This window comes from Flavobacterium sp. FlaQc-52, from assembly GCF_044007495.1.
In the GTDB taxonomy this organism is placed as follows: Bacteria; Bacteroidota; Bacteroidia; order Flavobacteriales; family Flavobacteriaceae; genus Flavobacterium; species Flavobacterium cupriresistens.
Genome location: NZ_JBIPCV010000005.1, coordinates 1 through 57,671, shown reverse-complemented (window position 1 = coordinate 57,671; position 57,671 = coordinate 1). Strand labels below are relative to the sequence as shown.

The window sequence follows — 57,671 nt, the reverse complement described above, 5'->3', positions numbered from 1 at the left end:
GAACTGCCATTGGTAATTCTAATCCTAAATATACCGGAGGTCTAAACAATACTTTTAGCTACAAAGGAATTGATTTTAGTGTTTTCCTTGATTTCTGTGTCGGAAATGATATCTATAATGCCAATGTATTAAATAACTCAAGACTTAATTTAGAGAATTTAAACACTTTAGATATCTATTCCAACAGATGGATGTCTATAAATTCAGACGGAAATGTTGTCACAAATCCTAACGAGCTTGCTGCTTTAAACCAAGGAAAAACCAATCCTGTTTATAATGGTAATACAACAGGACGTTTGTATAGTGATATTATCGAAGACGGTTCCTTTTTGAGAATCAACAATGTAAGTTTAGGATATACATTGCCAAAAAAATGGTTAAATGCATCTAAAATTTCCAACTTCCGAATCTATTTTACGGCATACAATTTATATGTATTTACTAAATATACAGGCTATGATCCTGAAGTAAGTGTGAGTAATAATGCGATAACCAGAGGAGTAGATTTTAGTGCTTATCCTAGAAGCAAATCCTTTATCACAGGACTAAGTATTTCACTTTAATTTAAAAATTCAGAAAATGAAAAATAAGTTATTTTCCTATAAAAAAATAAGCATCGCGGCTGGAATAGCCTGCTTATTATTCCTCTTAAATTCTTGTGATAACGAATTAGAAGTAACTCCGTATTCTTATTTTACAAGTGCCAATTTTTTCTCTAATACAGATCAGGCTAATATGGCTACATTGGGTGTTTACGAATCAATGTCTTCAAGAGATACTTATGGCTGGTATATTCCTTTTGTCTTTGATGCGGATACAGATATTTTACAAATAAGCGGTTTAGGTTCAGACGACTGGAGAACCATCGCTCATTATCAGGGAATTTCACAAACAAATGCATTATATACGGTTTGGTCTAAATTCTATCAGGGAATTGACCGCGCAAATGTAGTTGTAGAAAAGATTCCTCAAATGGATTTATATACTAATGGTACACAAAACCAAAAAAATCAATTGAACCGCTATATTGGCGAGGCTAAGTTTTTGCGTGGTTTTTATTATTCTGAATTAGTGCGTTTATGGGGTGATGTGCCATTTAAAATTAAAAGTTCACAAACAGGTGATGATCTGAGAGGAGCTCTTGTAGATCGAAAAGAAATATATGCTCAAATTATTCAGGACATGCAGGAAGCTGCTGCTCTATTACCTGAAGAAACACCGAAAGATGAACGCGTAAATAAATGGGCCGCAAAAGCCCTATTGGCAAGAGTCGCTCTTTTTGCCGGAGGTTATTCATTAAGTGCAAATGGAACGATGTCCAGACCGGGTAATTACAAAGATTTCTATTTAATAGCTCAGAAAGAAATTAATGATATTATGGCTCAAAATCCATATAAGTTAAATCCATCCTACTCAAAAGTATTTAAAAATCAATGTCAGCATGTTTTAGAGCCAACTGAAAACATTTTTCAAATTGCTTTTTTTAATCCCTCAGGAACTATTGGTAATGCCTCATGGGTTGGTTATTTTAATGCTCCATTGACCGCTGCAAGTAGTTTATATGCAACAACTCCCGGAAGATGTTTAGTGCCAAAACCATTTTACACCAGTTTTAACGCCGCCGACCAACGAAGAGATGTTTCAATTGCAACCTACTCTATTAACGCCCTTGGAAACAAAAACCCACTGTTAACCGCAAGGCAAGACGAATCGTGGACAACAGCCAAGTGGAGTCGCGAATATCAAACTAATTCAACACTTGAACGTTCGTATACACACATTAATTGGGTGGTTATGCGTTATTCAGATCTGCTTTTAATGCGTGCCGAAATAGAAAACGAATTAAACGAAGGTCCAAATGCGATTGCTTATGATGCTATTAATCAAGTGAGAAGAAGAGGCTTTGGCGCAGACATTACAGGAAGCGGAATAAATATCACCTTAGGCAACAAAGGAACAGGATATTCAGCGGCCGCTAATGTTCTAATTCAAATCACTGGCGGCGGAGGTACAGATGCAGCTGCAGCAGTAGTCACACTTGCTAACGGAACAATAGGTACCATTGCAATGCTTCGTTCAGGCGATGGCTATACATCGGCACCCACAATAACCATTACAAGTACTGACGGAAAAGGCTCAGGAGCCACAGCTACAGCGACACTTTTGACAAAACCCACAACAACACAAATACATCTTCCTGCCGGATTAAATAAAGATAATTTCTTAAAAGCATTACAACAAGAAAGAGCTTGGGAACTTTCCGGTGAAGGAATGCATCGATCAGATCTGATTAGATGGGGAATTTTATCCGATAAAATAACAGAAACCAGTACCGCAGTTAAAGCCATTCGCTCCAACTATTTCTATCCGGCGATTACCAATTTTGTAAAAGGAAAACACGAACTCTATCCTTATCCGCAAAATGAAACTGACGTAAATAAAAATATAACACGTCAAAATCCGGGGTATTAAAATTTTAAACCATGAAAGTAAACATTCTAACCTTTTTTATAGCGCTTCTTTCTATAGTATCATTTGCGCAGCAACCGCAAAGACCTGCAGATATTTATGAGGCCTCGAAAGTGTATGAATACCCAACTGACCCTTTGGTATTAAAAAAATTAGAAAAATGGCGGGATCAAAAGTTTGGTATCATGATGCATTGGGGAATTTACAGTGTAGAAGGAATTCGTGAATCATGGCTCTTGTGCAACGAACCACGATTTGTACGAGACAGTAATGTCGTATATGAAGATTATAAAAAGTGGTACTGGAGTTTATCTGAAAAAATGAATCCTACAAAATTTGATCCCGATAAGTGGGCAGAAATTTCTCAGAAGGCTGGAATGAAATACGTTGTTTTTACCACCAAACATCACGATGGTTTTAATATGTTTGATACCAAAGAGTCCGATTATGGAATAACCAAAGGGCCTTTTGCTAAAAATCCAAAAGCGGATGTAACCAAATTTATTTTTGAAGCGTATCGAAAAAAAGGAATGATGATCGGGGCCTATTTTTCTAAACCCGATTGGCATTCCGAATATTTTTGGTGGCCTCGTTATGCCACAACAGACAGAAATGTAAATTATGATGGAAATAAAAACCCTTGGCGCTGGAAAAAATTTCAGGATTTTACCTATAATCAAATTAGCGAACTAATGCATCATTATGGAGCGATCGATGTTCTATGGCTGGATGGCGGCTGGGTGCGCCCATTGGAACAAGGTAAAAAAAGACCCGAAGGTTTTTCTCTATACCCTGATTTCAGCCAAGATATAAATATGCCTGAAATAACCCGTATGTCACGTGAGGCACAGCCTGGTATTTTGATTGTGGACAGAACTGTACACGGACCCTATGAAAATTACCGAACACCGGAACAATCTATCCCAAAAGAACAAATTAATGACCCTTGGGAGACTTGCATGACACTTGGTAAAGGCTGGGGGTATAGAAAAAACGATAAAATTAAATCCGCTACCTATATCATTCATAAATTGACAGAAGTTGTCGCTAAAGGAGGTAATTTTTTATTGAATGTTGGTCCTACACCGGAAGGAGAATTCCCTGAAGAAGTGACCGCATGTTTAGAGAAAGTGGGACAATGGCTCAAACAAAATGGAGAAGCGATTTATGCAACGCGAACCTCAGCTATTTATAACGATGAAAATATTTGGTTTACGCAATCCAAAGATGGCAAAGTTAAATATGCTATTGCTTGCCTAAAGGAAGATACTTCAGTTCCCGCAAGTCTTCAATGGAAAGGAATTATACCTACTAAAAGCACCCTAAAATTGCTTTCAACAGGTAAAACTTTAGAATGGAAACAAACGGGAGATAAGATAGAAGTCTCCTTGCCAAAAGATCTAGTCGGAAAAAATGTTCCGGCACTTGCATTTTCAATACGGTAAAACAGAAATAGAGCAATCGTTTTTAGAATTGTTCTTTTTTTGGACGTTAATGCAGTGCTTAATGTGCTGCATTAATATTCCAAAGAGTTATAAAATCAATTCAAAACCATAGCTACTATTCATAAAAGATTTTAGCTAAATTTAATATCATTTTGTACAAATTCAAAACGTTATTAACCTATTGCTACCTAAATTCGTTTTGTGCTTGAGTGCTCTCAAATCAAATAAATAATCTTATAAAGAGATATTATGTTATTTCAAAAAAACAGTCTGGTTGTATGTCTATTGTTATTTTTAAGCATTCCATTAATCACTAATGGACAAACAACAGAGCGTCCGAATATTCTAATTATAATGACCGATCAGCAAACCGCTGATGCAATGAGCATTGCCGGAAACAAAGATTTGCATACTCCGGCTATGGATAAACTAGCGCAAAATGGAGTTCGTTTTACCAAAGCCTATTGCGCGCAGCCCTTATGTTCTCCATCTCGGAGTGCAATTATGAGTGGAAAAATGCCTCATGAAACCGGATTTATAGGTAATGCGCCTGAAAAAGACGGACAATGGCCTGAGGATTTGTTAATGATGGGTAAAATTTTTCAAAATGGAGGTTATAAAACAGGTTATGTAGGCAAATGGCATTTACCAGTTCCAACTGCCAAAAAAAGCCAACATGGATTTGAATATATTGAGAATACCGATTTTCAAGATTATAATGATGCCGCAACGCCTTCTTTCTGTGCTCGTTTTATAAAAGAAAATAAAAACACTCCTTTCTTATTAGTCGCATCTTTTTTAAATCCACATGATATTTGTGAATGGGCACGAGACGAGGATTTAAAAATGGATCTGTTGGAAAAAGCACCACCACCAAATTTATGCCCTGCACTTCCGGAAAACTGGAAAATTCCGGACTTTGAACCTAAAATTGTACGCGAACAGCAAAAAGTAAGTTTTCGCACCTACCCTACCGTTAATTGGAATGGCGACCAATGGCGTCAATATCGCTGGGCATACAACCGCTTGGTCGAAAAAGTTGATGTTTATATTGAAATGGTGCTGGCTTCCTTGAAAAAATACAATATTGAAAAAAATACCATTATCGTTTTTACAGCCGACCATGGTGATGGTTATGCAGGCCACAGCTGGAATCAAAAACAAATTTTATACGAAGAAGCGGCCAAAATACCTTTTATTATTTCAAAAATTGGCGAATGGAAACCACGCACCGATGAAATGTTAGTTTGTAATGGCACCGATATTATTCCAACAATTTGCGGTTTTGCGGGCGTTAAAAAACCTACCTATTTGAAAGGTGTTGACCTCAGTAAAAAAATAGCAAATCCTAGCCTAAATCTTCGTGATACTTTGGTAATAGAAACTGATTTTGCCGACAATGAAGAACTTTTGGGTATTAGTGGTCGTGCCGTAATCACTAAAAATTTCAAATATATAGTTTATAATAAAGGAGCTATCAAAGAACAACTTTTTGATTTAACCAAAGACCAGGGAGAAATAACAAATCTGGCAGTAGATAAAGTCTACAAAAAAGAACTTATCGCAATGCGCCGCTATTTGAAACAATGGTGTAAAAACAATGGAGACCAATTCGTTTCCGGATTATAAAAGATTTAGAAAATAAACTAGTAGAAAAAATGATAAAAAAAGGAATAATTATAGTATCGCTTTTACTTCTTACCTTACATACTTTCGGTCAACAGCAACCGGCTATAATCAAATTGAATGCCGAAAAATTGCATTCCAGAGTCAGAGAATGGCCTTATCCTGTAAATGGAATAACGGTGCCAACCAATGCTCCTGCTTTACTTTGGCCTGCTACTAATGGCCAAACAATGGTAAAACCAATGGAAAGCGGAAGCGAAGTGCCTGAAGATCCAAATATTGGTAAAATCCGTTACAAAGTTATGCTGGCCAGTGATAAAAATTTTACCAAAGATTTGCTTACCGGTTCAGAACAAGCCTGGGCGGTTTATCCTTTACACCAGCCTTTAAAACCGGGGAAATGGTACTGGAAATACGCTTATGCATTAAAAGGAAGCAATCAATGGACCTGGTCACCGGTTTATGATTTTGTAATTGATCCTAAATATGCTAACGAAAAAGTATCGCCTCCAATAAGCGTCGTTTTAAAAAGAAACCAAGGAGCACATCCTCTTTTATGGGATATGAATCGCATTGGAGCGGATTTTTATAAGAATAATTTAGAAAATCCGGAGGCTAAGAAATTTATTGCTTTCGCAGAAAAACTAATGCTGGCTCCTCTTCCTACCGAAAAACCCCAACGTGTCATTGATACCACCGGTAAAAATAAATTAGAAAAGAAGATTATTGTCGAGCGAATGTATCATGGTTTTGGTGATGCGGTGGGTACTCCCGTTAGAAACTTATGTATTGCTTATCAATTGACTAAAGACAAACGGTTTATTCTTGATGCCAAACGCAGAGCCCTGAATATTGCCAATATGAACCCAAATGGATTGGCGACAGGTGATGATTTTACCAGCGGTGCCGTGCTCGAGGCCTTAGGATGGTTTTATGATGCAGGTTATGATTTTCTGAATGCGCAGGAAAAAGAAATTTTTAAAAATATAATTACCATTAGAGCTAAACGGGTTTACAGTCATTTACCAAATCGTTTTGAGCTGCATGTCAGCGACAATCACGTTTGGCAGATTACGCTTCGCAACTTAGCTATAGCCACCGTTGCAGTAATTAATGATGTTCCGGAAGCCAAAGAATGGCTCACCTATATGTACGAAGTCTGGTCGGCACGTTTTCCTGTATTAGGCACCACAGATGGCGGCTGGCACGAAGGAAACGGCTATTTTAGAGTGAATTTTAAATCCATAATTTACTTATCACAGATGTTTGGTGATTTTAGTGGTGTTGATTATTTTAAATTACCATGGATGGAAAACCTGCCGTATTATATGTTATACACACATCCCGTCGACGCTGCTAGCACAGCAACGGGAGATATGTGGGAAAACATTCCTTATATCGTAAAAGGAGAAGCCTGGTTTGCTGAAGCACTTACTTATAAAATGGATAGTCCTTATTTAAATTGGTATGTTGAACAAATAAAAAAAGAACATCCGGATTACTTTAAAGGATCAGATGATTATTTGCTTTTCCGTTTATTGAATTATAAACCAAACAAAACCTTAGCCGTTTCCTCACCTGCTGACTTGCCTAAAACGCGAAAGTTTGCCGATATCGGGGTGGTTGCAATGCATGAAGATCTAAAGGATGCTAATAAAACACTGAGCAGTTATCTTATTAGCAGTCCGTTTGGTTCTTCGGGACACGGACATGCTTCTCAAAATGCTTTTACCATTAATTTTAAAGGAAAAGTAATTTTTGGAGGCACCGGGTATTACAGCAACTTTAGTGATAAACACAATCTTCTGGATTATCGTACTTCTAAGGCTTATAATACTATATTGGCCGACAGTTTAAATCAAAAAATCGGAGAAGAAGGTTACGGTTGGATTCCAAGGGCTATTTCCGGAAAACATATCCAATATGCACTGGGAGATGCCGGTAATGCTTATGGCGAAATTAAAAGTGATTTTTGGTTAAATCGTTTTAAACAAATTAATGTAGTCCCTAACAAAACAAATGGTTATGGCGAATCCGGAGTTACCGTATACCGTCGACATATGCTACAGTTAGAAGGAGGTTATATTGTTTTGTATGATGAATTAGAAGCAAAAACTCCTATCAAATGGACCACACAGTTTCAGTGTCCTTATTATACAATCGAAGCACAAAACACCGAAAATGCGTCAGAACAAAACTTTATTGTCAATAGTGACTTAGGAAATGTAAGCGCAAAAGTAATTGCTAACAGTCCTTTGAAGATGCAAGTGCACAACAAATTTTTTGAGCCGGCTGTCAATTGGAATAAGGTCACGAATGATGAAGGCCAGATAAAAGATTTTAAAGAACAATGGCACGCCGGAATCACCTCAGAAGCAAAACAAAAATTTAGATTTCTAACGATCATTCAAATTAAAGACGGAAAAACGGAAATTATAAAAAGGCTCGATAGTAGTAATGGATTAGCACATTTTCAAGTAGGAAACTGGGAAATACAAGCGCAATTAGACGGAGATCAAGCCAGTGCCTTTCAAGTTTCCAATAAAACGATACAATCCCTATTCAGTTATGGCAATGTTCCGATTAATTTTGAAGGCAAAAACTATATCTCAAAAATTGCCGGCAGCTCTGTATTATTAGAAATGAACAGCACAAAATGGGATATCACAGAAGCCGTTGATGAACTGCCGGATGTGGTCAAATACGATAAAAAATTAGATTAGAAACCACTCTTATTTTTCTGTAAATTAGTTTTCCAAATTGATTTTTAGACAAACTAGCAATAGAGCGCTATTTAAAAAAACGGAACCGACAAATACCCCTTATGAGAAAAAAACTTACCATCCTCGCTATACTGTGCATTGTTCTTTTTACATCTAAGAATTATGCACAATTACCGGATCGTAATTTCCGTAATATCTCCGTAGACAAAGGTTTGTCACAAAGTTCTGTATTTGCAATACAGCAGGATAAACTGGGATTTATTTGGGTTGGAACTCAAGATGGGTTAAATCGCTACGATAGTAAACGATTTAAAGTATATCGCCCTTTAAAAAGTCAAAAGAACAGTCTGCAGTCCTATTATATCCGCAGTTTATTCCTAGATCACAAAGGGCAATTATGGATTGGAGGAAACAAAGGAGTCAGCATCTACAACTATAACACAGACAGCTTTGTAAATTATAAACTTCCCGGCAGCTTAGGAGAATGGTTTATTTCTTCTATAGCAGAAGATCATTTACATCAAATATGGGCAGTTTCTAATGCCGGAGATGTTTTTTTATTAAGTCCACAAAGCAAAAATTTCACACCCGTAAAATTCAATGCTTCTTCTCATGAGATAAAAAAAATCAACTATGTCGGGATTTGGCAGCAGCAAATTATTTTAGGTACAGATGTTGGTCTGTTTAAACTGAAACCTGCAGTGCATCAATTGGTAAAAATTGATTTAGGCAAAAAAAAGCCTTATATAAATGATGTATACATTGATAAAAACAAACTCTGGATTGCAACGGAAGGTGACGGAGTACTAACATACAACACGCAAACCAAACAGATTACTTCGTTACTGCATACGACCAGCCCAAACAGTGCCGCAGATAACAATATTAGATGTGTTGGCAAAGATACAGAAGGAAATATTTGGCTGGGCACTTTTAAAGGCCTTACTATTTTTAATCCCAACAATTCCACTTTTAAAAATTATTACCATCAAATAGCACAGCCTTTTACGATTAGCCAAAATTCTGTGCGCTGTTTTTTCAAAGACAAGCAAAACGGTATATGGCTCGGAACGTATTATGCGGGATTAAACTACTACCATAAAAATGATATTAATTTCAATCTTTTAAGTCAAAACTCAGGTAAACCTTCTTTAAATGATGAAGTTATAGGTGTCATTAAACAAGATCCAAAAGGCAACTTTTGGATTGGAACCAATGATAAAGGAATAAATTACTGGAATAAAACGACCAATACCATTACGTATTTTTCTAACAGTGAAAACAATCCAAAAAGTTTAAGTTCTAATAATATTAAAGCAATTGCATTTGATGATAACGGAAATGTATTAGCCGGTACGCATAATGGAGGCTTAAATTTACTTAATCCCAACAGCGGGATGGTAGAGCGTTTTCGTCATGATGAGAACAATCCAAATTCTATTGCAGGAGATTTGGTGTACAGCATTCTTAAAGACTCTAAAAATCGTATTTGGGTAGGTACAAAATCCGGATTGGATCAATTTCATATAGAAAAAAAATCTTTTACCCATGTCCTTCTTGATAAAGCAGGAAAACGACTTGTTTCAGACAATATTAATTTCCTTTTTGAAGACAGCAAACATCGCATCTGGATTGGAACCACAAATGGAGTGACACTATTTTATCCCGATAATTTTTTGTTTGGAGTTGTAGGACACGGCAAACCCAGTGATGATATTATAAATTGTATTACTGAAGATCAAAAACACCGAATCTGGATTGGAACCCGGGAAGGACTTTTATTATACAATGAAGCACAAGAAACCTTCACCAGTTTTAAAACAAGAAAAGATTTTACCGAAGAAACAATCTACGGAATACTTTCAGATGATGATGGAAATCTTTGGATTTCTACCAACCGCGGACTGGTAAAATTCAATCCGGATAAGGGCACTGTTCAAAATTTTGACGAAAGTGATGGACTGCAAAACAAACAATTTAATGAATATTCGTTTTGCAAAGCCAAAGATGGAATGATGCTCTTTGGAGGTATAAAGGGAATTTCCTACTTCTATCCTAAAAGGATCAAACAACGTCCGCTTCCTCTTAAACTCAGTTTTACAGCCCTGGAAGTTTTAAATAAAGTTGTTGCGGTAGCAGATGAAACTGACATTCTGGAAAAGCATATCGATCAGGTAAATGTGCTGGAAATTGGCCCTGAATACAAGCAATTCAGCATCTTTTTCAATACTTTTAATTATATCTCTTCTAATCGTACTTATTATTATTACAAGTTAGAAGGTCAGGATAAAGATTGGCAACGTACGGAAGAGTTAAAAATCAGCTATAGCAACTTACCTGCCGGCGATTATAAATTACAAATTAAAGCCGTTGGTCCAAATGGAGAAATGAGTTCCATTAGAACTTTAAAAATTAAAATATTGCCACCTTGGTATAAAACATTCTGGTTTTCTTTATTGTTGTTATTAGTAGTATCTGCAGCTGCTTATATTGCTTTTCGAATACTAAAAGAAAGGATAAAAGCCTTACAGCAGTTAAAATTAGAGCGCATTGATAAGGAAAAAGCCAATTACATTAATCAGGTTAAAATGGATTTTTTCACCAATGTATCACACGAACTTAGAACACCTTTAACTTTGATTTTGGCTCCTTTAGAGGAATTATTAAAGATGCCTTTTACCGATAAAATCACAAAAAAGAAACACGAATTGATGTTTATCAATGCAAAACGATTGTACAATTTAGTAGATCAGCTTTTTGAGTTTAGAAAAACCGAAATGGGGACAAAACAACTTAAAGTAAGCAAAAGTGATATTGTAAGTTTTACCCATGAAATTTATCAGTCCTTCAAACCACTTTCAGAAAAAAACCACATTCATTATACTTTTCATACCAACGAAACCAACCTTACCTTTTTCTTTGATAAGGATGCAATGGAGAAAATTTTATTTAACCTCTTGTCTAATGCCTTCAAATACACCAAAAGCAATCAAACTATACAGATAGAACTTTTAAAAGTTACTGATAGTATAGCCATAAAAGTTACCGATACCGGTGTTGGTATAAGTGAGCAGGATTTATCTAAAGTTTTTGATCGCTTTTATCAGGTAAACAATCGCGAAATGAATCTGGGTTCCGGCGTTGGCTTGGCTTTTACCAAACGTCTGGTAGAACTGCATCACGGTAAAATTACGGTCGAAAGTGCGGAAGACAAAGGCAGTACTTTTACAGTTTCTATACCTACAGCAGATTTCATCTATAAAAACGACTCGCAGGCAGAGGATTCCTTATATCAATTATCAATAACCAATGATAGTGAAGTTGATGGTGAAGATGATACTTTTCCGGAGGAAAATGAAATCAAGGAAAGCGGACAGCTTATAAAATTATTGATTGTTGATGATAACGACGAAATCTTAGATTATCTGCGGGACTATTTTAGTACAATCTATGAAGTAAGTACAGCCTCAAATGGTCAAGCGGCCCTAGAATTACTGGAAATACATCCTTTTGATTTGATTATAAGCGATATTATGATGCATGAACTCGATGGTCTGCATTTTTGCAAGAGAGTAAAACAGAACATCAATACCTCTCATATTCCATTGATTTTATTAACAGCACGTACCGAAACCAGCCAACAGATCAAAGGATTAGAGATGGGCGCAGATGATTATGTAACAAAACCTTTTTCAACTCCTTTATTAGCCGCAAAAATAACAAACCTGCTTCGTTCCCGTAAAAGGTTGAAAGAACATTATTCAATTGGTAAAGAAATGATTCCGGAAAACATTGCCTTTAACCCTCTTGATGAAGAATTTCTAAAACAAGCGATCAACATCGTCGAAGAACATCTGGCCAATTCAGAATTTTCGGTAGATCAATTCAGCAGAGAAATAGGTATGAGCCGTTCCAACCTGTATCTTAAATTCAAAGCTATTACAGGAGAATCAGCAATCGATTTTATAAAAAGAATTCGTTTCAAAAAAGCAGTAGAATTAATGGAAAGCAGGCGTTATACCATTGCTCAGGTTACCTACATGTGTGGTTTTAATTCTCCTTCTTACTTTTCGACAGCCTTTAAACAGCACTATGGCTGTATGCCAAGCGAATATTTAGCAAAAACAGATGACATAAATGAAAGTGACTAAAAACATAAAAAAATAATATACTATTCCCTTCGTCATTAAACACTTTCCGGCAACGAAGCGTTTAATTGTAAATTCAAATTTATCGAAGTTTAATCTCGTCCAAATGGCAAATCATTTGGAAACGAGTACCCTCTCTCGTGCTCTATTTGAACTACTAAAGAAGCGATTTTCATCTAAAAAAACTTAACAATAAATAAAAACAAACCATATGAAATCCATTCAATTGATAGGCCTGATCTTCCTTTTTCCTACGCTCTTTTTTGGGCAAACAAAGGCAATTATTACGATTCAAAACAATTCGGCTATAGCAAGACAAGAAGCTGTGACCGCCATTAAATGGGAAAACATTACAACTGCATTTCCCGAAATAGACACCGCAAATTTTGTGATTATTAATCAAAATACAAAAAAACAGGTTCCGTACCAGTTGGAACATCTTGGTAAATCTTCAATTCAAAATGTATTGATTCAAATCGATGTGAAGCCAAAATCATCTCTAAATCTTATGCTCCAAAAAGGCAAACCCAATTTATTTGAAACCAAAACCTATGCCCGTTATGTGCCGGAACGCAAAGACGACTTTGCATGGGAGAACGATAAAATTGCTTTTCGCGCTTATGGAAAAGCAATAGAAAAATCAAATGAAGATGCCTATGGATTTGATGTTTGGGTAAAACGAACCAAAAAAATGATTCTTAATGAACGCTATAAAACAGGAAATTATCATGTAGACAGCGGCAACGGAATGGATTATTATCATGTCGGCTATTCTTTAGGCGCAGGCAATATGGCGCCCTACATAAACGATACGATTCGTTATTCGGCAAATTACCACCAATACAAAGTTTTAGACAATGGTCCTTTACGCTCCACTTTTCAACTTATTTACGACACTTGGGAGGCCGGCAAAATTAAAATTAAAGTTACAAAAACCATTTCTATAGATGCCGGATCACAGCTTAATCGAATAGAAAACGTCTACACTTTTGACGATAATAAACCAATTCCTGTTGTAATAGGAATCATAAAAAGAGCTGAGGCAGGTGTGATTTCTTTAAACGAACAACAAGGTATTGTTGCCTATTGGGAGCCTACTTTTGCTCAGGATGGTACTACAGGGGTAGGTTCCATATTTAGCAATCCAACCGCCACCATGTGGATTGATAAAACCCAAATATTAGCCAAAACTACCGTTACAAATAACAGTCCAATTGTCTATTATACCGGTGCCTGTTGGGATAAGGCGCAAGAAATCACTAATTCGAAGCAATGGTTTGACTACTTAAATAATTTTCAAGAACAATTAAAAAATCCGTTGACCATTACTATTCGCCAAAACAAACAATAATTACTAACTATAAAATATAAAAAATGTCATTTAATTTATTTGATTTAACGGGAAAGACAGCTCTCATTACGGGAGGAGTTCATGGCTTGGGAATGGCAATGGCCAAAGGTCTTGGACAGGCCGGTGCAAAAATTGTTGTAAACGATCATTCTTCGCAAGCAGCAGTTGATCATGCAGTTGCCGAATATAAAGCAGAAGGTATCGAAGCCTATGGCTATCTATTTGATGTAACTGATGAAAAGGCGGTTATAGACGCTATTAATAAAATCGAAACGGAAGTTGGTCCAATCGATATCTTAATAAACAATGCCGGAATTATCAAAAGAACTCCAATAATTGATATGGAAGTTTCCGATTTTGAAGCTGTTATTAAAGTAGATTTAACGGGACCGTTTATAGTTTCTAAAAATATTGCTAAAGGAATGATAACCCGAGGAGGAGGCAAAATTATAAACATGTGCTCTATGATGAGTGAACTTGGGAGAGATTCCGTTAGCGCATACGCAGCTGCTAAAGGAGGTTTAAAAATGCTGACCAAAAATATGGCTACAGAATGGGCCAAACACAATATTCAAATCAACGGAATTGGTCCCGGCTATTTTGCTACCAGCCAAACGGCTCCGATTAGAGTAAACGGACATCCATTTAATGAATTTATCATGCAGCGAACGCCTGCAGGACGCTGGGGAAATCCTGATGATCTGCAAGGTGCTGCTATCTTTTTAAGTTCAAAAGCAAGTGATTTTGTTAATGGTCATATTGTTTATGTTGATGGAGGAATTCTGGCTACTATAGGAAAACCATCTAATGAAAACTAGTTTATTATTCCTTGATCAAAAAAATATAAAATGATAAAAAGTATAGTAGACAAAGCAACAGGCTTCGAAAAACGATTTGAAAACATCAATACAGTAGTTTTTGAAAATTCTAATGAAGCTTCTAAAGCGGTTGCTCAGGAAATTGCAGCTTTAATTCAATCCAAACAAAAAGAAAACAAACCTTGTATTTTAGGTCTGGCAACCGGTTCTTCTCCAAAAGGATTGTATGCAGAATTAGTACGTCTTCATAAAGAGGAAGGTTTGAGTTTTAAAAACGTAATTAGTTTTAATTTGGATGAATATTATCCAATGGAACCTAATTCTATCAACAGTTATGTTCGTTTTATGAAAGAATTACTGTTTGACCATGTCGATATTTTACCTGAAAACTTCCACGTTCCCGATGGACTTTTAACCAAAGAACAAATTGCAGATTACTGTCATGATTACGAAGCTAAAATTGAAGCCTTAGGTGGAATCGATTTACAGATTCTTGGAATTGGAGGAAACGGACATATTGGTTTTAATGAATCCGGTTCACTTCAAAACTCCAAAACACGTTTGGTAGCTTTAGACCATATTACCAGAGTTGCCGCAAGTAAAGATTTCTCCGGTTTAAGTAATACACCTAGAACTGCAATTACACTTGGAGTTAAAAAAATCATGGAAGCCAAACAAGTTATTTTAATGGCTTGGGGAGAAGGAAAATCCAATGTGATCAAAAAATCGGTTGAAGATGAGGTGACCAATCAGATTCCGGCTTCGTTTTTACAGGAACACAATAATGCTGTTTTTGTTTTAGATAAAGAAGCATCTTCAAAACTAACCCGAATCAACAGACCTTGGTTGGTAGAAAAAGTAACCTGGAGTGATAAATTAATCCGCAAAGCCGTTTTAGGATTGGCACTGGATCTTAAAAAACCAATTTTAATGCTTACCGATGCCGATTATATCGAAAACGGAATGAGTGATTTATTGGCAGATTCAGGCCCTGCTTATGATATTAATATTAAGATATTCAATAAATTACAAAATACAATTACAGGTTGGCCAGGTGGGAAACCAAATGCGGACGATACTAACCGTCCTGAAAGAGCGGAACCAGCCAGAAAACGTGTATTGCTTTTCAGTCCACACCCGGATGATGATATTATCAGTATGGGAGGAACCTTTATGCGTTTGCAAGAGCAAGGTCATGAAGTGCACGTAGCCTACCAGACTTCAGGAAACATTGCCGTTGCCGATGATGAAGCCTTGCGTTTTGCAAGTTTCGTAATTGACTATAATGAGAAATTCGGAATCAAAAGTCCGGAAGCGGATGCGATTTATGAAAAAGCAGTTAACTTCTTAAAAAATAAAAAGAACAGCGAAATTGACATCCCTGAAGTGCGCTATATCAAAGGACTAATCAGAAAAGGAGAAGCAAGAGCAACAAGCCATTTTGTTGGTTTAACAGACGATCAGATTCATTTTATGGAGCTTCCATTTTATGAAACGGGTACCATCGAGAAAAAACCAATCGGACAAGAAGACATTCAATTGACGATGGATTTAATTGAAAAAATTAAACCACATCAAATATATGCTGCAGGAGATTTAGCAGATCCGCACGGAACACATAAAGTATGTTTAGATGCTATTTTTGAAGCCGTGAAAGCCTTAAAACCAAAATCATTTATGGACGACTGTTGGTTATGGTTGTACCGTGGTGCATGGCAGGAATGGGGTATTGACGAAGTAGAAATGGCGGTACCTATGAGTCCGGATCAGGTTTTGGCAAAACGTCATGGAATCTTCAAACACCAGTCTCAAAAAGACGGTGTTGTTTTTCAGGGAACCGATGCCAGAGAATTTTGGCAAAGAGCTGAAGACCGAAACCACGAAACAGCAGCTTTGTACCAGCAATTAGGTTTAGCGACTTATGCGGCGATGGAAGCGTTTGTGAGATGGCATTACTAGGTAGAAGGTGCTAAGATTCTGAGCTGCTAAGGTTCTGAGTTTAGAAAAATTTTTAGCCACGGATTATACGAATTTTCGCGAATTTATTTTCGGGATACTTGGTGTGATTCGTGGCTTTTTTTTTGCCACAGATTAAAAGGATTCTCACAGATTAAAAAAATCATTTTAATCCTTTTAATCTGTGGCTAACTAAAAAAATGCGGGGTACGAATTACTTTTTTACTGTGAATTAGATAAAGTTGGATAAAAAATTTAGGGAGGCAAGATGATTTAATTTCCGGGCACACAAAGAAATTAGCGAAAATTCGTGTAATTAGTGGCAAAAAAAATCATTTTAATCCTTTAAATCTGTGGCAAAAAACCAAGAATAATTGCATTTAAAGCGTTTTAATTTTTAAATTAGCGCTGAAACATACCCGTTTTACAAACTAAACAACACATTTTTTAGTAGTATTATTCTACAATAAATACCTCAGAAATACGTTTCAAACTAAATTTAACTTTACAAAAAATGGAATATTCAAAGAATTACACTGCTGCAGGCGAACACATAGATGTTCAAGGAATTATGGATGGGTTGTACTATCCTTTTTATATGGAAGAATGTCGTCACGCTTACATCAAAGAGGTATTAGGTTTTGATTTTGTACAACAGGCAGAAAACGGCGTATTTATGGTTTTATCCGAATACAGCATCAAATTTATTCGTTCACTTAAAAAGGATGATAATTTTGACGTGACTTGTGCTGTTTTTACAGATCCTAGTGGACTACCAAAATTGCATTTTAAACAATCAATCCTAAAAAACGGAAAAATAATGGCTTCCGCATTATTCACCGGAACCTGTATTCCAGCTACCGGAGGCAGACCCTATTTACCGGAAGAACTCAAAGCTAATTTTACTGATGCACCGGTATTGGAAATTAAATAATTTATTCCCAATAGAACTAATTCCACTCCCTTTGATCCACATTCAACATCTAAATTTAATTCGTATTTTAGCTTAAAAGAAACTTACCCGCTACCATAACCTTTTAACTCTAGAACTATGCGCTCAATCCTTTTCTTACTGACGATTCTCCTTTTCGCTTCCTGTAAAAACGAAAGCAAATCAGATGCTCTCCCCAATTATTTTACCTACAAACCAAACGAATCAATAGAAACTGCAGGTGTAAAAATGATTCCGATAAAAACGCCGGTAGGAGAATTTAAAGTCTGGACAAAACGTTTTGGCAATAATCCAAAAATAAAAGTATTGTTACTACATGGAGGACCTGCCATGACACATGAATACATGGAATGCTTTGAGACATTTTTTCAACGCGAAGGTTTCGAATTTTATGAATACGATCAACTAGGTTCTTACTACAGTGATCAACCAAAAGACAGCACTCTTTGGACAACAGAACGTTTCGTAGAAGAAGTAGAACAAGTTCGAAAAGCTATTAATGCAGACCATACTAACTTTTATGTCTTAGGAAACTCCTGGGGTGGAATTCTGGCGATGGAATATGCATTAAAGTATCAGAAAAACCTAAAAGGTCTCCTTATTTCTAATATGATGGCCAGCGCCCCGGAATATGGTAAATACGCAGATGAAGTTCTGGCAAAGCAAATGAAACCTGAAGTTCTGGCAGAAGTAAGAGCATTAGAAGCAAAAAAAGACTTTGCCAACCCAAGATATATGGAACTTCTTATCCCTAATTTTTACCAAGAACATTTGTGCAGATTAAAAGAATGGCCAGACGGATTAAACCGTGCCATCAAACACACCAATGGAGCAATATACACGATAATGCAAGGTCCTAGCGAATTTGGAATAAGTGGTCGTCTGGCAAAATGGGACATTAAAAATCGCTTACATGAACTAACAATTCCAACCCTAATGATTGGGGCAAAATACGATACAATGGATCCAAAAGTAATGGAAGAACAAAGTAAACTAGTTCAAAAAGGACGATACTTATATTGTCCAAACGGAAGTCACCTTGCCATGTGGGATGATCAGCAAGTTTTTATGAAAGGAGTAACACAATTCATTACTGATGTTGACACCAATAAATTTTAGCATTAAACAATATAAAGAACAATGTTTATCAGATTCTGTTCATAAAATTACACGACAAAAAATTATACTCATTAATTGTAAAAGAACTTCATTAGAAATAATGGAGTTTTTTTTATATCGACTAAAGAATAAACTGAATATGTAATCTGTTTAAACTTTGTGATGCTGTGACTGTGCGAGGTTTTTACTAATCTAAAACTTTAGGACTTGATCAAAATTCGTTTTATACAGCATTCAAAACACAACAGAAAAAACAACAAAAAGCTGCTACTTTCTTACCTTAAGAAAATAGCAGCCTGAAACGGGGACATTATGCGTAAAAAGAAGTAGATACGAACGTAATTCCACTTTAACTCCAAGTCAATGAAGACTATGAAATAAAATCGTCGCGCGAAGATTGCCGACCCAAAACTTCAGAAAGAAGTATAGAAATAAATAAGACTTAAAAGAACTAAAAGCCATTGATAAAAAATGAATTACAAAGCACTACTTCTTTGTTGTAAATCACAATCGTTTTTTATCTCACAAAACAAATGATCCGGATGTAGCCCTAGTTTCACAGCAAAGATGAGTCAATTATCATTAAAAAAAAGACAACTGTTCACTGTCCTTGCACTTATGCAAAGTCATAGAATACTGATGTCCGACAGTCATTCACATTCTTTTTTTAGTATTTTTTGTTCCAGATTTTTATGGATCAGGTTCAAAGGTTCAAAGGGACAGAGGTACAAAGAGAAAAGGCGAAAAATAGAGACTTGAAAACCGATAATAAAACAAAACACAGCTGCTAAATAGCAGTTTTACAAATTTCACTACAACTTTTAGACTTGCTTTATTTGTACTCCTAAAAAATAAATTCGCACAAAAAAAATCGCAAACTCAAATAAATGAAATTGCGATTTTTTATACTCAATTGAGAAAACAAAGCTGCTTTACATCATCGTATTGATACGAATACTTGCTTTAATAAGTGCCAAAGCTGAAATTTTTGAAATATGAATATCTTTAGACTGATGATGTGAATTCTGACTTACAAGTTTTACAAAATCCTGTCCATTTTCTGATTTTTGAACATACTTTACGGTAATGTATTCTTCCCAGTCATTTAACTTCACACTTAAAAGATACATTTCTCCAAAAAAGATATTCTCAAATTCAGTTTCTTTATACAATACAATGTCCCCCGATTTCAGTAACGGATACATACTGTCTCCGGTCACCGAAATAGCTCCGTCACATTTTGGAAGATTCGGAATCTTAATTGTATCCAGAATTCTTTGTGGTTTTCCACTCTTAAACAACTCCTTTAAGCCGGCAACAGCTTCAAGATCATACAATGGTATTTCCTGACTCAAATGCAAGGAATCAATGGTTTTTCGGCTATTGTTCATAATAACGATATCTGTGTTACTTTCTTTTAACATTGGTCCGTTTCCCGTAAGCAGCCACTCCGAATTTATCTCCGGATAATGCTGTAATATTTTACACGCTTTGTCGGTTCCCATATTACTACTATTGTCTAAAAACTTATTAGAAAAGCCCAAATCATTGCAAAACTTATAGCGTGTAACCCCTTTATAATCAAGATATTCTTTCATTCTTTCAGTAGAGCCCATAAAAAGATGTATTATTTTACGTTAATTATTTGTTTTGATGTATTATTTTACACTACATTTGCAAAGTAAAGAAATAAAAGAATGAAAATAAAATATTTCAGCAAAAAAATAATAGTCTTCAAAAAACATTAAAATAAAAGTAGCATAAAGTGACCATAAATGAGAACCGATTTTAATAAAGTAAAACTTTTAAGAACATTCAAAAACAAAAAAAGCAACTTAATTCTTAATCCTATACAATGAATACTAATCAAATTGAAGAAAAAATCCACGAACTGGAAAATTGGCTGATTCAAAATCCAAACAGTGCTGAAAGAAATTTAATAGAATCTGATATAAAAAAATTAAAAACCATTTTAGAGAAAAAATCATGAGTAAAAAACAAATCGAAGAACGTATTGCGCTGTTATATCTGGCTCTTCAGTTCTGTTCAGAAAGAAAAAAAACATTTACATCGGGAGAAAGAATCTGCATTAATCAGGAACGTTTTCAATTGATGCACATTTTGGAAAATGAAAGGGCAACTCCCCGACCGGTTTCAAAGGAAATTGAAAGCAAAATAAAATACATTTCACAACAGACACTACTGTACCATTTCAAACCGTATTACGAAGATCCGTTTAAAGAAGAAACTGAAATCGCATCCTAAAATTTTAAAACCTAAAGAAACTATGAACACCTCAACTATTACGACCAATAAAACCATCGATTTAGCTCAATTTTCTGCTCAACAATTAAAAGAAGCCCTAATAAAAATCGAAAATAAGAAGAATGAAGAAAGAGAAGCGTACAAAAAACTGGTGGCTGAAACAATTCCAAAAGCACTTTTAAAATTGTACAAAACCTCTGAAATGATCCGCAAAGTAAAAACAGAAACCTTTCAGCTTTTTGAAACCATTCTGGATTTAAAAAATCAGGTTTACGGTTTTAAGGAAAAACAAATGTCACATACTTTTTCTAATGATAAAGAAGAAATTACAATTGGATATCGCATTAATGAAGGCTGGGACGATACCGCAACAATTGGAATCGAAAAAGTTCAAAATTACATTTCATCCCTTTCTACAAGCAAAGAAACCGCTTCTCTTGTCAAAATTGTTTTCAATCTGCTTAAAAAAGATGCAAAGGGAAATTTAAAAGGTTCCAGAGTTCTCGAACTTCAGAAACTTACCAAAGAATTTAATAATGAAGAATTTACAGACGGTGTAGAAATCATTGCATCGTCCTTTAAACCTGTGCGTTCAAGCTGGTTCATTGAGGCAAATACCATTAACGAAAACGGCACTAGAACTACTATTCCACTCTCTATGTCTGCTGTCGATTTTTTACACGGATACGCTTTTAATTTCTTTAACCAACAAAACGAACAAACAAATGCTGCCTAATAATGACATTTATGCATCGTTGCTTTTAGCTTTTTTACTAATTGTAACCAATTTAAAACCAATCCTTATATTTCGTGACTGGTTTCATTTTAAAATAAACACCACTTTTAAACAATACAGAAATGAGCGTAAAAATAAAACCAATAACGGATCATGAAAGCTATGAGGTAAATACTCATACCGTGTTTAAGGACAGCTTTGGAAACTGGAATTCTAAAAATGCTTTATCCGTCAAGGAGCGTGAGGCTTTTTATCAGTATGAAACTAGTGTTATTAAAAATCCAAGATTTAAAAAACACATTAAAGCGACCTATAAAGGTTAACAATGAGCTCTTCCCGGAATTCAAAATTCTGTAAAAACACACCGCCACTTTATCTCTAAACTACGAATTGGTGCTATAAAAAAACAGTGTTTCGCTGTTTAAAAACAACACATACAAAACTATTATTTTCAGACTGCTCTATGTCTTAACGGACTACAGAACAGGATTGTCATGCCTAAACTACGGCCTCAAATTATTTACAAACGTGGGCTATTTGTTTCGTCATCAGAAAAAGCAGAAACCATCTGATTAAAAAAAAGAATCAAATGGTTTCTGATCTCAACAAAATCAGTACACATTTAGTCAACTATTCTCCTTCAAAAGACGAGGCAGAATTGTTTCTGTCTAAAAATATTTCTTTTCTCTTATTCTTTCACTAATACCACATCCAATTATCATGTCTATATCAAGCAACAGAAGTCTCGGCATTCAAAAAAATAAATTACTACGCTATAAGCTTATCAAAGAATTGTACTTAAAACATAAAACAGAAGATATTCCGACAACTGTAGTCTGGCGTAAATACGTTTATCCAGTTTATCCAATATCACGTACCACATTGTATGAAGTGCTTTGTACGTCTGTAACCGTTGAGCTTAAAAAAATTGAAGAGCTCATGAAAAGCCAAATCAAGCCTTCGTAAATAAATCATAGAAATCAGAATCCGTCCGATTCCAAATTTCTAATGTTCCGCTTTTTTCCTTTCTAAAACGACCTCCTTTTCTTTTAACCTGAGTTCGATTATTAAGTTACTGATTTATGTATTGTCGTTTTCCTACAAGGTCAAAAAAGACCTTAAAGGAAACAAATAGATCTATTAAATAATCCGTTGGGGGTACTTTACCTAAATATTTTTTAACACATAGAAACATAGATTTGCAAGTTACAATTGGAAAAGTTTTATGAAAATCACAATTTTCTCACATAGTCTCATGTGATTTATTTAAAGTAAAACGTCTTTTCAAGTTTTGTTAACTATGTCTCTATGTGTTAAAATTAATTGCATCCAACGGATATTAAATACCAACAAACAATAATTTAAATTTTGAATTTTAATCGAGTTCATATTTTTAAACAAAGACAATCTCTCATTTGCAAAACAACTCTGTAAAGTCCTAGAATACAAATGTCCGACAGCCTGGCATCCGTTTTTTTAAGGTCTTTTTTTAGTCAATATTTGCAGTCTCAAAAGGAAGCAGCTGTCGAAATTAGATCGGAAAATTCAGGCTGTATATTCTTTAAAAAACACTACAGCTGTTTCCCCAAAAACCTTTCTAACCTAGTACAAAATTTTACACAAACATTTAATGGAGCCGTTTTTATACCCCACTCTTACCGCATTTTTTGCCGCATTTATTACCTGGTTTTTCTCGATGAGAAAATCATTAGCTCAAGACCGAGCTGCCGAACTTGACAACGCCGTAAGTGCCGTAAAATATTATCGTGACTTACTTGATGACATTACCGCCCGACTGACCGCTGCTACCGAAACAATAAAAAATATGGAAACACAGCACAGAGAATTAATGCTGATCAATCAGCAGCTGGTGGATGAATTACAAAAATTTAAACAACTAAACGGAAAACAGCAATGACACTAGCTCAAAAAACCTTAGAAATTGCTCTTGCTCAGGTTGGTGTTGAAGAAATGCCAAAAAACAGCAATTCCGGACCGGAAGTAGAAATTTACCTCAGAAGTGTTGGTCTCGGAAAAGGATATCCATGGTGCATGGCTTTTGTGTACTGGAGCACACAACAAGCAGCTTTGCAATTGGGAATGAAAAATCCGCTCAAAAAAACAGCAGGCGTATTAGACCAATACAATTCCAGACCGCTACTACTACAAACAAAACCTCAACCCGGTGATGTTTTTATTATCGATTTTAAAAACGGAACGGGACATACCGGAATCGTAGACCGGGTAACGGCTTCTGCCATTTTTACTATTGAAGGCAATACCAATGACATTGGCGGACGCGAAGGCTACAAAGTCTCTAAAAGAAAAAGAGAAATCAAAAGCATTAAAGGCTTTTTAAGACTGTAAACACCACTAATCAAACCAAAACATGACCCAAAAACTAAACCGCATTGTTTTTTTGTTTTTTTCAATCTTAGTGCTGGTTTCGTGCAAGAGCCCGAAACCAGTTCTGAGTGAAGAAAAAACAAAAATCATAACCCTTAAAGAAACGGTACACGATACTGTTTTTAAAATTCAAAAAGACAGCAGTTCCTTCAAAGCATTGTTAGAATGCCAAAACGGGAAAGTCGTTTTTAAGAATGTTATCCAGGCCGAACCGGGGCGCACTTTAAAAAGCCCAAAGGTTCGTCTCGACAACAATAAACTCACCATAGACTGTGAACTGAAAGAGCAGGAACTCTACGCCCGCTGGAAATCACAACAAATAAAAGAAACAGAGGTACAAACAATCCGAACGACAAAATTTGTCAATCATTTGACTTCCTGGCAAAAACTACAAATCTGGCTGGGGAGACTGCTCTTTATAGTAGTACTCTTTCTAGTCATAAGATTCGTCTACAAAATTTACAAGCCTTTGTGGTTTCAATAGATAAACTTTTAAAATAACACCTCACAATATGTCAGCACAGTCTCATTTTTTCGTGGAGTCAGGAGGCTTTACGCAAAGTCAGCAACAAGCTTTTGGTCCTCTCTCAAGCCTCAAATTCAACCTAACTTCTCAATTTACTTTAAACGCTCCCAAAAAAGCATATTCCATTTGTAAAGGAGTTGTTTTGATTCAGCCACAAATCAATCCGGAAACCGGAGCGGCTACCGACAAAGTAAACCTTGTACTTCGCCCTTACAAACAGCCATTTCCGGGATTGAATGTAAAGTATTTTGTCTATAGAGGTTTGCAAAGAGCTGATTTCTTTACAACAGATTCTGAACCCAAAATTATTCCCCACAACAAAGCTGTAAATTCTGATTTTATCACTAAAATAAACGAAGACTTTATCGCTTTTCATGAAGGTCGTGTGGAAAAAATCGGGGACACCACCACATCAATTCCACCTCCTGCCTTTCTTGCCAAACATATCGGTTTTGACTCAGCAATTCCGGGCAGTACTTTGCTTTCCAGTTTGTTTTTTAAAGAATCTGAATTTAAAGATGTCAATGGTAATCTTACCGAAAAAAACAACTTTGAATTACCGCTAATTGATATCGGAAAATCACTGGGGAATTTCGCATCCGGAGAATGTGGAATTGACGTTGTCTTAAATTACGGAGATTATCAGCATAATTTTGATAATGGAGAATTTGTTTTTGATTTAGGGTATGCTCGTAAACCATTTGCTACGATCACCGTTACAGGAACAACTCCTTACAAACAAAAATTAGAGCGCGAACAAAGCACACAATTTATTGATATTGCTGCTTTCTATGGTTTGTTTGTTCCCGAAGATACGGTAAGTATTGTTTCAGCCGGAGCACAAACTAGTAAAAAGGGTACTGAAATTTATAATAGTATCATCAGTAACTTTTACACCAAAAACAACTGGTACGTTTATATCCAAAGCGATCGAACGCGCAGTTATGATTTCTACGAAAACTACAAAATCAAAGAAGGAACTGGAAACCTTAAAACAGGATTATTAGCTGATCCGACAACAAAAGTTGTTCCGATGACCGAAAGTACTTACGGTACATTTGACTGGCCTGTTTTGATCAACGACCAAACACAAGCTAACACAGTTGCAACTAATAGCCTTTATTTCCAACTTTCAACCGATAACAATAACAATGCTGCTTTTTACGGACAGATCGCCAAACTTGCCAATGCTCAAAAAGACAATTTTATTAACGCCGATGGTCTGCGATTACCACCTGATGAAGAAGGGAATTATGGTGACCTGACTTCAACAATTCAGCTTACTACTCCTGCTGTGCAAGGCAAAAATATTGCTGCACTAAGTATCTTACTTTATCACGGAAAAGTGAGTCTGTATACCGCCGGAACAACACAAGATGAAAATGGAGGTCTTGTCATTTTATACGGACAGACTAACTTTTTTGATGATGTCTTTAGTTTGATCCATTCGGAACCTTTATTAACCCTAAGCGGTGATAAAAGTTATTCGAGAATGACTTCTGAAAAACTGAACATTGTCAATGCCTTTTACAATAAAAAGCAACAAGGTATTTCGATTGTACAAACGCTGACTGTAAATGATGTGATTGAAACCGGAATTACCGAAAAACCTGTCGTTGAGCGTGTAACCTATCTTACAGAAGCCGGCGATGTGATGAACAATGCCATCTCTGCCACCGGAAGTACAACTCCCGATACGAAAACAACAGCTTCTGCAAGTGGTACAGTAACAAAGACTAAAACTTATGAGCTACCGGAGCCTTATTACTATGGTTTGAAATTGTTTACAGACAGTACGCAAACCATTACAGGACTGCAACTAAAAACCTTAGATGGTTCTACCCCAAACAAAATTATTCTCGGATTAACCCAGGATGAAAACAACAGCATCAAAACATTAATCACCGGCGACAAAAAGAACCCTCGTCTGTTTTTAATTGATCTTTTTGCAGATGCAAATGAATTGGTTTCTCCGGAGAACATCAAATATCAGAAATACAAAGTCGCGATCGTAGCGGAGAACGCTGAAGGCAAAAATGAATTGTCTGAACCAGAAAGTCCTGTTTTTGTGTATTCACTTGATCGATACTATCATTTTAGTAAGGGGTATAGTGAGTATATGCCAGACTTAGATATTAACATACCGTTTTTTAATATTAATACCGTTTTATAAATGACAACTACAACTATTGCAATTTTAAGAGATGGGACTCCGGTAAGGATAAGCATGTTTGAAAAGCCAATTTTTGATCTTGATGGTTTTTTAGTTCAATTTACCAGACCAGGAACAAATCCAGAACTTTATAGATACCATCAACATGCGGAATTCAAAAGAGAGGATCGAAAAAAACCAGACTTAGCAGGCTATTATAACGAGGATTTATTCTTAAAATATATCCAAAATATTCAGCCAACTGTAACCGTAGAATCTCTCGTTAAACATGATTTTGAAAGAGATTTAGCTACTGAAAATGAAGAAATAACAGTCAGTACAGTAGATTTCGACGCCCCATATGATTATTTTTATGATTTAAAAAATTATACTTTCAATCTACAACTGTCAGCTGATAAAAAAAATGTTGCTAATTATCGAAAAATAATTAGGCAAGACCAACGAATTGTAGATTATAAAATTAACACGGATGGTTACAATGCAGTCATAGTTCCTAAAAATGAAGCTGCATTACCAAGTGGTAAATTTTACAGTAAGAATTTTGGAAGTTTCGCAAATACTTTGAATATAAGTAACGTTCAAAAGAGTAAATTAAAAAAAGTAATGTCTTTAATTATTTTTAAAATTAAAGAAATCAATAGAGATATTATTCCTATACTTGCTTCTCGCACTCATTTTTTCGACAAGGAAAATGATGTAGCAAATGGCATAATTGATTATAATGATAATACAACTAGTAAAGGTTTTACAGATCTTGAAAAATTATTATTTGATTTAAAAAGAGGTTGGGGGTACTATTATGATACTCCTTTGGAAGGTTATCCTCGTCCTCTAAGAGATGATTTTGATTCTCTGTTTTATATGTCATCTCCATTTGAAGATTACCAGACTTACCTTTCCAGCTTAACAAATTTTTACACCAAATGTTACACTACTAAAGGACTTGATTATTATCCTTCAAATAAAAAATTTCAATACCTACTAGAGATTTTATCTCCCTCAGCATTAAGAGTTTTACCTTTCAATTATATAACAAACGCTATTAAAGGTTTGGTAAAAAGAAAATTAGAACAAGAGGACCAACGTTTTTTGGTGAGATTGGTATTATCCGTAACGACTTCTCATGCAAATGAGTTTTTGGACTTTTTACTAGAAAAAGAAAATGGAGTTCAAACTAATTTTCAAGCAATTTACGGCTCACTAACTGATGCGAGACTTGAAAGATACACTTTTGTAAACTGGTTTGTAGATGAGCAAACAAACAGAAAGTATTTTGCTTTTGCAATTTTTGAACTCTGGAAGGTATCAAAATATAATTTAGATTATATACGCCCGGGAATTGTGATTCCCGATACTTTTCCAAATTTCAAAGGTGTGGATCCTAATAACTACTTTTTTATTAATCCTAATGAGTATAATGAAAAGAATTGGTTAACATTCGTTCCTTCAGTAACAGAGTTTACAGTAACAACAGAACAATATTTTAAATCTACTCTTGTTGACAAAAAAATAAATATAGACAAAATTTCAAAATTAGATATTAATTTCGAACATGGTGGTTTTCATAACAATACAAATGTCTTTTTTGGTTCTTTTCATCTCTACCAGCAAATTTCATTCTCCGGATTTGAAACTAATCTAGATTTAATGCTTCCAAAAACGGCTACAGTGCCTGCTTTTCTTTTTCATTTTATAGACGAATATGATAGCCTAGCAGATTTTGACGCCGGAGTTTCATTAGCAATTGATCTAACGACCGATGCTTTACTAATTTACTTTACAGGTGGTATCAGTGTTTTAAGAGATTTACAATACTTAAAATATAGTACCAAAATTGGAAGAGCATTGCAAGGAGGATTATCAGGGGTTGAAGCTGTTGAAGTATGGAGAGGGTTAGAAGCAGGTAGTGAAGCTTTTACTATCACAACTGGTGGTTTAGCTCAGATCAATCACTATTTAATAACTAGAGAAAATAATCCCGAAAAAAAGAAAATATTAGAAAAATCACAAACGGTTATTCTAATTTTAATGATACTGGGAGCATCCTCTTCGTTTACTGCAAGAGCAAAAGGAGTACAAGAAGCTGATGAAACATTACGTTTAATTAATGGCTTACCTGCAAATACTCCACACAATATTCCGCAACCAATGATTGATGTATTAACTACATTAAGTGGACAAAAAGCTGTAACATTATCCTTATTTGGTAATAAACTAAACAACGTAGAACTTGCAGGAGCCATAAATAAGATTGCTCCAAAATACAATATGTTTTTTACTGATGCACAAAGGCTAGCCTTTTGGAAAGACTTTCAACATATTGATGATCCTGCATTTTGGAAATTATTAAATAGCGGTAAAGGTGCTGATAATCTACTTAATGGTAAATACATTGACAATTGGATTAGTTTAAATGAAAGAGGCTTAATAGAAGCTAAATTTACTGACTATATTTGTGTTCAAAAAAGAACAGATACTCTAATAAAATATATTGATGAAGCATCTACAAATCTCCCCATAAGTAAATTAAGCTACGAAAAAAGGTTAGTTTTTCTAGATACTTTCGGAGATGCAAATTCTTTTGCTAAGTTTACTGAAAATCCGCAATTAATAAATAAATGGATAAAATTTTATGATGACTTAGTATTAAGACCCAGTTTTACATTTTTAGGCAAAGATAAACAATTACTTTGGCTCGAACATTATCCTAATTTATCAACAAATTTAATCAATCATATAAAGACTAAACCTAATACTTTTAAAAATTGGAGTGAATTATCCGAAATAGATAAATTAATATTAAAAAATATTCCTGAAGAGTGGATTCCATCTGTCTACCAGTATCAAGATTTTTGTTTTATTAAAAAATTAAGTCCTATTGAAATTCCTAGTTTCACAAGAATATTTCCAAAGGAAAAAAATGGTTATCTGCAAGTAGAGTTTAGATATACTGAAAATGGATATAAATGGGAAGTACGCGCACATACTGAAATTCCAAATTCTCCAGGAGTTGGCAATGGCCAGGTTTGGGTTATTAAAAGAGAAATCATAAGTGATGGTACTTTTGCTCCATATCAAGAGTTTTTAAGTGGTGATGATTGGATTAGAGGTTATATTTGGTATGATTTAATTTCCAAACAAAAATCTGGAATTATTACGGATGGAGAAAAATTAATATTAAAGAACGGACATTTTAAAGCAAAATAAACATGAATATTATAAATTTGTATACAGGATATGAAGGATACGCAGAATTAGTCCTCAAAGAAAAAAATGATAAAAATCAAATAATTTTTGAAGTACACTTACTAGACTTTCATTTCTATGAAATTCTTTCACTTATTCCATTAGGACAATATGATAGAGAAAGTGTAATGTATAACTACTTCCAATGCAAAGGATGGCATGAGGAAGAATGGGAAGCTACAAAAAAAGAGGAATTTATTAATCAACTTAATTTAATCGAAAATAAAGTCCCTCATAATTTATTAACAATATATAATGCAATTAAACAAATTTGTTCATCTAGCATACAAAATAAAAGTAAGCTATTCATTAACTTAGAATAGACATGTTTTTCTTCTGTCTGCAAGCATCTAGCAGTATGAGTTGGTAATCTGCACTCGTAAAGATTGAACACAATAAAAGATAAAAGTTATATGTTTTACAGGCATGGATTTCAAATCCTGGCTGTACCAAATATCTTTTGAAAAATTGTCTAAATGTCTCTAATCTTGTGTTACTTTTTTACCTCTCAAAAACAAAAGTCTTTGAGAGGTATTTTACCACTTACTCTTCTCTCCAAAAAAAAACAATCTAAAAAAACTTGAAAAAAATTAGATTTATAGCCCCCCTTTTTGGCACCTCATAACCGTAAGTTCCCCTACTCTATTTGACTCTTTCTAAAGTCGGACTTACCTGGTATACGTTTGTTTTACAACATTGTAAAATGAAATCCTATTGTCATGCCACTAATCCATTTTTAAGCAACTCATTTTGGTTAGGAATGCATTTACTAAAACTTGCTTCTCTGAACACCAAGATCCGCCAAGATAGCGATGGCGATCCCTTTCATGAGCTCATTAAACGCCTGTACATATTTAAAATCAAAAAAAACTACTTCAAAAATGAGCCAAAATCACAACCGAATTAAAGTAACAACACATCAAAAAATAATCGGCCGATTGGAACTTTTCAATTGTTGCGAATGGGTGAAAAAACAAAGTAAAATAATAGTCGATAACTGGGCTTTTCACTACATCCTAAAGATTGGAAATTGTGGGTATCTTGCCACAGACAACTACAACTGCAAGAGCAGAAATTAAAGAAAAACACTTTAAATTGATGCAGCAAGATGCGTCAACAATTGTATTTCGATAAACAGTATCGAAATTACTCTTAAAAATCGTCTGATACTAGCAACTATTCCCTCAAGTACAACCGTCTCTCGTGCATTGTTACTTTCAAACAATTCCTTAAAAAAGGTAGAAACGAGACCATACCGAAAACTTAAAACTGCAGAGGTCTTCTCTCTTTAATTAGTCTTCAAAAAGTATACTCCCAACCTCAACAATATCCGTTTGCTTTACAACCTTGTAAAGTCGCAGAACAGCAATGTCAGAGCGCTAAGCACAAATTCTTTAAAGTCTAAATTTAGGCTCACCTTTACGCTATCAAAAGGAAAAAAGACTCCGCAACTGATCCAATTCAACTGTTTTTTTGGGCTATTATTTAAAACAAAAAAGTAGCAAACCCATCGCAATCCAAATAATGGATTGCTTCTTTGAATGCTTTATTTGGTTGCAACAACCCGAATTTAATCCTACAACATACGAACAAAATTAAAGTCAAAAACAAATTAGAATATGCCAACTAATCCAATTCCAGCGGTTCCGGTTCCTACGCCGAGGTATTATCCGCGATTATCTGAGATAATCACTGTAGATGATTTACCCGAGTTTTTGTCATTTGTCGAAAACGGTCTAAATTCCATTTTTGATAAGATACATTATAAAAACCTGCAATACTCAAAAGGATATCGTGGTGATTCCGCTTTTTATAGTCTTGATATTGTAACGAGCAAAAAACTGGCTCTTCCTTTGCCATTTGATTTAGGCCTTGTACTAAATCCAAATCTTATCGAGGATACTTCGATCTCCTCTTTTCCAATTACTTTAGAGTATCAATGGGAGATTTTAGCTTTCTTGAAAACCTTCAGTTCAAGCAATTTCTCTTTCTCCGTACAGGATTTTTATACTGTAGGTTTACAAGTTTTCCGCATTAGTGAAGCGCAAGTTGTAGCCCACATGCTGAACATTTTTGTCGAGGCTGAGACAGGAAGAACCAAATTCGAACAGCTTTTAGAAGATATTAATACACTTCAGAATCTTTCCGGCGAACAAAAATTAAAATTCCCTGAGGGTGTCGAACCATCCATTTCTACTGTAATTACACTTATTGAAAACAATACAGCGCTTACAGAATCGACTTCATTAGTATTGTTTGCGGTTTACATTTTAAGATCCGATTTAAACGAAACGAAACAAAAACTACAGGAGTTCTATGCGATCATCGCTCCCGATGGTATCGAAGCTTATATTAAAAAAATTATCACACCCAAAGCCAAAGCCACTTTGGCCCTGAGTGCCGGTATTGAATTCCCCCGAAACATTTTAAGACCAGTTTATGGAGACGGTTCTCCGTACGGCGATGGCAGCGAAAAGTCAATGTTTGTATTTGGTAAAGCACAATTGTATGCTGATACTGAAGCCGGAATTGGTTATCAACTTGAACTGGGCGGTTCGTTACAGACGCCAAATTATGCCATGATTGCCAACACGGGTTTAATACTCCAATTGGATAGTTTAAAAGTTGATTTAAGTAAAAAAACAAATATCCCCGAGGCTGATGCTGATGGACGTCCTGCTGATTTTGTCGGAGTATATGCTCGTGCGGTTTCGGTTACTTTGCCTTCAAAATGGTTTCATAACCTGGAAGAAAATCCGGAAAACACAACTCCAACATTAAAAATTGGTGCTTCTGATTTATTAGTGGGTTCAGGTGGTCTTTCCGGAAACATTTATCTGGAGACCGTTCCAAGTACAAAGGGTGCATTTAATTATTTTAACGACAAGTTCAATTTCAATTACCCGATCACTATGTTTGAAAAAAACGATGAAAGTGATGTGGTAAACAAAAAAGAAATTGCTGATTATCAATCTCTACTTGTCTTTTTACAAAAATTAAACAGTAAGGGTGTACCTTATGCTTTTGAGTATCCTTTATCGTTAACAACACTTCCTTCAATAGGTTCAAGTACTGTTGAACCTTCAACAACCTATATTTTTACCGGTCCTAAAGAGTACCAAAACTTCCTCTCGGAATTATACGACAATACCCTTTGGAAAACCATTGGATCTAAAAGCAAAGGTTTCAAAGTCGGTTTCAACAAATTTGATATTTCGTTCAAACAAAACAAGGTAATTGGTTCCAACATAAAAGGTGCCTTAGAAATTAATAAATTCAAATATCCATCCAACCATCCTACTAAAGCGGGTCAACCGATACAAGTAGGGGTCGAAGGTCACTTGTACGATGATGGCGACTTTAATCTTACGGCATCATTCCCTAAAGCAGGTGGTCCGGAAGCTACCTTGTTTGATTTTGTGAATTTTAAATTTAACAGTTTCGAACTAGGAAAGGAAGACGATGATTATTACATCGGAACGGGATGTGAGGTATCTTTCCTAAATAAAACCATGAAAAGTCTTATGGGAGACCAGAAGATTATTCTGGAGAAACTTCGCATTTACAGTGATGGAAATATCGAACTTGAAGGTGGAAGTATTCCGATTCCGCTGAATATTTCTTTAAATCTTGGCCCTGTAAAAATGAGTGTGTCTAACATTAACTTTGGCGCTACCCAAATTAATGGTCGTAAATACAACTTTTGGGGATTTGACGGAGCCATCAGTATCAATCCTCTTGGAGTTGATGCTCGTGGTGAGGGTGTAAAATATTATTATTGTACAGAAGAAGGTCACAAAGACAGTTTCTTAAGAATTCAAACCATTGAGGTGGATTTGATGATTCCGGGAACAGCGACAGAAGAAACTGCCGTCGCTATTATCAATGGAATGTTGACTCTTCCTGATCCTGGCGTGGACCAAGAGTTTAAAGGGAAGGTTTCTTTAAAACTTCCACAAGCAAAAATTTCGGGAGGCGTAGATATGCGTTTCATGCCTAAATATCCGGCATTTTTAATAGACGCTCACATTGAACTGCCTACTCCTATTCCGCTTGGATTTATTGCTATTTCTGCTTTCAGAGGTTTATTAGGATTCCGATATGTTGCCACCAAAGAAGCTGCGGGGTTAACAAAAGACGATTCCTGGTACTCATTTTACAAAACTCCTAAGCCGGGAATAAATGTTGAAAAATTCAGCGGGCCACCTGATTCTATGCAATACAATTCACCATTCTCTATTGGTGCCGGAGCCACATTTGGAACCGTTGCTGATGGTGGACATGTATTATCACTGAGAGCCATGTTATTATTATCGCTGCCTACTCTATTCTATATTGAAGCAGGATTAAATGTGATCGCAGGACGATTAGGCCTTATTGAAGATGATCCTAGCAACCCGCCTTTCTTTGCTATGGTAGCATTTGGTGACGATTCCTTAGAATTAGCTGCCGGTGCCGATTTTAGTATTCCTAAAGACAGTGGAGAAATTTTTAAGATTCAAGCCTTATTAGAAGCAGGGTTTTTCTTTAAAAATCAAAGACCATGGTATGTCAATATCGGATCTGAAAAAGCCCCTATTACAGCGAGAATTTTTCAGCTGTTTACTGCCAGGGCCTTTATTATGATTTCTGCCCAAGGAATTGAAGCAGGTGCCCAATTGGATTTTAACGTAGAGCAAAGGTTCGGTCCGGCAAGAGTCCGATTATGGGCTTATCTGAAATTAGGAGGGAAAATTTCTTTCAAACGTCCTCAAATGGGTGGTTATATCAGTGCCGGAGGAGGAATTCAAATCAAACTTTGGATCATTAACATAGAAATTGTTTTAGATACCATATTCTCGGTTGAATCCTTTAAACCCTTCTTAATTTATGCCAGACTGGATCTAAGCGTACGTGTTAAGATTGGACCTTTCAGAGTTCGTAAGAGGTTCACAGTTGAACTTCAATGGGATATTAACCGAATTATTGATAAAACGCCGTATAGTCCACTTCCTATGGGAACCCATGGAGACGGAGCTGACAATAGAACACTGGAAAATGTGAAAGGAGTTCATATGTTAACAAATCAGGCATTCCCACTTCATTATTTCAATAGTGAACCTACTGAAGCTTCCATTCAAAATATAATTCCGTTAGATACTTATATCGATATTAAAATGGCAAAAGGCTTGCTGCCTAACAAAGAGCTTTCTACAAAAATCGGAGGTTACACAGGCGATGCTAAAAATTATACCGATATGATGCCTCCAATCGAAAAGATAGCCGGCAGGCCGTTACGTCAGGTTAAACATCAATATGCAATTGAATCTATTGGAATAAAATTTTGGAATGGTGTTGCCTGGGAAGAATACCATCCTTTTGAAGCAGTTGTCAAAAATACGACAGAAGCCCGAAATTCTGTTAAGGATTTACCTTGGGCACAATGGCAAAAAGCAATTGACCAATATGACAGTATTCGTGTTTTAGCAACCAATCCATTCTCTTTTTTAAGTGGCGGAGAACCTGGATGGCATATTCCTGAGCAATTCGGAATTACACCTTCTAAATTATTCTGTCAATCGCAGAGTATCGAAGAAGAGTCTACTGATTTCCGCAACAAACTAATTGGGCAGCGCTATTATGTTCCTACCCAGTACGAAGCAGAAAAGATCAACGGATTATTTTTTAAATTGATTGGAGATACTCCGGAAATTGTGGAAAAAAATAAAGTTGCAAATGGTGATTTCATGCACATCACCGGAAAGAGAAATCCACACAGGTACCGAAGATCTTTATCTTTTCAAAATAAAAATCAGCTGGAAGTTATTTTCCCACAATCTGCTGTCGAGCCAACTTTAGAAATAACCACTCAAGCGAAAGAGGTCATGATTAAAGCCTTTACAACTGTTCTTGTAGCAGGTGCAAAATCAGCTGTTTACGAACCTATTAATTTGAGAAAAGCTAAAGATGGAACGATTGAAAATAGTCTGATCTATACTAAAGCTGAATTGCTACAACCGATAAAATTATTTAGCGAAGAAGAGAACCCTCTTTCAAAAACAAAAATAGATAAGATTGTAATCGTTCCTTTATCTGCTAAGGGAAAACGTATTTATGAAATCAGAAATGAGATCGCCAAATTATTTACGGATAGCTATAACAGCGAAGGAGGTAACGTTTCAATTAATTTACCGGGTAACATCCCGCTTTACAATACGTTATTGGCTGAATTAAAAACCTTAAAAGCTGATGCAGGAAATGATGATCTGGCAACGGGAACACCAAGTACGCTTACTTTCACACAATATTACGGATACAGCGGAAAAAACGCTTATGTATTTGACAAAGTGATTAAGTACAAGGACGCCTATGTTGTATCGTTCCATCCGAAAGCGAATAGTGCCACCACTATTCTGTTACAGATCAATCCGGATGGTACTATAATCAGAGAACGTTTTGTAAATGGTGCTGTTACGTCAATGCAGGTGGTAAACGACAATTTGTTGGTAACCTTGGCTCTGAATGCTGCGCAATGCAAAACAATCGGGGAAGCCATTGTTGATCTTGATTTTGTTGTAGGCTGTCAATCGCCAATTGCGGCAATGGTGCTTGCTGAATTTGATGAAGACTTGAATTTACATTCCGGTGTACAATATCTGAACAATTATTCTCTAGGTTTTAATAAAGTAGTACCGTTGGCTAACGATGAATTGCTTTGGATCAACACTGTAGAAAACGAAACTCAGATCAATTGGGTAAAAGGAAACGATCGTACCTTGGTGCAACGTGTAAAAATTAATGCAGCGGCAATTAAACTTCTTCAGCATAATGCTACTGAATTTAGTTTGGTTACAAAAGATAAAAAAATTATCCGTTTCCGCCTGGATACTGCTCCATATTCAATTGTTGTAACCGACACAAAAGTACTTTCGGATAATGCCATTTCTGAAATTATTGATGCGGCACTTGTAAACGGGAAAACTTTTGTTACGGTTAAATTCTCCAACGAAAAATTTGGTTTAGCACAAATTGCAGAAAATTCAGTAACTATTGCGCAACACGATACCGTTTTTGATTCTGCCGTTTATTTAACTGACAAGGCCATCAACAGTAATTCTGTTTTTGCCTATAGCGAAAAACATTTGTTTGTATTCAACTCAGAATTAAAGCTTACCCGATTAATTTCAAGAAGAGATAAAACAGATGAGAAAGATAACACATCGATTATTGATATTCAAAAAGCGTCTACTGCGAACGAAATTATAATGCTCTCTTCTAAACCGAATGAAAAAGGGGCTTATGTCTCCTTGTTTACCGATCAGTTTGAGAATTGTGCTTTGTATCCTGAAGAAACTGTTGATGTGACTATTTCTGCTTCTGTTTTAACAACTGAAACGACACTTTCAACAGCACTAGCAGCTGCACAACAGTTGGATTATAACAGAGGAGTCAGGAATTCTAAAATAATTACGGTCAATGATACCATTTGTAACAATGGAGGAAATGGTGTAGAGGATCCTGAGTTAGATTATGCCACATATCTCCATAGTGTGAAATGGCTGAGTAAAGAAAGTTATTTCCACAACACCACTATTCCACAGATCGAGGAGATTAGAAAGGATAACAAAGCCATGGAAAAAGCGATACAAGAGACTGTTCAGCCAATCTGGAGACCTAACACAACATATTACTTAAACTTTGTCTTAACAGATACAGTAAATAATGATAAAACAACAGACTTTAACTATTATTATGGTTTTAAAACCTTAGGTCCAGTTGGACACTACCCTGTTCCGGATCCGATACTTGCTGAGGGTGAAAAAGCACCGGTAAAAAATGAGCTGACCGAATTGTCTAAATCACCGCTGACTTCGTTAAGACAGTACATCGATTATAACCGTTCTTACCCTTATGCTGATGGAAGTTTATTACAATCTAAACCTGTTTTCTACGGAAATGAACAATGTAAGATATCGCTATTTTTCTCAAATCCTTATGTCTATCATTTGTTTAAAAATTGGGAGCAATATGGCAGTAACGATAATGCAATTGCCGGAGCAATAAATCTTGTTATCAAAGATCCTCTTACAGATGTTCTTATTGAATATCCGTTTAAAGATGAAATCACAACCTACCCAATGCCAGATGAAGCTAAAACAGAATGGGTTGATGATAATGATCCGAGAATTCCCCTGGGCATTCAATTACTGAGAAATCTTATCAAAGGAAGTCCTGCCAATGAAATCCCTACCGTCGGAAATCCTGTAATGCAATGTCAAATTACAATTGGAGAAGCTATAAAACCGAAGTCTTATGGTTATAATGCCGTCTTAACTAATTTAAAACCTTCTAAGCTTTATACGGTTTTAGTAAATAACTTCTTTGATGACACGAAAAAAGAAAATGTCAGCAAGAGTAAAAATGTATTGGTACATCAATTCGGGTTCCAGACCTCTCGTTTCAAAGATTTTAAAGAACAGATAAAAAGTTATTATTTAAATGATGATCCATCACACCAGGCATTATATGACATCAATCTTGCTTTAGTTCCGGATCAAATTAACGCTTTATATGGTGTAATCTCGAATAGTCCTGAGACTTTGCGTGACCCTCTTATCTTAAAATACCAGCATTCGTTTGATCGTGCAATCCAGGGGATCTTGAAAATGTCTCCTCTTGATCCGGCTCAAAGTACTGAGGTAAATAAAATTATTGATAGCACTACCAATACGATTGTAGCACTTTTAATTCGTAATCCGGAGCCATTCAATATTCCAAAAATGCCATTGGAAGAAATCAAAGACACCATCGCAGTTGTAGATATTACACAGAACAGTAGCGGGAAAGTATATACTAAAAAGAAGGATTACCATGTACTGTACTCCAAAGATTATTCGCAGGTACTGATCATGCATGCTAGTAAGGTTATTCCAAAAACGCCACTGGATATTGCATTTGATTACAGAATCTGGAATACCGACGGAACACCCTTGACTAAATCTGCTGACAAACAAGACCTACAGTTAAACTTAGGCTCAGCATTAAAATCAGAAAATATAAATCTTTAAAAAAATAAGAAAAATGAGTTCTATAAATCTTCAGGAAAGCCAACTCTCTGGCTGCGAAAAATATATAGCAATCGTTGTTGACGAATCAGGTTCAATTAACGCCAATGAAGCGCAGCAAATCAGAGAAGGGCTGACTTCATTTATCAATTCTCAATCTCAAAGCAACATTACACTTTCATTAATCGGAATGTCTAACAGCGATAACGCTGTTAGAACCGATAATGTTATTCAAAAAAAAGTATCAGGCAATCACCAAGAATTTTCCGATTGGATTAATTCATTTGGTGCAAACAGAGTCAGTACCCAATCCGATTATTGGGCGTCCGGTTTAAATGTTGCCAGTGCTTTGGCAATAGCGCCAGATATTGTTTTTCTTGTAACAGATGGTATTCAGGTAAACAACTCTGAATTATTAAAAGGTTTATTCACTGATTTAAATCAGAGGTCAAGAGTTTTTGTTTACGGTGTCACCAGTACAGCAGACAATGTCAGCGAGTTAACCACACCACTAACTACTTTTTTGGGTAACACACCGGTAGTAAAAAACGGCAGTCTTTCGGCATTAGATGCTGATTATATCAGAGTTCCTGATTTTAGCACTCTGAGAGATGAATTAAATCAACTTACTATCGCTTTATCTACTGCTCAGACCGGTTGTATTCCTAATGTGCGTGTTATTGAAAATAAATTAGTTTACCCTGCTTTAAAAAAAGGGGCAAGAATAAGAAAATCAGCCGGAACTTTAGTTTTTAGAAACAAAAGCCGCGTTGCTCTTACGCTAAACGCCGGGACAAAAATCCATAGTAAAAGCGATCTAAACGGATTGATTTTTACAATTCAAGACACCATTACGATACCCGGTTCATCTGTAAGTGAAGCCGCCATTCGCGTAGAAGGAAAACCAGTAAATATTGGGCCCTTTTCTGCTCCGATTGCTTTAAACAGTGTTAAAAATCCTTTAGACTTAAGCATTAATTTTAGTATTGGTAATGGGACAGTTGTAGTTGATATTTCTCCTGAAAAAACCAGTCTTCAGTCTACTTATTTACAAATTGCAGCCGCTGGTTCAAGAGGTGTTGACAGTACAAAAGGAATTCACCTGCGTTGGATGCTTGCCGGTAAATTAGGTGATAAACACCTTCCGAAAGGAGATTTATATACCGGTGAAAAATTGGGTCATAATAAACCGGATGACTACGTAAAAGTGTACAGAGCCCCTTACATCAAAGTAAGTCATACACTAAATTTACACGAACCGCCAAGCGTTGTCGATAATCTGAAAGGATTATGGATTTATAAAACAAACAATGCTACAAGATCCATTTATGTTTCTTTTCAAAATATAGAAAAGTATGCGTTAGTAAAACGTACGACAGATCCGTTGACAGATCCTGCAGCATTTATAAAGGCCTATGGAAACAATCTGATTAAAATTGAAAACAAAACCGAATTGTTTTTTGCTGCTGAATTAGACTTTACATCCGTAACTACTTCAAGTATAGTGCGATTAGAGACTTTATCTGTTGCCGAAAATACCTTTACCGCTGCTAAGAGAGTTTCCAATCGTCAAACGTATTCTTCGGCACAATTAAATCCAATTCGATTACTTGCCGAAAACGGAAGAAGTATTCAATTTAAGGCGAATAATTGTCTTTTGGGTAAAGTTACTTTTGAATTTTATTCCGATTTCATCTCACACGTCAATAACAACGGAAAATGGTACTTAAAAGGAAAATATGGATTAAGTAAAAATGATACGCAGGTTTTTGAGCAATTAGAGCCAAAATTGAATGCTGTACACGGAAAATGGTTAAAATACAATAATGGCGAGTGTGTAAATATTGCGAATTATAAAGACAAATGGAATAAACCAACGGCTAACAAAGAGGACAGAAACATCCTGCAAATTGTCGAATCGTATATTTTAAAAAGTATAGACCCAAAGAATCCAACTGCAAAAGAAACGATTCCTTTTGGAGATAAGGTTCCGATAAACGACCCAAAAGAGGGCGAGGAACAACTCTATGCCGAAAATTTAACTGACGTTCACCATTTGGATTTATTAAACATTGCTGCAAATGATTATCACGTTGCGCGTATGTTAGGTTTAGGTTGTATCGATATTGATGACGAAGTTCTTTCGGGAGACTTTGTCTATCTTACAGCATACACCACTTTTGGTGATCTGGAGGACGGCAAAGGAGCAAGAGAAGTTGAGCATCTTTCTATGAGTCTTCCTACAGCTGTAACTACAGAACGTCTTCCTCTGCCGGTTCAGTTAAGTAAAATTGTACCCGGTTTAAATGTAAGCTCCGATGAAAAACAGACTGCAAAAATTACAGACTCTGAGGGATACAGCTTTGATGGTAAGAAAAGATTCATCAGCATCTTTATGGATGATGTTTCGGATTATGATGCTGTTATTGATACTACTGATGAAACTAAGACTGAATTCTTTAAATCTTCTTTAGAATACGACGGAAGTTCTTTTACATTCCCTATTTATTTAGGAGTTAATCATAAAATTGTAGACCCGAAAAAGGCGGCAGAGTCAGACAAGATTTGGATAAAACCCGAATTATCTTCAGACTTGGAATATTACAATATCAATACCATTCGGGAAGAACCTTCTTTCGAACCCGTTCCGATTATTATCCCGGAATCCGGAAAATCTGTTTTGAATATTCGTCAGGAAATGGTAGGTGACAAAAAATATATCTATCAGGGATATGGTATTAACATTTTTTCGAGAGCTTCAGCAGGAAGGGAAATAAATATTAGATCACACATTAAAGCGGCAAATAACTTAATGCCTCCAACAGGTATTAATTCACTTTTGATTACAAAAGAAAGCCCTTTGATGTTTACATCACAATCTGAACAAGAACGTTTGGGTAAACTCCCAAGCACTCCTGATTCTGATAATACATTAGTCCGAATTATGTTTGATTATTATTCCTCTCAGGAACTGGTAAATTATACCGCTCCTCAAGGAATGTCTGTTGAAGAAGCAAAAGATCCTGAAACCATCTATCCTGATAGTGATGAAGTATTTGCCGATCATTTTAGACTGTACTACAAAGACGGACTACCTGAAGCTGAGTATGGAAAAATTGATAGTATTGAGGATAGCCCAACGGATAACCTTACCTCAATTATTAAAATAAAAGAGTACAAAATTCTTAGTAGCGGCGAAGAAATTAAAATTACACTGACCGAAGGGAACAAAAACCGATTTATCGGAGGAATTCTAACAATTGCAGATCAAAACTACATCGTTAATAATATTACTGTTGTTAATAAATCGAAAAAAGTATCCGGGGATCCGGACGAATTTGATCATGCTACTATAACAGTGCTTAAAAAAGAAGTCAGCGAAAGTGTTCACGCTGGTGGAGAGGCAACTATAGATTCTGAACAAATTAAAGCGATAAAAATCCCCGAGAACAGACTATGCGCCCTGGTACAAAACATGCAGACAGCTTCAAACTGGTATAAACCCGATCCGCTTAATTTTAAAGTTGAAATTCCGGCCCGTTTTAATTTTATTCACAGAGAAGTTATTGAGCAAAAGAACCAAAAAACAACGGATTTACAAGTAGAAAAAACGAGGGGAATCTGGGAAAATGCAATAATAGAACGACTTGTGGAAGACGCCTATGAGAAGGATGAAAAAGGAATATATATATTGGATGAAAACAAAAATCCAAAAAAATTGTCGGAGAAAAAACACTTAGGATTATATAAAATTACTTTCTGTAACTTTAATTTACCTCAACATCCCCAATTTAAAACCGAAGGCGAAAACTCAGTGGAATGGACTAATGGTATTGTTCGTTTATTTACGAAAAATGCTATCGAAGAAGGAAATCCTGTACGTGTAAAAACCAGAAAAGAATTTAAAGTCGTACGAACAGAAAATATTGGTACAACCGGAGATTTAATTCTTTACATCAATGATACTGATTTTAAACTTGAAAATTATGTTACGCAAAATATGCATCCTAAATATGATGAAATTATTGGCGCAATAGATGAAATTATCAATAAAGATCCTAATGTAACAGCTGATGAACATCGTAAAGCAAAATGTCTTAAAACTCCCGTTTCACAGCTTGTAAACTACTATCCAAGTTATAAAGTGTATCTCTATGCCAGTCCTTCAGATGGCGTTACGAAAACAAATATTCAGCCCAGAAAAGACGAAAGTACACGTTACTCTATTTTCGGAATTAGTACACATGCCGTTCGACCTACTTTTGAGTACAAATCAAAGATTAGTATTCCTAGTCCGATGTATGCCGTTAAAATTGAAGAACCTATAAAACCCGAAAAAGTAACAGCTGGTAGTTTGTATGCGACAAGACCCGATTTTTACAATCGTTCGACTTTTACTTTTACAACACAATACACTAAAGACCGTAAACCTTATGCTGCCTTACATTATAGAACCAATGAAGAAGCCATTTTTGATGTTTTGTATGAAAGAACAACCATAGATACGATCCGTGAAGAATTAAAAAAACTTGGCGGAAATGAAGAAATTAATTTTAATAAAAGATGGAAGAACTTTTTAGATTTTAATGCTCTTGCTTTAACAGCTAATTATGAATCATTCCCAGCGGAAAATGAATCTGAAATAAGCTACCGATTCCCACTACCGGACAATAAAGAATTTATAAAATTAATAAACGATTTTATCAAATGGCATAATGAAACAAAAAAGCCGGTAATTAAAGCTGAAACAATCGAGAGTTTAACAGCATTGAACAAAATCCTAATCCCTAAAGATCAAGTACTTAAAGACGATTTACTGGCGATTCATTTTATAGAAGAAGCTATTCAATCCACTTTTGTGCCTTTAACTGAAGTTCCTGTTGTTTACGAACATATTAAAGATAATAGTTATGTCCCAACAAACAAAAAGCAAAAGATTAAAGACAACAACGGTAATGCCTTAAAAGCAACTGATACCGCTTTTGACATTGCGCCAATGATGAAAATCGTAGATCCAGTTAATAATATAACACAGTTTACTGACTTTAATCTGGACGGAAATTCGCAAAATATTTATTTCTATGCGGTTCGTGAAATGGACATTAAAATGAACTTCAGTAAATTTAGTGATATTGTTGGTCCGGTAAAATTAGTTGCTTCAAACCCTCCACAAACTCCAGAAATTAAGCGAATTATGCCGGTTCTCGAGAATCCGATTTTAGGAATCAAACCAGCCATTCAGATTGAACTAAATGCGTACCAACCGGAATACAAGATCAGAAAAATTAATATCTACCGTGCAACTTCAATGCAAGAAGCACAATCGATACGAACAATGAAGCTTGCTAAAGAGGTTTTAATTAATGAAAATACGTTATCTAATGCGTTTGATAATGTTTGGACCGTGTATGATGAATTTGAAGATCTGGAATTTGTTCCGTTTGGTGACGGGCTTTTTTACAGGATTACGGTTTCACGAGAAATCGATTACGAAGCGCCTAATTCAACTATTGAAAATCCTATCATTACTATTGATTATACACCATCTCAGCCATCAAAAATTACGGCTACAGTGGTTACGGACAATGTTTCTCCTCAATCACCGGTACTAAAAGCCACTGCAAATACAACAGGAGCAAATGGAGAAATCTTAAAATCTGTTGTTTTTAACTGGGAGAAAACCGTTCATAACGGGAAATACCATCTCTACAAAATGAACAATCAGGGAAATTGGGAAAAAATTCAGGAGAAAGCAGCCAACGATACCACTGTTACACTGCCTCTGAAAACCAAACAGGCAACGGACGAGTTACGTATTAAAAATGAAAATGGGGAAAGAATCTACCATCATTTCAAAATGCTTTCTGAAAACTCATCCGGTATGTACAGTTATGAAGAGAAAATCCTAACCCTTTAAAAAATCCAACAAATACCAATGATTTAGGTCATTGGTATTTAAAACCAGGCCTATCAAATAAATAGTTATAGCAAGAAATAAAATCAAACAACATGGCAACAAGCAGAATTGACATTGGCAGCAAATTTCTAAACGGAGAAGTTCCGTCAGAAAAAGACTTCGCAGAAATCTTTAATAGTTTCGTTCATAAAGACGAAGACAAGGCCGACTTTAAAATGGTCGAAACCGGTACAGATCATGACAGTTATATTACTCCGGCACTTTTAAGAACAGTGTTTCAAAATTCAGGAATCATTTCCGGTAATTGTTATGCTCCTTACAAAGAATATCAGGATAACTTTAGCGGATCAACTATAGAATTAGAGTTTCCTCCTGTTGAAAACAGTGTCAAAGTTTTTAAAAACGGACAATTATTAGAAGAAAAACAAGATTATGATTTAAATTATAAAACGGCTTTAATTAGTTTTAGAGGAGCCATTACGGACCGAAATATTGAAATAAACTATTGGTTTCAAAATCTTGATCCTACCGCAACTAATTCTGATTCTATCTTTGGGAATTCATCAGTCCCTTACAAGGAGACTTTTAGCGCAGAAACCTTTAACAATTCTACCATCACGCTAAAATACCCTCCTCTTAAACTAAGCGTTATCGTATACAAAAATGGTCAATTACTCCGAGAAGGTAAAGATTATGTACAAGATTATGATACTTCTGTACTTACCTTTTCTGCCCCGATAAGTGGTCGCAATATTGAGGTAGATTATTGGTTTAAAAGCTCAATTGCAATAGCAGAACCCGAATTTAATACCAAATATGTTGATTTAACGACCAATCAAACTATCAAAGGAAATAAAGTTTTTGACGCAGCTACAGAAAGTAAGAATTTTGTTAAAACCGGAGGAACAGCCAACCAATATCTTATGGCAGACGGATCTGTATCTTCCTCTACTTCTTCTGATTATGATGCCGGGCATTCTCCTTTTACTCTGGAGACAGAAAGTGGTTATCAAAAACTTAGCAATGGCTTAATACTACAATGGGCATTTCTATCTTATGGCTCTACTTATTACAACTTTCCTATCAGTTTTCCGACCAAAATAGGCAGTATCGTGGTGTCTACTCATAGGGAATCCTCAGGAAATAAAGGTTATAATCACGTTTATGGACTTTCAAAAACAGGATATAACGCAATTATTGATTCAGATTTTGGGTTCATGTTTGCAATCGGATATTAATACTAAAAATTTAAAAATAAAAAATAATGTATAAAGGAACATACAACAAAAAAGGAGAGTACACTGGTTTTTATGTTGAAGGAGTACATGAAAATATTCCAAAACCAAATATTGAACTGACTAAAGAAGAATGGCAACAGGCTTTATCAAAAGATTATAAGGTAGTTGACGGGGTCCATACTTACTCTCCTTTCATTAAAAGTAATGATGCTATTCTCGAAAATGTAAAATTAACCAGAAACACATTATTGACTGATAGTGATTGGTCACAAGTGCCCGACTCTCCTCTTTCTGAAGAGAAAAAAGCAGAATGGCAAAAGTACAGACAAGAACTAAGAGACTTAACCACTCTCGATAACCTGGCAACTGTTATTTGGCCTACAAAGCCATTATAAAAACAATTATTCAATGTAATCTCTTTAACAGTTTTAAAAAGCAGAAAGCAATCCCGATAAGTTGATTTCTGCTTTTTAAAACAACTTTAATGAGTAAATCAGTAGTACTGACTAAAACACAATATATGGAAAACACAGTATATAAACCTTTTGCTTTTATAGAGCAATATACTCCTGTTGAAGGAACTACAGTCTATTATAATACCAAAAAAACTTTAGCAACCCAAAAAAATGACTGTCACATTGGAGGAACAACAGGGAATTCAGTTGAATTAACTGCTGAAGCAAATAAATTTGTATCGACAATAAGTATTGCTGATGCAAATGAACAAGCCGAATCATGGCTTAAGGCAAATGCTCAGGCCTATGCGAATAATTCAGGATCCTGCCTTATCAGGCAAACTGCTTGGAGAGGAGTGGATCATTCATGTGTTATTGAGCCATCAAGATTACTACTGCCTTTTGATTATATGATTATCAGGTATAAATGGGTATTAGGAGCTGGTCAGGATTTGGATACATTTACCGGATTTGTAAATACCGGTACACAATATGACAAACAATGGTTGGGTCATGGCCAAGGTCGTACCAAACTGCCTTCTACCACTATTGAAGCTAAAGATTCCTATATAATGTGGGCAGGAGATAATCAAGAAACTGTCGGGGTTGAAAGTTGTTTTGTCAATTTTACTAAAATGGCTAGCGACCACGCATCCCTAAATACGATACAAATTAGAATGGCTGCTGCATGGTACAAACAGATTGGAACAGGAAATATTGATATCGAAATAGCTATTTATTCAGGTGGAGAAATTAGCGCTTCCGGAAATGATTTTATTAATACAGGAGGTGCAATTGTACAAAAATTAAATTTTTCTAAAAACATTCCAAGCCCACCGACATGGTCAAATAATATCGAAAACGTACCACATATTGGATACATTACCTACACCACACATACTAAAAAAGCACAAATTGCAATAACTTATTAAATTATAAACATGGCAAATACAGGATATAAATCTTTCGCTTGGTTAGAAGAATACTATCAAGATGATCTCAGTAAAACCGGACAAGCTCTAAAACCAAATTTGGCAACAGATCCAGATTATATTGCACCCGTTTTAGACCAAACAAACTGTCCTTCGGGAGCAAGATATTACAACACGCAATTAACCAAGACTGTTTTTAAAGATAATTGTAATCCAGGAGAAATTACTGAAGGAGTTGAACTTATTGTTTACGCAAACCAATTCGTTTCAAACATAAATCAAGCTGATGCAGATAATCAAGCCGCCACCTGGCTGGAAAATAATGCTCAAATTTATGCAAATAATTCAGGAGTCTGTAGACCTCAATAAGTCTAACCAACAAGTCCATCTTTAAACACGTCTTTGAATACTCTTTATACATTGACATTATCATAGACTTCATCTACAGGCAATGCTGGAATTGTTGGTCATGAGATATACAAAAATGGCATTTTAATAGATTCGACTTCCTATGATGAAATACCATTAACAACTAATCAAATAGATTCATTACACTATTATAAACCCTATGTTTTTTTCTTATATCTAATGGTGATGGGAATAATTCTGCCTCTACAACAAACAGCATACCAGCACTATCTATGATTCCTACAACCGAAGAAGTGTATTTGGAATGCAATTTTTAATAAATCAACATTATGGACACGAACCACAACAGAATAAAAGTCTCCGACTTAGAAAAAAATGAGTCCGGCAAGATCTTAACAACAAACACCAATGGCGAATTAGAGTTTACAAACATCAATACTATTAAAGTTGATGGTTACAATGCATTAGATTACAATCAGGAAGGCAAAGTACTGGACGCCAGACAAGGCAAAGTTTTAAAAGATTTAATTGACAATAGTAAGGATACACTTAAAACTTATTTTGACATGCTTTACTTAGGTATTTCAAACAATCAAAATGTATCGGGAATTAAGACATTTCTTGCCGGTAAACTAGGTTTAAGAAATACGGCAAATACTTTCACCTCTTTTTTTTCAAATACTAATACAGCATCCAGAACTTACGCATTTCAAGACAAAAGCGGAACAGTAGCCGACTTAACTGATCTGGCAGGAAAGATGAATGTTCCATCAGGAGTTATAAATAAAATCTCAAAATTTTCAACCACATCGACGATTGGAAACAGCAGAATCACCGATGATGGAACTAATCTAGGAATAGATAATCAATGGCCTATCCTTTCAGATTTTTCTTTCGGGTCGTTAAAAAACAGACGAGTAGATATCGAAAATTCAGAAAGCCAAACAGAAGGTAGATCACTCATTCTAGCAGCAGGAAAAGCTTCTAATACTAGTTTTTCTTCAACCAATTTTGTAAAAACACAAGACCATTCTTACGGATGGTCGTGTATAGATATCCACAAAAATGGTGACACATATGCTTGTATTTATAATGGTGATATTTATAAAAAAACAGCTGGAACCAGCAATTTTATACCATTGGGCCAAACAGCTAGAACATGGCATTCTATAAAATGCATGCAAAACGGTGATGTTTATGCTTGTGGTTGGAGAACTGATATCTATAAACAAACAGCTGGCACAGGTGACTTTATGCCTTTGGGGCAAGCAGTTAGAACCTGGAATTCTATTTCGCAAGACCTCAACGGAGATATTTATGCGGTTTGCTTAGCTCTTCCAAGTGCAATATTTAAACAAACTGCAGGTGTTGGTGATTTTGTTTTATGGCAAAGTTTTGGTTTTATAATTACTGGTCTTGATTTTGCAAGCAATGGCGACGCTTACCTGACTGGCTTTGGTAATGATATACACAAGAAAGTTTACGGAGCTTCCTCTTTCGGCGCTACAAACCAGGGAGCCAAAAACTGGTTTTCGGTAAAATGTGCTCCAAATGGCGATGTTTATGCCGGTATTTCCGGTGATAATAACATTGGTGGCACTAGCGGCGACGTATACAAAAAAACGGCAGGAACTAACGACTTTATACCATTAGGCCAGACAACTAGATCGTGGAGATCACTCGCCTCTAATTCTTTAGGTGATATTTACGCAGCTACTTTTGACGGTATATTTCATCTTAATTTATCACAAACAGGGGCTCCAAACTTAAATGGAGGTGCATTGAAACTCATTGGGGGAACTGGCAAAGGATCAGGAACTTCTGAAGTTCAATTTTTTACTGGACAAAAAACAGTTTCAGGCGCAGATATGCAAACAGAAACACTTAGAGCTCACATAAATGAGAATGGCTACATGATTTGGGCCAATATGCCCACTTATGCAGATAACGTTGCTGCCATTGCAGGCGGGCTTCCTGTTGGTTGTGAATACAAAACGGCAACCGGAGACCGTAAAATAGTCTACTAGTAAAATTCAAAAACCTATTCCCTTCACTAACTATTTTTAGTGAAGGAATAGTAAATACAAACAACGCTCCGAAACCAATTGGAATCAATACTGAAACGTATGGAGCAGTAAAAATCAGAATAAATAATATTTCGTGTCATTCTGAGCGAAGTAAAAGGAAGCACAAGAAATGTCATACTGTTAAATCCGCAAACTACCCTTATTAAACTCAGTATTGATTTTTCAATTGTTCTTTTGCTACTGCTACACTCTTATTAGCATCATACAAAACCTTACACTGCTATTACAAATTATAAACCCTGATCTCTAACATTCAAATCATTAATACAAACTAACATGAACACAAACCACAACAGAATAAAAGTAGCCGATTTAGAAACAAATGGGCCAGACAAAATTTTAACTACAAATACTACCGGAGAATTAAAATTTAGTGACCTTCACTCGATATTGGTTAATGACCTAATTACAGGCGGAATCTCAAAAGCCTTAACAGCTGAGCAAGGTAAAGTTCTAAAAAACCTAATTGACTCTTTAGTTACTAACAAAGTAGATAAAATAGCCGGTGATCGTTTAATAACTGCTGCTGAAATCACTAAACTATCAGGAATTCAATCTGGTGCAGAAGTTAACCCAGACATTAGCGGAAAACAGGATATTGTTAATCAAATTGAAGTAGGTACAAACCAAACTATTCCTTCTTCCTGGTTAGGAAAAACGGTTGTATTTAATACTAGTTGTACCATCGCAGTTCCCGCTTCTCTAACGGAAAGTTTTATTTTTAACGGAATTACACTTCCCGGAGTAACAGTAACCTGGACGATCACAGCTCCTCATACCTGGTTGTTTGGAACTCCTTCCGCAACTGCAGAAAAACAAATCTTCACTTTTACAAAAAGAGGAACTACAAACAGTATTTTATTGTTAGGCGTATAACCATGGGAAGCTTATCTCAAAATACCGTTTTTGGGAAGACCAAGTATAAGGCTAATACTTTTATTGGTGGAGTTGCAAATTTAATTCCTGACACTTCATCATTGAGTACCTTTTTAAAAGTATCATCAAATAGAGTAAAAGCTTTTAAAACAATTGGAAATGATATAGAGTTTGCAATCATTGACGGCAATTATGAAATACATTATAACAGAACAATTTTTAAAAATTCCGCTCTAACATATTACAAAGACCCGAGGGATTGCTAACTTACATATACCAAGATCATTTTCTTTCAAACACACAAGCAACCGAGTTTTATTTCCCCAAGCTTACGGGATGCAATCACAATTTATTTAGTCGTAATTCTAAGTTAACTAAATGCCATGTCCCAAAATTAACAACAGCAAGTCACTCTTTATTAGCTTATTGTCCTTTAGTTAATGATATTAATTTAGAGTAACCTAACCACTTCACATGGAGGACTGTACAATCAATATACACGCAAGTATGGCAACTATAAATTCAGGAATACCTGATGCTGATTTAGTTTATGCCGGTAATGTTAGAGGAGCGATAATTAATTATGCATAATCCTTTCTATTAGTGACCGTGCAACTTGATTTTTTTTAGTCCCTAAAAGTCATACCACTCTAATCAAGAATACTTTAATTGATATAGAGTGGTATACTTTTTAACTGACAATTACAAAACATATCACTACTTTAAATTCTCTCCGCAAATACTTCTATTAAAAAGTGAGAGAACAAATAACATTTTATAATCAATATAATTATGGGTAATTTACTTCAAAATACTATTTTTGGAAGCGCCAAAAATAAGGCTAACACTTTTATTGGTGGGATTTCTGCTACACTTAACACACCCGCTTTAATTGCCTCGAAACTAAAAATAGATATAAACAGGATTGAATTATTTTCCATTGTTGGAGATGATATTCAACTATTAATTACAGGAGGTAATTATGAAATCCCTGCATCTGCTTTTGTTAACTCTACTTTGACATATTACGATGATCGTTCCGGTTTAGTCCTTTCGATTTTAGGAAATTCATTTCAAGGTTGCACAAATCTTACCTTCATTAATCTCCCGAACTTAACAACGATTTCCGGTTTTTTTACATTTCAAGGATGTACATCAATAACAACATATAATTTTCCAAATCTTACAAGTCTTACTAACAGTTACACATTTGACACGAATAGCTCTTTGACTTCATTTAGTGCACCTAATTTAGTTCTAACATCTTCTAATAAATTTACTTTTTTAAATTCTAATAATTTATCCTCGTTGACAATTGGAAAACCTACTAGTTTGGGAGATAGTACATTTTCAGGAACCAAAATTACATCTATAGATTTATCTGATTGTACTACAATAGAGGCAGGTGTATTTCAAAACTGTACCTTATTATCCAATGTTGTAAACATAAACAAAGCCACTTCAATAGGTATAAGTGCTTTTAGTAATTGTAGTTCACTATTGAATTTCTCTGCAAATTCATTACTAACAATTGCTACTGGGGCATTTCAGAATTGCAAAAGCCTTACAACTTTAAGTTTTCCTAATCTGACTACTATTTCAGGTAATTACACATTTCAAGGATGTACCTCAATAGTCTCATATCATTTTCCAAGTCTTACAAGTCTTAATAATGCTTACACCTTTTACACGAATACCTCCTTAATTTCATTTAGTGCTCCTAATTTAGTTCTAACATCTTCTAATAAATTTACTTTTTTAAATTCCAATAATTTATCCTCGTTGACAATTGGAAAACCAACTAGTCTGGGAGATAGTACATTTTCAGGAACTAAAATTACATCTATAGATTTATCTGATTGTACGACAATAGAGGCAAATGTATTTCAAAACTGTACTTTATTGTCCAATGTTGTAAACATGAATCAAGTTACTTCAATAGGAGCAAATGCATTTAGTAATTGTGGTTCCTTATTGAATTTTTCTGCAAATTCATTGTTAACAATTGCGGCAGGAACATTCCAAAATTGCAAAAGCCTTACTGCTTTAAGTTTTTCTAGTCTAACTAGTATTTTTAATAATGGGGCATTTCTAGGCTGTACTTCATTAACCACATGTAATTTTCCTCGCCTAACAACAATGACTGGAAGTTCACAGTTTTATACAGTAACTTCCCTGATTTCATTTACAGCACCTAATTTAGTTCTAACATCTTCTAATATAGCAGTTTTTTATGGCTGTACAAACCTTTCATTAATCCTTGGAAAGCCCACTGGCTTAGGACATAGTACATTTACTGGAACTAAAATCACATCTATTGATTTATCAGATTGTACAGCTATTGAGGCAAATGTCTTTCAAAACTGTACCTTATTGTCCAATGTTGTAAACATGAATCAAGTTACTTCAATAGGAGTAAATGCTTTTAGCAATTGTAGTTCATTATTGAATTTTTCGGCAAATTCATTGTTAACAATTGCTGCAGGAACATTCCAAAATTGCAAAAGCCTTACTACTTTAAGTTTTCCTAATCTAACTACTATTTCCGGTTTTTTTGCGTTTCAAGGATGTGCTTCAATAGTATCATATAATTTTCCAAATCTTACAAGTCTTACTAACACTTACACATTTGACACAAATACTTCCTTAACTTCATTTAGTGCGCCTAATTTAATTTTGACATCTTCTAATAAATTTACTTTTTTAAATTCTAATAATTTATCCTCTTTGACAATTGGAAAACCAACCAGTTTAGGACATAGTACATTTTCAGGAACTAAAATTGCATCTATAGATTTATCAGATTGTACAACTATCGAAGAAAGTGTATTTCAAAACTGTACCTTATTGTCCAATGTTGTAAACATGAATCAAGTTACTTCGATGGGAGCAAATGCATTTAAAAATTGCAACTCATTACTAAATTTTTCTGCAAATTCATTAGTAACAATTGCCGCAGGAGCTTTTCAAAATTGCAAAAATCTTACTGTTTTAAGTTTTCCTAATCTAACTACTATTTCAGGTAATTCCGCATTTCAAGATTGCACCTCATTAATAACATGCAGTTTTCCAAATTTAACAAATATAAATGGAGGATATACTTTATCTAAAAATACTTCTTTGTCTTCATTAAGCGCACCTAATTTACTTAACCTAGGGTCAACAAATGCTAACAATTTAATCTTCGAATTAGTAAAAGAAGGGATTACAATTACTGTTCCACTAGCCTTGCGTACAGCAAATAATGGTGAACCTGATGGAGATTTAGTCTATGCAACTGGCACAAGAGGTGCAATAGTTAATTACGTATAAAGATAGTAGAAAATCATTGTACTAATTTAAAACACGTATCTAACAAAATATTATTCTTCAAACTGAAGCAACAGTAGATCATTTTTTTTTCAAATTACTAACATGAAGAACTACTTCTTTCATTACAAACGACATAAAATCACTATTACTCCTCCTAAATTGTATATTCTTTAAAATGAAATACAATCACCAGAATAAGTGCACTCTTTAACAATCATCACAATATATTGATAAATACAAAATATCTTTAATTTAAAAATCAATCATGGGAAGTCTATTACTAAAAACCGTTTTCGGAAAATTAAAACACAAAGCAAATACCAATATTGGTGGCATTGGGGCTACCATTAACACACCTGTATTACTAGCTGCTAAACTTGGAATCAATGCTAATCGGATCAAATTTTTTCGGGTTATAAACAATGATATTGAGTGTCTAATCACAGGTGGTACTTATAGTATTCCATGGGGAGCTTTTTATAACAATACATCGTTGACAAGTTATAATGATTTATCAGGACTAGTCACATCGATAGGAGATGCCGCTTTTGGTGGCTGTACAGAAATTACAGTATATAATTTTAGCAATCTGACCTCTATTACAGGAGGCAATGTTTTTACTAATAATTCATCTCTTGTTAACTTTAATGCTCCATTATTAAAACTAACTACATTAAATAAAAGTGTTTTTGAAAATTGCATTAAACTAGCTACGCTTACAATAGGAAAGTCAACAGGTATAGGACCCAATGCTTTTATCAATTGCCTCAAATTAACTTCGATTGATTTATCGGAAGCAACTTCAATTGGTAGTACCGCATTCCAAGGATGTGAATCATTAGTTAATATTGTAGACATCAATTCCGCAATTTCAATTAATTATGCTGCATTTCTCAATTGTACATCGCTAACCAATATTACAAACATGAATTCGGCTACTTCCATTGGTAGTTCAGCATTTTCGCAATGTTATGGGCTAAAAAACACTATAACAGCTAATTTAATGAAATCGATTGGTGATAGTGCTTTTTATGGTTGCACAGGAATAACGGCCTATCATTTTGATACGCTAATATCCATTGTAGGAAATAATTCTTTTAATAAAAACTCATCACTTGAATCCTTTAATGCTCCATTGCTAAGACTAACAGAATTAAATAAAGGTGTTTTTGAAAATTGCATTAAACTAACTACTCTTACAATAGGTAAGTCAACAGGTATAGGCTCCAATGCTTTTATCAATTGCCTCAAATTAACTTCGATTGATTTATCGGAAGCTACCACAATTGGTAGTACCGCATTCCAAGAATGTGAATCATTAGTTAATATTGTAGACATAAATACCACAATTTCAATTAATTATGCTGCATTTCTCAATTGTACATCACTAACCAACATTACAAATATGAATTCTGCTATCTCTATTGCTAGTTCAGCATTTTATCAATGTTCTGGATTAAAAAACACTATAACAGCTAATTTAATGAAGTCGATTGGTGATAGTGCTTTTTATGGTTGCACAGGAATAACGGCCTATCATTTTGATACGCTAACATCCATTGCAGGAAATAATTCTTTTAATAAAAACTCATCACTTGTGTCCTTTAGTGCTCCATTATTAAAACTAACCGCATTAAACAAAAGTGTTTTTGAAAATTGCAATAAACTAGCAACGCTTATAATAGGCAGACCAACTGGTATAGGTGCTAATACTTTTTTCAATTGTACCACAATAACATCAATTGATTTATCGGAAGCAACCTCAATTGGTAGTACCGCATTCCAAGGATGTGAATCATTAATCAATATCGTTGACATAAATTCCGTAATCTCAATTGATTATGCTGCATTTTACAATTGTACATCATTAGATAACATTACAAATATGAATTCAGTCACCTCTATTGGTAGTTCAGCATTTTCCCAATGTTCTGGATTAAAAAATACTATAACTGCTAATTTAATAAAGTCGATAGGAGATAATGCTTTTTATAACTGTACAGGAATAACAGGTTATAACTTTAATAGTCTAACTTCTCTTAAAGGAAATAATACTTTTAATAATACCTTTAGTAATAACTCATCCGTTATCAGCTTTCACGCCCCATTACTAAATACATTAGGACATTCTGTTCTACTCAATGGCATTTTTAATAATATAAAAATGGGTTGTACTATAACGGTTGCTGCATCGCTCCAAACAGCAAATAATGGTGAACCTGATGGAGATTTAATCTATGCTGCCAATACAAGAGGGGCTAATATAATTTATGCATAAAAAATCTATAAAAAAATGAATACAAACTACAACAGAATAAAAGTAGCCGATTTAGAAACAAATGGGCAAAACAAAATTTTAACTACAAATACTACAGGAGAATTAAAATTTAGTGGTATTAACGCAATATTGATTAAGACCTAATTACTAACGGAATCCCAAAAGCCTTAACCGCTGAACAAGGTAAGATTCTAAAAAGAACTAATTGACTCTCTAATTACTGACAAAGTAGAAAAATAACCGCTGATTCTTTAACAATAGCTACCGAAATCATTAAACTATAAGGAACTCAAGCACGTTTAGAACTGAGCCAGGAAATTAGTGAGGAAATAGGATATCGTAAATCAAATCTAAGTGCGTACAGACCAAAATATTCCTTCTTCTTGGTTAGGGAAAACTGGAATCAATTCCAAAAGTTGTGGAGCAATTTTTAGAAATTCCCTTTTATTAGAATTAGCAGGTCTTATACTTTTTTATCACAGTTTTTTTAAGTCCCAACTTCTCGCTTTGACAATCTCGCAAAGACGCCAAGCTCCTAAGCTTATTCTTCTTATTTTCAAGCTTTACTTTTCTATTTTCCACTTTCTCCCTTTGGGTTTCACGAAATGTCACGGAGTCTCAAAGTTTTTTTTCTGCTTTTTTACTAAAAATTTGCGATTTTGCGGCTCTGCGAGATTTTGTTTGTGATTCCTTCAGCAACTGCGAAAAACAAATCTTTATTTTTACAAAAAGAGAAACTACAAACAGTATTTTACTGTTGGAAGTATAACCAAAAGGAGCTTATTACAAAATTATCCTTTTTGAGAAGGCCAAATATAAAGCTAACACCTTTATTTTTCCTTTTTAGGTTAACGAATATTAATAAAAAGTACAATCAATTATATTTTTTTCAAAAAAAAAAACTTCAATCAGCAAAAGCCAATTGAAGTTTTAGTACTCAGAGCGGGACTTGAACCCGCACGAACATTGCTGTTCACTGGATTTTAAGTCCAGCGTGTCTACCAATTTCACCATCCGAGCATTAGTAGTATTTTCTAAAAAGAATAAAAAACCCTGTTTTTCAGAACAGGGTTTTTAAAAAGAAAGGCGACGACATACTCTCCCACATAACTGCAGTACCATCTGCGCAGGCGGGCTTAACTACTCTGTTCGGGATGGGAAGAGGTGAGCCCCGCCGCAATAACCACCTTAAGGTCGTTGTTAC

General features: G+C 35.2%; 35 protein-coding genes, 1 tRNA gene and 1 rRNA gene (1 of these 37 running past the window's edge). 34 read left to right on the top strand and 3 right to left on the bottom strand.

The genetic code is table 11. The features are described 5' to 3' along the window. From ACHRV5_RS10745 to ACHRV5_RS10695, 11 genes are all read left to right on the top strand, one after another. On the top strand, positions 1-563 hold the 3' portion of the coding sequence (locus ACHRV5_RS10745) for a SusC/RagA family TonB-linked outer membrane protein (protein WP_395426724.1). Its footprint begins 2,593 nt before the window's first position; the window shows 563 of its 3,156 coding nt (coding positions 2,594-3,156); the start codon falls outside the window, past its left edge; its stop codon occupies positions 561-563. Positions 564-579: 16 nt separating this feature from the next. Then, entirely contained in the window at positions 580-2,472 is a 1,893-nt protein-coding gene (locus ACHRV5_RS10740) for a RagB/SusD family nutrient uptake outer membrane protein (RefSeq protein WP_395426723.1), read from the top strand. 11 nt (positions 2,473-2,483) lie between these two features. Beyond that, positions 2,484-3,914 (top strand): alpha-L-fucosidase, encoded by a 1,431-nt coding sequence (locus ACHRV5_RS10735; RefSeq protein ID WP_395426722.1) that lies wholly within the window; start codon positions 2,484-2,486, stop codon positions 3,912-3,914. 249 nt (positions 3,915-4,163) lie between these two features. Beyond that, entirely contained in the window at positions 4,164-5,543 is a 1,380-nt protein-coding gene (locus ACHRV5_RS10730) for a sulfatase (RefSeq protein ID WP_395426721.1), read from the top strand. A gap of 29 nt (positions 5,544-5,572) precedes the next feature. Next, positions 5,573-8,263 (top strand): DUF4962 domain-containing protein, encoded by a 2,691-nt coding sequence (locus ACHRV5_RS10725; protein WP_395426720.1) that lies wholly within the window; start codon positions 5,573-5,575, stop codon positions 8,261-8,263. Between the two features lie 101 nt (positions 8,264-8,364). Further along, positions 8,365-12,414: a two-component regulator propeller domain-containing protein gene (locus ACHRV5_RS10720; RefSeq protein ID WP_395426719.1), complete on the top strand. Its 4,050-nt coding sequence runs from the start codon at positions 8,365-8,367 to the stop codon at positions 12,412-12,414. A gap of 208 nt (positions 12,415-12,622) precedes the next feature. Beyond that, positions 12,623-13,762: a DUF4861 family protein gene (locus tag ACHRV5_RS10715; protein ID WP_395426718.1), complete on the top strand. Its 1,140-nt coding sequence runs from the start codon at positions 12,623-12,625 to the stop codon at positions 13,760-13,762. 23 nt (positions 13,763-13,785) lie between these two features. Next, on the top strand, positions 13,786-14,580 hold the full coding sequence (locus tag ACHRV5_RS10710; protein WP_395426717.1) for a gluconate 5-dehydrogenase: 795 nt from the start codon (positions 13,786-13,788) through the stop codon (positions 14,578-14,580). A gap of 30 nt (positions 14,581-14,610) precedes the next feature. Then, positions 14,611-16,539 carry a glucosamine-6-phosphate deaminase gene (gene nagB / locus ACHRV5_RS10705; RefSeq protein ID WP_395426716.1) on the top strand — a complete coding sequence of 643 codons (1,929 nt, stop codon included), beginning with the start codon at positions 14,611-14,613 and terminating at the stop codon, positions 16,537-16,539. 511 nt (positions 16,540-17,050) lie between these two features. Continuing rightward, positions 17,051-17,470, top strand: coding sequence for a thioesterase family protein (locus ACHRV5_RS10700; RefSeq protein ID WP_047779217.1), 420 nt, complete (start codon positions 17,051-17,053; stop codon positions 17,468-17,470). A 117-nt stretch (positions 17,471-17,587) separates the two neighbouring features. Then, positions 17,588-18,607 carry a proline-specific peptidase family protein gene (locus ACHRV5_RS10695; protein WP_395426715.1) on the top strand — a complete coding sequence of 340 codons (1,020 nt, stop codon included), beginning with the start codon at positions 17,588-17,590 and terminating at the stop codon, positions 18,605-18,607. Positions 18,608-19,539: 932 nt separating this feature from the next. On the opposite strand, the gene ACHRV5_RS10690 is transcribed toward ACHRV5_RS10695, so the two are convergent. Continuing rightward, a complete protein-coding gene (locus ACHRV5_RS10690) occupies positions 19,540-20,205 on the bottom strand; it encodes a S24 family peptidase (RefSeq protein ID WP_053004348.1) in 666 nt (221 codons plus the stop codon). A 257-nt stretch (positions 20,206-20,462) separates the two neighbouring features. Here ACHRV5_RS10690 and ACHRV5_RS10685 point away from each other — a divergent pair, with 257 nt between their 5' ends. From ACHRV5_RS10685 to ACHRV5_RS10575, 23 genes are all read left to right on the top strand, one after another. Beyond that, positions 20,463-20,597, top strand: coding sequence for a hypothetical protein (locus tag ACHRV5_RS10685; protein WP_262487216.1), 135 nt, complete (start codon positions 20,463-20,465; stop codon positions 20,595-20,597). After that, entirely contained in the window at positions 20,594-20,872 is a 279-nt protein-coding gene (locus ACHRV5_RS10680; RefSeq protein ID WP_047779220.1) for a hypothetical protein, read from the top strand. The genes ACHRV5_RS10685 and ACHRV5_RS10680 overlap by 4 nt, the downstream gene beginning before the upstream one ends. A 22-nt stretch (positions 20,873-20,894) precedes the next feature. Next, positions 20,895-21,608, top strand: coding sequence for a DUF3164 family protein (locus tag ACHRV5_RS10675; protein WP_395426714.1), 714 nt, complete (start codon positions 20,895-20,897; stop codon positions 21,606-21,608). A 122-nt stretch (positions 21,609-21,730) separates the two neighbouring features. After that, positions 21,731-21,931 carry a hypothetical protein gene (locus ACHRV5_RS10670; protein WP_395426713.1) on the top strand — a complete coding sequence of 67 codons (201 nt, stop codon included), beginning with the start codon at positions 21,731-21,733 and terminating at the stop codon, positions 21,929-21,931. Between the two features lie 397 nt (positions 21,932-22,328). Beyond that, the gene (locus ACHRV5_RS10665; RefSeq protein WP_047779223.1) at positions 22,329-22,574 is read left to right on the top strand and encodes a hypothetical protein; all 246 of its coding nucleotides are present in this window, start codon (positions 22,329-22,331) and stop codon (positions 22,572-22,574) included. A gap of 664 nt (positions 22,575-23,238) precedes the next feature. Then, positions 23,239-23,526, top strand: coding sequence for a methyl-accepting chemotaxis protein (locus ACHRV5_RS10660; RefSeq protein ID WP_047779224.1), 288 nt, complete (start codon positions 23,239-23,241; stop codon positions 23,524-23,526). Continuing rightward, the gene (locus ACHRV5_RS10655) at positions 23,523-23,975 is read left to right on the top strand and encodes a CHAP domain-containing protein (protein WP_395426712.1); all 453 of its coding nucleotides are present in this window, start codon (positions 23,523-23,525) and stop codon (positions 23,973-23,975) included. The genes ACHRV5_RS10660 and ACHRV5_RS10655 overlap by 4 nt, the downstream gene beginning before the upstream one ends. A gap of 22 nt (positions 23,976-23,997) precedes the next feature. Beyond that, entirely contained in the window at positions 23,998-24,498 is a 501-nt protein-coding gene (locus ACHRV5_RS10650) for a hypothetical protein (RefSeq protein ID WP_395426711.1), read from the top strand. 28 nt (positions 24,499-24,526) lie between these two features. Continuing rightward, positions 24,527-26,713, top strand: coding sequence for a hypothetical protein (locus tag ACHRV5_RS10645; RefSeq protein ID WP_395426710.1), 2,187 nt, complete (start codon positions 24,527-24,529; stop codon positions 26,711-26,713). Further along, positions 26,714-29,920, top strand: a complete 3,207-nt coding sequence (locus ACHRV5_RS10640; protein WP_395426709.1) for a hypothetical protein — start codon at positions 26,714-26,716, stop codon at positions 29,918-29,920. A gap of 2 nt (positions 29,921-29,922) precedes the next feature. Further along, positions 29,923-30,282: a hypothetical protein gene (locus tag ACHRV5_RS10635; RefSeq protein WP_395426708.1), complete on the top strand. Its 360-nt coding sequence runs from the start codon at positions 29,923-29,925 to the stop codon at positions 30,280-30,282. 1,296 nt (positions 30,283-31,578) lie between these two features. Further along, entirely contained in the window at positions 31,579-39,006 is a 7,428-nt protein-coding gene (locus ACHRV5_RS10630; protein ID WP_395426707.1) for a hypothetical protein, read from the top strand. A 13-nt stretch (positions 39,007-39,019) separates the two neighbouring features. Next, the gene (locus ACHRV5_RS10625) at positions 39,020-44,920 is read left to right on the top strand and encodes a vWA domain-containing protein (RefSeq protein ID WP_395426706.1); all 5,901 of its coding nucleotides are present in this window, start codon (positions 39,020-39,022) and stop codon (positions 44,918-44,920) included. Positions 44,921-45,012: 92 nt separating this feature from the next. Beyond that, positions 45,013-46,158, top strand: coding sequence for a hypothetical protein (locus ACHRV5_RS10620; protein WP_395426705.1), 1,146 nt, complete (start codon positions 45,013-45,015; stop codon positions 46,156-46,158). A gap of 26 nt (positions 46,159-46,184) precedes the next feature. After that, complete coding sequence (locus ACHRV5_RS10615) at positions 46,185-46,553, top strand: tail fiber assembly protein (RefSeq protein WP_395426704.1); 369 nt, start codon at positions 46,185-46,187, stop codon at positions 46,551-46,553. Between the two features lie 89 nt (positions 46,554-46,642). Continuing rightward, positions 46,643-47,545, top strand: coding sequence for a DUF5977 domain-containing protein (locus ACHRV5_RS10610; RefSeq protein ID WP_395426703.1), 903 nt, complete (start codon positions 46,643-46,645; stop codon positions 47,543-47,545). Between the two features lie 9 nt (positions 47,546-47,554). Continuing rightward, positions 47,555-47,914 carry a DUF5977 domain-containing protein gene (locus tag ACHRV5_RS10605; protein WP_395426702.1) on the top strand — a complete coding sequence of 120 codons (360 nt, stop codon included), beginning with the start codon at positions 47,555-47,557 and terminating at the stop codon, positions 47,912-47,914. A 329-nt stretch (positions 47,915-48,243) separates the two neighbouring features. After that, positions 48,244-49,941: a hypothetical protein gene (locus tag ACHRV5_RS10600; protein WP_395426701.1), complete on the top strand. Its 1,698-nt coding sequence runs from the start codon at positions 48,244-48,246 to the stop codon at positions 49,939-49,941. A gap of 336 nt (positions 49,942-50,277) precedes the next feature. After that, complete coding sequence (locus tag ACHRV5_RS10595) at positions 50,278-50,877, top strand: hypothetical protein (protein WP_395426700.1); 600 nt, start codon at positions 50,278-50,280, stop codon at positions 50,875-50,877. Between the two features lie 2 nt (positions 50,878-50,879). Then, positions 50,880-51,143: a hypothetical protein gene (locus ACHRV5_RS10590; protein ID WP_395426699.1), complete on the top strand. Its 264-nt coding sequence runs from the start codon at positions 50,880-50,882 to the stop codon at positions 51,141-51,143. Positions 51,144-51,669: 526 nt separating this feature from the next. Then, positions 51,670-54,189, top strand: a complete 2,520-nt coding sequence (locus ACHRV5_RS10585) for a leucine-rich repeat protein (RefSeq protein WP_395426698.1) — start codon at positions 51,670-51,672, stop codon at positions 54,187-54,189. Positions 54,190-54,454: 265 nt separating this feature from the next. Then, positions 54,455-56,467 (top strand): leucine-rich repeat domain-containing protein, encoded by a 2,013-nt coding sequence (locus ACHRV5_RS10580; protein WP_395426697.1) that lies wholly within the window; start codon positions 54,455-54,457, stop codon positions 56,465-56,467. 15 nt (positions 56,468-56,482) lie between these two features. Beyond that, on the top strand, positions 56,483-56,611 hold the full coding sequence (locus ACHRV5_RS10575) for a hypothetical protein (RefSeq protein WP_395426696.1): 129 nt from the start codon (positions 56,483-56,485) through the stop codon (positions 56,609-56,611). Between the two features lie 790 nt (positions 56,612-57,401). Here the strand turns inward: ACHRV5_RS10575 and ACHRV5_RS10570 are convergent. Beyond that, positions 57,402-57,487 (bottom strand) — tRNA-Leu (locus tag ACHRV5_RS10570). 61 nt (positions 57,488-57,548) lie between these two features. After that, positions 57,549-57,658: ribosomal RNA gene (gene rrf, locus ACHRV5_RS10565) — 5S ribosomal RNA — on the bottom strand. Between the last annotated feature and the right edge of the window lie 13 nt (positions 57,659-57,671).

Bases quoted from the DNA above. Each gene is read 5' to 3' on its own strand.
- ACHRV5_RS10720 (WP_395426719.1), top strand. From the start codon at position 8,365: ATGAGAAAAAAACTTACCATCCTCGCTATACTGTGCATTGTTCTTTTT.
- ACHRV5_RS10620 (WP_395426705.1), top strand. From the start codon at position 45,013: ATGGCAACAAGCAGAATTGACATTGGCAGCAAATTTCTAAACGGAGAA.
- ACHRV5_RS10660 (WP_047779224.1), top strand. From the start codon at position 23,239: ATGGAGCCGTTTTTATACCCCACTCTTACCGCATTTTTTGCCGCATTT.
- ACHRV5_RS10735 (WP_395426722.1), top strand. From the start codon at position 2,484: ATGAAAGTAAACATTCTAACCTTTTTTATAGCGCTTCTTTCTATAGTA.
- ACHRV5_RS10575 (WP_395426696.1), top strand. From the start codon at position 56,483: ATGAATACAAACTACAACAGAATAAAAGTAGCCGATTTAGAAACAAAT.
- ACHRV5_RS10590 (WP_395426699.1), top strand. From the start codon at position 50,880: ATGGGAAGCTTATCTCAAAATACCGTTTTTGGGAAGACCAAGTATAAG.
- ACHRV5_RS10625 (WP_395426706.1), top strand. From the start codon at position 39,020: ATGAGTTCTATAAATCTTCAGGAAAGCCAACTCTCTGGCTGCGAAAAA.
- ACHRV5_RS10665 (WP_047779223.1), top strand. From the start codon at position 22,329: ATGTCTATATCAAGCAACAGAAGTCTCGGCATTCAAAAAAATAAATTA.
- ACHRV5_RS10685 (WP_262487216.1), top strand. From the start codon at position 20,463: ATGAATACTAATCAAATTGAAGAAAAAATCCACGAACTGGAAAATTGG.
- ACHRV5_RS10585 (WP_395426698.1), top strand. From the start codon at position 51,670: ATGGGTAATTTACTTCAAAATACTATTTTTGGAAGCGCCAAAAATAAG.
- ACHRV5_RS10695 (WP_395426715.1), top strand. From the start codon at position 17,588: ATGCGCTCAATCCTTTTCTTACTGACGATTCTCCTTTTCGCTTCCTGT.
- ACHRV5_RS10635 (WP_395426708.1), top strand. From the start codon at position 29,923: ATGAATATTATAAATTTGTATACAGGATATGAAGGATACGCAGAATTA.
- ACHRV5_RS10725 (WP_395426720.1), top strand. From the start codon at position 5,573: ATGATAAAAAAAGGAATAATTATAGTATCGCTTTTACTTCTTACCTTA.
- ACHRV5_RS10730 (WP_395426721.1), top strand. From the start codon at position 4,164: ATGTTATTTCAAAAAAACAGTCTGGTTGTATGTCTATTGTTATTTTTA.
- ACHRV5_RS10740 (WP_395426723.1), top strand. From the start codon at position 580: ATGAAAAATAAGTTATTTTCCTATAAAAAAATAAGCATCGCGGCTGGA.
- ACHRV5_RS10670 (WP_395426713.1), top strand. From the start codon at position 21,731: ATGAGCGTAAAAATAAAACCAATAACGGATCATGAAAGCTATGAGGTA.
- ACHRV5_RS10630 (WP_395426707.1), top strand. From the start codon at position 31,579: ATGCCAACTAATCCAATTCCAGCGGTTCCGGTTCCTACGCCGAGGTAT.
- ACHRV5_RS10690 (WP_053004348.1), bottom strand. From the start codon at position 20,205: ATGAAAGAATATCTTGATTATAAAGGGGTTACACGCTATAAGTTTTGC.
- ACHRV5_RS10655 (WP_395426712.1), top strand. From the start codon at position 23,523: ATGACACTAGCTCAAAAAACCTTAGAAATTGCTCTTGCTCAGGTTGGT.
- ACHRV5_RS10640 (WP_395426709.1), top strand. From the start codon at position 26,714: ATGACAACTACAACTATTGCAATTTTAAGAGATGGGACTCCGGTAAGG.
- ACHRV5_RS10595 (WP_395426700.1), top strand. From the start codon at position 50,278: ATGAACACAAACCACAACAGAATAAAAGTAGCCGATTTAGAAACAAAT.
- ACHRV5_RS10710 (WP_395426717.1), top strand. From the start codon at position 13,786: ATGTCATTTAATTTATTTGATTTAACGGGAAAGACAGCTCTCATTACG.
- ACHRV5_RS10645 (WP_395426710.1), top strand. From the start codon at position 24,527: ATGTCAGCACAGTCTCATTTTTTCGTGGAGTCAGGAGGCTTTACGCAA.
- ACHRV5_RS10715 (WP_395426718.1), top strand. From the start codon at position 12,623: ATGAAATCCATTCAATTGATAGGCCTGATCTTCCTTTTTCCTACGCTC.
- nagB (WP_395426716.1), top strand. From the start codon at position 14,611: ATGATAAAAAGTATAGTAGACAAAGCAACAGGCTTCGAAAAACGATTT.
- ACHRV5_RS10650 (WP_395426711.1), top strand. From the start codon at position 23,998: ATGACCCAAAAACTAAACCGCATTGTTTTTTTGTTTTTTTCAATCTTA.
- ACHRV5_RS10675 (WP_395426714.1), top strand. From the start codon at position 20,895: ATGAACACCTCAACTATTACGACCAATAAAACCATCGATTTAGCTCAA.
- ACHRV5_RS10680 (WP_047779220.1), top strand. From the start codon at position 20,594: ATGAGTAAAAAACAAATCGAAGAACGTATTGCGCTGTTATATCTGGCT.
- ACHRV5_RS10580 (WP_395426697.1), top strand. From the start codon at position 54,455: ATGGGAAGTCTATTACTAAAAACCGTTTTCGGAAAATTAAAACACAAA.
- ACHRV5_RS10700 (WP_047779217.1), top strand. From the start codon at position 17,051: ATGGAATATTCAAAGAATTACACTGCTGCAGGCGAACACATAGATGTT.
- ACHRV5_RS10605 (WP_395426702.1), top strand. From the start codon at position 47,555: ATGGCAAATACAGGATATAAATCTTTCGCTTGGTTAGAAGAATACTAT.
- ACHRV5_RS10615 (WP_395426704.1), top strand. From the start codon at position 46,185: ATGTATAAAGGAACATACAACAAAAAAGGAGAGTACACTGGTTTTTAT.
- ACHRV5_RS10610 (WP_395426703.1), top strand. From the start codon at position 46,643: ATGAGTAAATCAGTAGTACTGACTAAAACACAATATATGGAAAACACA.
- ACHRV5_RS10600 (WP_395426701.1), top strand. From the start codon at position 48,244: ATGGACACGAACCACAACAGAATAAAAGTCTCCGACTTAGAAAAAAAT.